Here is a 55917-nt window from a genome sequence, read left to right as displayed (position 1 = left end):
GCCGCGGCGAGCGCGCAGAGCACCGTGTTGCGCAACGGACGCGCGGCCACGAAACGCGCCGCGATCCGTCCGCCCACCACCAGCCAGTGGACGGCCGCCCCGATGACGAGCGCCATCAGCGCCGACCACACCACGTCCCCGGTGTCGAGGAGCGGCGGCGCGGGCAGTCCGATGCTGAGGCCGCCGGTCTTCAGCCCGGTCCAGTGGCCGAAGCCGGTGAACACGATGGCGCCGATTCCGCTGGACAGCAGGGCGGGCAGCATCACCGCGAACAACTGCGGCCCGCCGACTCCGGCCACCTCCATGAGCATCACGGCCGCCACCAGCGGACTGCCGAAGATCGCGGAGATGGCCGCGGCGGCGCCGGCGGCACCGAGCAGCGCCGTGCTCGCCTCGGTCGCGGGAGCGCGTACGAGATCCCGGAACAACAGGGCCAGACCACCGCCGAGCGCGATCAGCGGAGCCTCGGGCCCGAGCACGGCTCCCAGCGGAAGGCTGGCCAACGCGGCGAGCACCACACCGGGAACGGCGGCTTTCGCCGCCCCTCCGGAGTGCAGGCCCGCCGCCGGGATGTGTCCTCCTCGGCCCGGGAACCGCAGGACGACCAGGGCGACTGCCGCACCCGACACCAGCGCCAGCGGCAGGGGCCACCACCACGGCGGATCCGTCCACCCGAGATCGTGCGGCCAGTCCGTCCAGACCAGATTCTCCAGCTCGTGAAGCAGCACGAGGAACCAGAACGCGATCAACGACACCGGGATCCCGATCAAGCCGCAGAACACCAGCGCCCGCCGGTACTCGGGCCGACGCAGCATGTTCCGCAACTGGTCGGCCTCTTGGGGCTGGTTTCCCGGAGCGGTCCCGGCTCCTTCCGGCTTCTGTCTGTCGCGGGTCAGGAGGTCAGGACCTTCTGCTTGGCGTGCTGGAACTCCGCCTCGGTGAGCTCACCCTTGCTCTTGAGGTCGGAGAGCTTGGCCAGCTCGTCCGCGTGGCTGCCCGTGCCCGTACCCGCGGCGGTGTCCCGGATGTACGCGTCGAGTGACTCCTGCCGTGCCCTGGCGGCCTGCTGCTCACGCTGCCCCATGTTCCGGCCCCGGGCGATCAGGTACACGAAGATTCCGAGGAAGGGCAGGATGATCACGAAGAAGGTCCAGCCCGTCTTCGCCCAGCCGCTCAGCGCGTCGTCGCGGAAGACGTCACCGATGACGCGGAACAGCAGGATGATCCACAGGATCCACAGGAAGATCCACATCATGGTCCAGAAAGCGCCCAGGAGCGGATAGTCGTATGCCAGATACAGGTTGCTGCTCATAGGTCCTGCCTCCTGCCTCCTGCGTCTGCCGTGCCGTGCGGCGCGGCAGCGCGATCCGGGCGTGGGCCCCGACCCTCGCAATGCCCTCTCACCGTTGCACAACCCGCACCGGCGGGCATCTCGACCGGCGGCGTCCGCAGGTGGCGGGCCACCTGCCGGCGGGGGACGCTGGATGCGGGGGCACCGTGAGTGAGGGGCATCCCATGGCTCGGACCAGCACACACCAGCAGTCGCGCGCACCGTTCCTTTCCCGCCCCGGTGTCCGCCGCCTCATACCGTTCGTTCTGATCACGGCGATCGCTCTGATCTTCATCTTCGAGAACCGCGCGGACACCAAGATCCGTCTCCTCGTTCCAGAGGTGACCATGCCCCTGTGGGGTGCCCTTCTGATCGCCTGGGGCCTCGGCATGTTGGCCTGCCTCTTCACCGTCCGTCGGCGTGGGAACCGACATGCACGACGAACGGGGGCGTGACCTTGCCGCCGGGGATCATGAGCATCGCCATCACCAGGGTGTAGGCCGTGATGGCGCCTTGGATACCCGTCACCGTCGTGCCCACGTCGTCGGCCACCGTCGCGATCGACACGTTCATGACCGAGCTGTCGAGCGCCATCAGGAACTGACCGGCCGCGAGTGTCAGCAGGACGACGCGCGTCGTCGCCGGCTTCTCGGCAGTGCCTGCCCTGGGTGCCATGCGCGCAGCGTCCCAGCCGCCCCGGAGGGCGGTTCGCGACCTGCCAGGCAGGTCGACCGGTTGGCGGACGCCCCGGCGGGGACGGGCAAGGGCATTCCGCAGCAGGCAGTCGGAGGATACGGGGGCAGCACGTCCCGGAGCGGGCGGAGTCAGCACACCAGAGGTCGGCGGGAGAACGGCCGGCCACTCATCACCACCCGCGGCACCGAGGGCTCCGCCCCCGGTCACCGGGGGCGGAGCCGCTGCGCGTGCCGCGGGTCGGTCAGGGCTGGACCGGCTTGCCGCGGCCCCAGGCCCAGGCGAGGCGGTCGGCGCCGGACTGGTTGGTGGTGGCCAGCCAGGGGCGGTCGGCGGGGCCGGTGAGGGTCTGCAGGGAGTACGTGTCGTCGGTGCGCAGGCCCGGCCAGTACACGGAGCCCATCTTGAGCTCGCGGAAGGTGTCGGTGACGGCCTGGACGTAGTTGACGAAGTTGTTGGACGCGTCCGGCTTGTTGTAGTTCAGGCCGGTGGTCATCGGGGCGCCGAACTCGTCCGCGACGGTGCGGCCGGCGCAGTCGCCGATGCGTACCTTGAGGTCGGCCACCCACTGGTCGTAGGTCGCGTAGTCCTTCCAGAACCCGTAGTGGTGCAGGGAGAGGTAGGTGCCCTTGAGGCGCGGGTCGGCGCAGACCGAGGTGACGTGGTCGTTGTAGCCGGCGCCGCTGACGAAGACCCGGTTGCGCGGGACGGACGGGTAGGTCGCGAGCCACTTCGCGGCTATGTCGGCCCACTGGGCGTCGGTGTAGCCGTGCGGCTCGTTCATCGGCTCGAAGTAGACGCGCTTGTCGTCCTTGTAGGCCTTGACGACGGTCTTCCACATGGGCCAGTAGGTGGCCTCGTCGTCGATGAAGCCGTCCTTCTGTGCGCCCGTGCCCTCCCAGTAGGACACGATGACCTTGAAACCCTGGTCCGAGGCCGCGTCGATGACCCCGCGGTACGACTTCCAGTAACTGCCGTTGACCGTGTACGGGTTGATGGGAAGCCGCACGGTGTTGGCGCCGAGGTTCGCGCGGAAGGCGGAGATGATCCGGCTCGCCTTGGCGTACGTCTGCCGGTAACTGTCGGAGAGCGACAGACCGGACAGGACGACCGGGTCGTCGGCGAAGTTGTCGCGCGGGTCGGCCCAGTTGACGCCCTTGAACTGGGTCGGGTCGATGCTCGGCGTGGCGGCGGAGGCGGGGCTGCCGGCGAGGGTCGTACCGGTGACCGCGGCGATCGCGACGGCCACGAAGGCGGCCCGCAGTCGGGGGGTGAGGCGGGTTCTGGCGGGGGTCTTGCGCATCAGCTTGCCCTTTCAGGAGATGGCGGCTCGGCGCGTGGGGAGTATCCCGCGTCGGGGGTGGCGGAGGAGGGGCCACCCAGGGGGGAGGGGCCGCCCAAGGGGGAGGGGCCACCCAGGAGGGAGAGGCCACCCTTCGACGTGTGCCGTTGGTTCGACGTGTGTGTCGTCCGTCCTTCCAGGCCCACGCGTCGCGCCGCCGTGTTTACGTAAACATTCTCGAACAAATGATCGGTGTTTACGCAAACATCGCGGCGCCGGAATCGTGGCATCCGCCTTGCGGCGCGTCAAGGTTTCCCGCACGTAACATCTCCGGCCATCCCGGGCGTACGGACCGACGTCTCGTAGCGGACAGGAATCATCGCGTTGTCCCGGGGGTATGGCGGGGGCAATGGCGGTGCGGCGCAACCCCGCACCGGCCCAAGGCCTGAGGAGGACGTCATGAACCGTCAGATCCGGGTGCGCGTCAACCGTAGGCCCGCCGCTCCGCGCGATGTGACGATCGACCGCAGGACGCCTTCGGGGCGGATCCTGCCGTACTGACCCCAGTGCCCGTACTGACTCCACCGCCCGTCCTGACTCGCACCGCCCGTACTGACTCCACCGCCTGTACTGACTCCACCGCCCGTACGAGTGGCCGTCTGGCGTCAGCGTCGTCTGGCGTCGGAGTCCGCCCGGCCTCCGCGTCCGCGGTGGGCGTCAGCGTCCGAGTTGGACGAACGCCCTGCGCAACGCGTTACGGATCTCCTCCGGTGGCGGCGTGCCGTCGGAGCCGGTGCTCGCGGTGACCGCCGCGGCGACCGTGCGGAGCTTGGTGTTGGAGAGCTGGGAGGTCTGCCGGAGGATCGTCCACGCCTCGTCGGAGGTGCAGGAATGGGTGGCCATGAGGATGCCGCGGGCCTGGTCGATCACCGGGCGGGAGGCGAGCGCCTGGCGGAGCTGCTCCACCTCGTCCTGGAGCAGCCGCAGTTGCTCGGCGCGTTCCAGAGCGACCGCGGAGGACTCCGGCACGTGCGGTGCGGGAGCCGGGGTGTGCAGCGGGTCGGTGGTGTCGAGACCGGCGAGTTCCATGATGCGGAGCGGCTGGCCGCCCCAGTTCGCGATCGCCACCGGCATGTCGTGCCGGTGGCCGTGGTCGGCGAGCGTCTCCAGGAACTGCAGTCCCGCGGTGTCCATGAAGACCACCCCGGACATGTCCAGTTCCACCTTGCGGACGCCGTACGGCAAGGCGACCAGCGTCTCGGCCAGGTCGTCCGCGCAGCCGCGGACCAGCTCTCCGCGCGGCGCGAGCACCGCGCGGTCCCCCTCCACGTGGCTTTCGATGACCAGGGCGTTCGGTCGCCCCGGGAGAGGTGCGTATGCCGCTGAGGCCATGTCTCCCCCCTTTTTTTTGCGTTTCTCGGAAAGTCTTCCTGACGTAGTGTGACCCGTCGCTGCCGGACCCGTTCGGTGGGGCCCGGGAGTACCGACCGTGCGACTGCCCCCCGTACGGTGGACTACACCCCCGCCTCAGGCATGGTGCGGGAGTTCCTGGGTATGGGCGTTTCGTCCGGGAAGAGTGGGGAGACGGTGTGGGTATCCGCTACGAGACACCGTCCGGAGTCGTGGTGGCGGCGCCGGCGCTGACGGTGTCGCCGCTGGCCACGCGCAATGGGTTGCGCGTGGCGGGAGAGGTCGGACTGGCGACGCACCAGGTGTGGGAGCGTGCGCTGGAGCGGGCCGTGCGCGAGGACGGGGATGTGTATCACCTTGAGTTGTCAGCCGTGACGTTCGTCGACGTCGCCGGTGCCGGCGCGCTCGCCGCCGCCGCCCAGGAGCTGGGGGACGGCCGGCGGATGGTGCTGGACCACCCGCCCCAGGCCCTGCGGCGGGTGCTGGCGATGCTCTGGCCCGACCTGTCGGCGATCGAGGTGTCGACGTCATGAGTACCGTGGCGGATCCCTTCGAGTCCGACGATCCCTCGGAGTCCGGCGAGCCCCTCGACACCCTCGGGGAGGTGGACACCAGCGAAAACCTCGACACCATCGAGGTCCTCGATCCCTTCGTCCACCCCGCGCTGTTCTACGGCGACGAACGGGAGTACATCGCCGGCACCGTGTCCTTCATCCGGGAGGGCCTGGCGGCGGGAGACCCGGTCGCGGTCGCCGTGCCCGGGGACAACCTCGCCCTGATCCGGGACGGCCTCGGCGCGGACGCCGACGCCGTGCGCCTGATGGACATGCGGGAGGCCGGACGCAACCCCGGCCGGATCATCCCGGGCGTGCTGCGTGCCTTCGCCGACGCCCAGCCCGCCGGCCGCCGGGTGCGGATCATCGGCGAGCCGATCTGGGCGGGCCGCAGCGACACCGAGTACCCGGCCTGCGTCCAGCACGAGGCTCTGATCAACGCGGCCTTCACGGGCCGCACGGTGAGCATCCTGTGTCCGTACGACACCCGGAGCCTGGCCCCGCAGGTCATCGCCGACGCGTATGCCACCCACCCCACCGTCATCCACGCCGGCGCCGGGCCTCAGGCGGGCAGCCAGGCGTACGCCCCGCACGACGTCGTCGCCCGCTACAACGAGCCGCTGCCGCTCGTCGCGGACGTGCCCGCGTTCTCCTTCGACGCGGACTCGCTCTCGTACGCCCGCCATGTCGCCACCGACGCGGCCGCCCGGCTCGGCCTGACCGGCGTACGCCTGCAGGACCTGGCGCTCGTCACCGCCGAGCTGACCACCAACAGCGTGGTGCACGGCGGCGGCGCGGGTGCGCTCAGGGTGTGGGCCGAGGACGGGTACGTGGTGTGCGAGGTGCGGGACAAGGGGTGGCTGGCGGACCCGCTGGCCGGCCGCCGGCCCGCGCCCCACGACCAGCGCGGCGGCCGGGGACTGCTGATGGTCAACCTCGTCGCGGACCTGGTGCGGGTGCACACCGGGGCGGGCGGGACGACGGTGCGGTGCTGGTTCGCCTGCTGACGGGCCGGTAACTGTTGACGGGCCGGTCACTGTAGACGGGCCGGTCACTGTAGACAGGTCGGCAGCTGTTGACGGGCCGGCCGTCGTCGTTGTGGGTGCGGCGGTCCACCGGGGGGACCCGGCCGCCGTGCTGTGTCGCTCAGGTGGCCAGCGGGTCCAGGATCAGGGGTTCGATCTTGCCTTCCAGCATGTAGCCCAGGCCCTGGGCGGCACACACGTCCGGCCGGTCGGCGATGAGCACCGGCATGCCCGTCGCGTGCCGCAGCATCTGGTCGAAGCCGGGGAGCAGGGCGCTGCCGCCGACCATCACGATCCCGCGGTCGGCGAGGTCTGCCACCAGGTCGGGCGGGCAGTTGCGCAGTACCCGGCCGATGCCGTCGAGGACGGCGGTCAGCGGGGTCTCGATCGCGTCCCGCACGGCGGCGGTGTCGACCCGCACGGAACGGGCGAGGCCGGTGGCGACGTCCCGGCCGTGGATCTCCGTGGAGGCGGGGCCGTGCGAGGTGAGACCGTTGCCGGAGAGGGCGAGCTGCAGCGGCCGTACGGACTGGCTGGGCAGCATCAGCTCGTGCTCGTGCCGCAAATGCTGCACGATCGCGTGGTCCACGGCCTCACCGCCGACGGGAATACGCTCGGCGGTGACGATCGACCCGAGGGAGAGCACGGCGACCTGGGTGGCCGCGGCCCCGCACACCATGATCATGGTGGCCTCGGGCCGCTCGACGGGCAGTCCGCAGCCGACGGCGGCGGCGATGAGGGTGTCGACCAGCTCCACGCGGCGGGCGCCGAGCCCGACGAGGGTCTCGATGGCGGCGCGCTGGGCCAGCGGGTCGGCGTCGTGCGGGGTGCAGGCGGCGGCCCGCAGCCGGGGCTTGCGGCGCAGCGCGCGGCGGATCTTGTCGCCGAGCAGGTGCCGCAGCATCCGCTGAGCCATCTCGATGTCGACGACCGTGCCACCGGAGACGGGCCTGACCACACGGATGTAGTCCGGTGTACGGCCCGTCATCTTCTCCGCGAGTTCGCCGACCGCGATCAGCGCGCCGGTACGGGTGTTGACGGCGGCGGCGGACGGCTGGTCGACGACGAGCCCGGCCCCCTTCACGTACACCCGCGTCCTCGCCGCACCCAGGTCGACGGCGAAGTGGCAGCGGCGCAGCTGCTCCAGACTCGCGGTCATGGCAGGTCCTCCCGAGAGCACAGACCGTGGACCGCCGGGTGACGGTCTCCTACGCATCGTGCGGGGGCCGGGGAGGGGGCGCGTCTTGTGGTGGGCCGGGCGGGGAACGGCTGAATGGGGGTTCTTGTCCCTCAAGGCTCGGTGAAAGGCACGGTCAGCCGGGCGCTCTCCCTCTTCACGCCCCCTCTTCACGCCCCCCTTTTCGCGACCCCTTTTCGCGACCCCTTTTCACGAACCCGTTTCGCGAACCCGTTTCATGACCCCGTCCGGCCGCAGTGAGCCGTTCCGGAAGGCGCGGAGCGCGGAGCGCCGAGGAGGTGGCGGCGCGCGTTCCTGAGCGTCTCTCTCGTTACGGACGGTACTTGAGATGGTCGCCTGATGCGTGCCGGATCACTCCCAGTTCGGCCAAGTCCTGCGGACGGATGCGGAGTTGGTCCGCCGTCGCCTCCACCTCCCCGGGCGGTCGCTTCAGGATCGCCGCCGCCAGTTCGGGGGCGATGACCGAGAAGTAGCTGTCCGGGGTGGCCCAGGTGGTGCCGGGGGCGGCGAGGGCGAGGGCGCCGCCGGAACCGCCCTCGCCGATCAGGAGGGTGGTGACCGGGGTGCGGGCGGCGGCCACCGCTGCGAAGACGTCCGCGATCGCCGCGCCCGCGCCCTGCCGTTCGGCCTCGGCGTCGTTGGCGGCGCCGGGGGTGTCCACCAGGGTGAGGACCGGGATGCCGAGGCGGTCCGCGAGGCGGATCAGACGGGTGGCGGTGCGGTAGCCGGCAGGGCGGGTCGCCGTACCGGTCTGCGCGGCGTAGGCGACCGTACGGCCCTCGTGCTCGCCGAAGCCGCACAGCATGCCCTCGGGGTCGGTGCCGCCGCAGCGGTCGCCGCTGATGGGGAGGCGGTCCGTGAAGTAGGCGTCCAAGTAGCTTGCCGCGCGCGGGCGTTCGGGGGAGCGGGCGCGTTGTACGGCGGCCCAGCCGGTGGCCGGGAGGTCCGTCGAGCCGAGCGGCCGAGGGGGCGGCGCGGGCTCGGTCGACGGGGTCGTCAGGAGGCGGAGCCAGCGGCCCAGGGTGTCGCGCAGGTCCCCGGGTGCCACCACCGCGTCGGCCGATCCCGCCGCCACCTGGGCCTGGGCCGTGTACGCGGCCGGGTCCGCGTCCGGGGGACGGACCCGGGAGCCCGCGAAGCCGACCTGGGCCCCGGGCAGGGCGAGGATCACGTCGGCGCCCGCACCCAGGGTGGCCCAGCCGCCGCCCGTCGTCGGATCCCGGAGGACCGCGATCTGCGGCAGGCCCGCCTCCCTCGTGAGCGTCGACTGCCGGGCCACGCGCTGGAGTTGGGTCAGCGCGAGCATGCCCTCCTGCATACGGCTGCCGCCGGTGGCGATCAACGGGACCACCGGCAGCCGGTGGTCACGGGCATAGGTGTACGCCGCCTCCAGCCGGTCGCCGGTGCGCTCCCCGAGCGAACCGCCGAGGAAGCCGAACTCGAAGGAGATCAGGACGGCCCGGGTGCCCCCGACGCGCGCGGTGCCGCAGACGACGGACTCCTGCTCGCCGGTGCGGTCGGCGGCGCGGGCCCGTGCGGCGTCGTAGCCCGGCCAGCCGAGCGGTCCGTTGGGGGGCACGTCCCTTGCGGGGTACGGGAGTTCGGTGAAGGCGGAGTCGTCGGCGACGAGGTCCAGGACCTCGCGTGCGGTCGGGCGTTCAGCCACGGTCCAGCGCCCGCTTCATGATCTTCCCCATGTCGTTGCGGGGGAGGGCGTCCAGGTGGTGGACGACCCGGGGGCGCTTGTGCGGGGCGAGGCGGCGCGCGACATGGTCGGCCAACTCCTCGGCGGACGGGGGCGACTGCGGGTCCGCCGGGACCACCCAGGCCACGATCCGTTCGCCCAGGTCGGCGTCCGGCTCGCCGGTGACCGCCGCCTCCCGCACGCCCGGGTGCTCCAACAGCGCGTTCTCGATCTCCCCGGCGCCGATCTTGTAGCCGCCGCTCTTGATCAGGTCGGTGGCCTTGCGGCCGACGATACGGACGTAGCCGTCGGGGTCGCGCACTGCCATGTCCCCGGTGCGGAACCAGCCGTCGGCGGTGAACGCGGCGGCCGTGGCGTCGGGGCGGTTGAGGTAGCCGGTGAACAGGTTCGGGCCGCGCACCTGGATCTCGCCCACGGTCTCGCCGTCGTACGACGTGATCGGGGTGCCGTCCTCCTCCACGAGCCGCAGCTCCACACCCGGCAGCGGGACGCCGACCGTTCCGGGGCGTGGTTCGCCGTCCGCGCGGACGCTGGTGTTCATGAGCGTCTCGGTCATGCCGTACCGCTCGATGACGCGCTGCCCGGTCACGCTTGTGATCCGCTCGTGGTCGTGCACCGGCAGCGCGGCGGAGCCGGAGACCAGCAGCCGGGCCCGGCTCAGTGCCGTGGCCAGCGCGGGATCGTCGGGGAGGGCCTCCGCGATCCGGTGGTACATCGTCGGCACGCCGAACAGCATGGTCGCGCCGTCGGTCAGCTCGCGCGTCACGCCTTCCGTGGTGAACCGGCCGAGGTGGCGCACCGATCCGCCGCGCCGTAGCGGGCCGAGGATGCCGAGCACCAGGCCGTGCACATGGAACAGGGGCAGACCGTGCACGAGCACGTCGTCGCCGGTCCACCGCCAGGCGTCGGCCAGCGCGTCCAGGGTCGAGGAGATCGCCCGGCGGGGGATGACGGCGCCCTTGGGCGGGCCGGTGGTTCCGGAGGTGTAGACGACGAGGGCGGGGGCGTCGTCGGAGCCGGAGTCGGAGCCGGATCCGGATCCGGACGTGGAGTCGGACGTAGAGCCGGACGCGGACGCGGATGCGGAGCCGGATGCGGGCGCGTCGGGAAGCCGGCCCGCGCCGGGTGCCTCGGTGTCGGTGTCACATGCGGTGTCGATGTCGATGCCGACGCGCGGCAGGTCCCGTACGGGAGACGGCAGTTCGTCACCCGGAGCGGCCAGCACCAGCGCCGGCGCGCTGTCGCCCAGGATGTGTCCGAGCTCCTTCTCCCCGGACTTCGGGTTGAGCGGTACGGCGGCGACACCCGCCCGCAGCGCGGCCACGACGGCGACCGCCGTCTCCAGCGTCGGGGTCGCCCACACGGCCACCCGGGCGTGGCCCGTGAGCCGGTGGGCCAGGGCGTCGGCCGCGGTGGCGAGTTCCGCGTACGTCAGGGACCGGTGGCCGAACCGCAGGGCGGGGCGGTCGGTCCGGCCCTCGGTCAGGGCCGGGAAGAGAGAGGACACGCGTCGTACTCCTTAACTGTTCAACGGGAGCTGGCGGTTGCCGTCGGCCGGCTTACCCCCAGCCCGGCACGACCATCACCAGCCACGCCACCACGGGTACCACCGCCACCACGATGCCTCCGTACACCATCAGCTGCCGGAAGAAACGCTCGCGGTCGACGTCCGGGGCGGCGGCCAGGACGAGCGCGCCGTTCGTCGAGAACGGACTGACGTCCACGACCGTCGCCGACACGGCGAGCGCGGCCACCATGCCGACCGCCCCGATCTCGCCCTGAGCGAGGAACGGCACGGCCAGCGGGATCAGCGCGCCCATGATCCCGACGGAGGAGGCGAACGCGGACACGAGCGCACCGATGTAGCACAGCAGCACCGCGGCCAGCAGCGGGACGCCGATGCCGCCGACGCCCTCACCGGCCCACTTGATGGTGCCCATCTGGTCCAGGACACCGACGTACGTCAGGACACCGCAGATCAGCAGCACCGTCGACCAGGCGATCTGGCCCACCGCGGCGCGGCTGTCGTCCGGCCAGGCGGCGCTCAGCAGCACGGCGAGGGAGATCGCGGTCAGACCGGCGTCCAGATCGAAGCCGAGGACGGCGACGACGAGGGCGACCAGGGCGGCGAGGGTGGCGATGCGGGCGGGGGTCAGACGGGCCGCCGCCGGGTCGGACGCCTCGGGGCGCGTGACCACGTCGGTGGCGGTGGCGGTGGCGGCGGGGCTGGGGCCGGCGCCGGTACGGGCGCCGGAGTAGGAGTCGGACGGGCCGGAGTCGGACGGGCCGGAGTCGGCGGCCCCGGCGCCGGTGGGCCGGGGGCCCGTACCGCCCTCCGGGACCGTCCCCTTCTCGAAGGCGTTCCCCGTGCCGGAGCTTCCGTCCACAGTCACCGCACCCCGAGCCCACAACGCCCGCCCGCCGCACACCACGAACACGACGGCCGCGATGGCGAGGTTGGCGAACAGGGAAGCGAGGAAGAGGGCGATCTCGTTGCCGGGGAGGTGCTCCCGCTCGACGATGCCGTTGACGATCGTGCCGTAGATGCTGATCGGGGAGAAGCCGCCCGCCTGGGCACCGTGCACCACCATCGCGCCCATGAGCAGGGGGCTGATGCCGTAGCGGGTGGCGAAGCTCAGGGCGATCGGCGCGACGATGGCGACCGCGGCCGGACTGACCGCGCCGATCGCCGTGAGCGCGGCGGTGAGGGCGAACATCACCCAGGGGATGAGCACCACGCGCCCCCGGACCAGCCGGATCGCGGCGTGCACCAGCCAGTCGGTGGTGCCGTTGGCGCGGGCGATCGCGAAGAGGTACGTGACGCCGACCAGGACGACGAACAGGTCGCCGGGAAAGCCGGCGAAGATGCCGTCGGCGTCGAGGTCGGCGACGAGTTCCCCGACCGCGAAGGCGGCGGCGAAGGCGAGCGCGCCCATATTGACGGAACGGGTGGTGGCGATGACGAACACCACGATCAGGACGAGGATCGAGATGAGTTCGGGGGACATACGGGCTCCCGTCGTTGGGTCCCGGAGCGGTTGCGGGTGCGTTGGCGTGCGTTTGACGTGCAGGGGCGGTGGCGCCCAGTGGCTGAGTGGCTGAGCCACTTCGGGGCGTTGGCTGATCAGCGTGGGTGCGCCCGGGGCGTCCGTCAAGGGGTCGCGCAGGAATTGGCTCAGCCACTCAGCCACTGACGATCGCGGTGCTACGCTCCCGGACGAGAGGGGGACCCCGTGACCGACGCTCTGCGCCCCATGACGAAACAGCGCCTTTACGAGCAGGTACTGGACCGCCTGCGCCAGTACGTCGCCGAAGGCGACCTGAAGGCCGGGGACCGACTCCCTCCGGAACGTGACCTGGCCCAGCGGCTCGGCGTCAGCCGGGCCTCGGTGAAGCAGGCGATCGTGGTTCTGGAGGTGCAGGGCCTGGTGGAGGCGCGGCACGGCGGAGGCACGTATCTGGTCCGCGACAGCCTGGACGTCGAGCCGGTCGAGCGGATGGTCGAGCGGCGCCGACGGCTCCCGGACGTGCTGGAGGCCCGCGAGGCCCTGGAGACCAAACTCGCCGAACTGGCCGCCGAGCGGCGCACGGAGGACGACCTGGCGGCGATGCGGTCCGCCCTCGCGCACATGGCCGACGAGATCGAGGCGGACGGTCACGGGATCGAGGGCGACCGTCTCTTCCATGCGGCGGTGACGGGGGCCGCCCACAGCAGCCTGCTCGCCGAGTTCATGCGCTCCATCGCCGACCAGATCGCCGAGAGCCGCACCGAGTCCCTCCGCCAGCCCGGCCGCCCCACCCGCTCCCTCGCCCAGCACCAGGCCATCCTGGACGCCATCGCCGCCCAGGAGCCGCACCAGGCGGCCACGGCGATGCGCCGCCATGTCCGCACGGTGGCGAAGGTACGACTGCTGGACTGGGAGCCGGAGGAGGAGGGTTAGACGTCCGCCTCCACCCGTCCGCCGTCACCCTGTCTGCCTCCACCCCCTAAGAGTCCTGCGGACCTACGAGCCGTATGAGAAAGGACCCCGCCGTGTCACGCATCGCCATCGTCACCTATGACCCCCGGCCCGAGACCAGCAAGGACCGTGACCTGCCCGTGCTGCTGGAGGCGTTGCGGGCGGCCGGGGCCGAGGCGGAGGCGGTGTTCTGGGACGACGCCGACGTCGACTGGGGCGGCTTCGACCTCGCGGTCATACGGTCGACCTGGGACTACAGCTGGCGGGCGGACGAGTTCGTGGCGTGGGCCGAGCGTTGCGCCAAGGCGACCCGGCTGGCCAATCCGGCCCACGTCGTGCGGTGGAACGCCGACAAGCGCTATCTCGGGGAGCTGGCGGCGGCCGGCGTGCCCGTCGTCCCCACCCGCTACCTCGCGCCCGGCGACGCCGTCGACCTTCCCGACGATCACGAGTACGTCGTCAAGCCGACCTCCGGCGCCGGCGCCCGGTACGCCGCCCGCTACACGCCCGACCAGCACGAGACCGCCGTACGCCACCTCGCGCGCATGCACGAGGAGGGGCTCACCGCGATGGTGCAGCCGTACATGCGGGGCATCGACGTACGGGGTGAGCGGGCCCTGCAGTTCTTCGGCGGGCGGCTGTTGCACGCCAGCCGCAAACGGGCCGTCCTCGCGCCCGGCACGGCGTTCGACGCGGACAAGGTCGCCCACCCGGGACTGGAGCCGTGGACCCCGACGCCGGCCGAACTCTCCGTCGCCGAGCGCGCCCTGGCCGCCGTACCGGACGCGCCCGAGCTGCTGTACGCCCGGGTCGACCTTGTGTACGGGGTGGACGGGGAGGACGGGGAAGACGGGGAGGACGGGGAGCCGCGGGTGATGGAGCTGGAACTGGTCGAGCCGAACCTCTTCCTGTTCCTGCACCCGGAGTCGGTCCCCGAGGTCGTGACGGCGCTCCTGGCGGCGGCCCGCTGATCAGGCCGGCCCGCTGATCAGGCCGGCCGGCTGATCAGGTCGGGTCGCTGGTCAGGCCGGCTCGTTGGTCATGCCGGTACGTCGTCCCGGGTGGCCAGGGCGGCCGCCGCCAGCCGGTGGCCGCGGCGCAGGCCCTCCGCCACGCCGAGCCCTTCGAGGACTGCCGCCGACAGATAGCCCGCGGCGAACGCGTCGCCGGCGCCGACCCGTTCGACGACTCGGGACGGGGGCGCGGGGACGAAGGTCTCCTTGCCGTCCTTGCCGTCCTCGCCGTTCTCGCCGCCCTCGGTGTACGCCGTCGCTCCGTGTCCGGCGTCCTTGACCACGACCACCCCCGCGGGCCGCAGCAGTTCGCGCACCTCCGCCGCCTGGCCGGTGCCCCACAGGGCCTCGGCCTCGTCGCGGCCGACGAAGACGATGTCGGCGGCGCGGGCCAGGCGCCGCAGCATCGGTGCCGCGTCGGCGGGGCGGTGCCGCCACAGGGCGGGGCGGTGGTTGACGTCGAAGGAGATCAGCGGGCCCGGGGCGGCCCGTCGGGCGATCAGTACGTCCATCAGGTCGGCGCAGGTGTCCGACAGCGCCGCGGTGATACCGGACAGGTGCAGCAACCGGGCTGTGCGCAGGAGGGGGAGGCGGGACAGCTCGGGGCCCATGGCCGTGGCCGCGGATTCCCGGCGGTAGTAGTAGGTACGGGTCAGGTCGGGGCCGGGGTCCTTGAAGTAGACGCCGGTGGGGCGTTCGGGGTCGGTCTCCACGGCGGAGACGTCGACGCCGCGGGCAGTGAGATCGTCCAGGATCCGGCGGCCGAGCGGATCGGCGCCGACCCGGCTCAGCCAGGCCACGCGGTGCCCGAGGGCGGCCAGCGAGCAGGCCACGTTGGACTCCGCCCCGCCGACGGTGAGCGCGAGCTTCTTCTGGCCGGCCAGGGGCCGGGCGTCCGGCGGGCTGAGCACGGCCATGGTCTCGCCGACGCACACCACGTCGTGGGGGGTGGCAGGGGTGAGCACGCCCGGCACTCCTCAGGTGTCCAGGACGCGGTGCAGGAACTGCTGTGTGCGGGCCTCGGCCGGATTGCCGAACACCTGCTCAGGCGGGCCCTGTTCGAGGACGACCCCGCCGTCCATGAAGACGGCCCGGTCCGCGGTGTCCTTCGCGAAGCGCATCTCGTGGGTCACCACGACCATGGTCATACCGTCCTCGGCGAGGGCGCGCATCACCCCGGTGACCTCGCCGACCAGCTCCGGGTCGAGTGCGGAGGTGGGCTCGTCGAAGAACATGATCGCCGGGTCCATGGCGAGCGCGCGGGCGATGGCGACCCGCTGCTGCTGGCCGCCGGAGAGCTGCGCCGGATAGGCGGTCGCCTTGTCGGCGAGTCCGACCCGGGCCAGCGCCGCCCGACCCCGCTCCTCGGCCTCGGCCCGCGTCAGCTTCCTGACCTTCAGCAGGGCGAGGGTGACGTTGCCCAGCGCGGTCTTGTGCGGGAAGAGGTTGAACTGCTGGAAGACCATGCCCACGTGGCCGAAGATCTCGGGCGCCCGCTTGCGGTCGTGCAGCGGTACGCCGTTGACCCACACCTCGCCGGAGTCCGCGCGCTCCAGGTCGCACATGATCCGCAGCAGGGTGCTCTTGCCGGAGCCGCTGGCGCCGATGAGGACGACGACCTCACCGGGTTCGACGCCGATGTCGACACCCTTGAGCACCTCCAGCGCGCCGAACCGCTTGTGCACGCCGGACAGGGCGATACGGGCGGGCGCGACCGTCGCTCCCGTGGTCTTGGTGGATTCGGTGGTCGTCATGCGGTGACAGCCTTTCGTTCCATCCGCCGCACGACGAGCGACAGCGGGTAGCAGATCACGAAGTACAGGGCGGCGACGGCGAGATAGGTGGTGGCCGGGTCGCCCGCGCGGTCGATGACCGCCTGGCCCTGGCGCAGGAGCTCGACGTACCCGATCACCACGGCGATCGAGGTGTCCTTGACCAGGGAGAGGTACTGGCCGACCAGCGGGGGCAGCACGATCGCCCGGGTCTGCGGCAGGATCACGGTGAGGAAGGTCTGGGTGGGGCTGAGGCCCAGGACGCGCGAGGCCTCCCACTGGCCCCGGGGTACGGCCTCGATGCCGGCCCGGAAGATCTCCGCGATGTACGCGCCCTGATAGAGGGTCAGCGCGAGCAGGGCGGCGCCGAAGACGGTGATGCCCGCGAGGTTCAGATAGGCGGCGCCGAAGTAGAGGAAGAGCATCTGGATCAGCAGCGGGGTGCCGCGGAACACCTCCAGATAGACTCGGGCGGCCTGGGCCAGCAGGGGGATGCGGCTGGTGCGTACGGCCGCCACGACGAGCCCGGTGAGGGTCGCGGTGGCGATGGCCGCGACCGACAGCAGGGCCGTGGCCCCCAGTCCGTCGGTGAACAGTTGGCGGTTGGACCAGATGACGGGCCAGTCCATCACGCGGCCTCCTTATGGGCGGTGGACACGGCACGGGCGGGCAGCAGCCGGCGTACGGCGTCCAGGGGGCGCGGGCGTACGGCCCTGGGCAGCGGCGGCTTGAAGGCCACCCGGCCCAGCAGCCCGGCCGCCAGCACCACCAGGTTGGTGAGGACGAGGTAGATCACCGCGGCGATGCCGAAGACCTGGACGGTCAGCAGTGTGCGGGAGTTGATGACCATGGCCGTGCCAGTGAGTTCGGGCACCGAGATGGCGGACAGCAGCGAGGAGCCCAGGATGATCTGGACGAGCTGGTTGACCACGGCCGGGTAGACGTTGCGCAGCGCCTGCGGCAGCACCACGTGGGTGAAGGAGCGGACGGGGCTCAGCGCCAGGACGCGGGCCGCCTCGCGCTGGCCGGGCGGGACGGCCTGGATGCCGGCCCGGAAGATCTCCGTCAGGTACGCGCCCACGTTGACGCCGAGCGCGAGGACGCCCGCCTGGACGGGGCTCAGCCGCAGGCCCGCGGACGGCAGCGCGAAGTAGGCGACGAACATCTGCAGCAGGACCGGGGTGTTGCGGATGACCTCGACGTAGACGGCGGCCGGTGCGCGCAGGACGGCGTACCGGGATCTGCGGGCGAGGGCGCCGAGCAGGCCGAGCGCGAACGCCAGGGCGAAGGCGGCGAGCGAGAGTCTCAGCGACAGCCAGGCCCCGCTCAGGTAGGTGTGCCAGTCCTGGAGTGCGTAGGTCCAGTCGGTGAGCATGGAACTCCTCCACACGGTCGCGGACGGGGCGACGGGTGTCGCCGCCCGCCGGAACTCAGTAGGACGGGTTGAGCGGGAAGACGCGGTCGACGCCGAACCACTTCTTGTAGACGGTGTTGGACTCGCCGGAGGTGTTGAACTCCCGGAGCCAGGTGTTGACCCACTGCAGCCAGGTCGCGTCGCCGGACTGGACGCCGATGGCGTTGTACTCCAGCGGGACGACGGAGTCCTTGGTGACCTTGAGCGAGGGGTCGAGCTTGGCCTGGTAGTTGAGGAAGTTGGAGTCCTCGACCATGGCGTCCGCCTGGCCCTGCTTGACCGCGAGGACGGCGGCGGCCGAGGTGTCGTACTCCTGGATCTTCGCCTGGGGGTTGCCCGCCTTGACCGCGTCGCCGTTGGTGGAGCCCTTGGTGACGGCGACCGTCTTGCCGGTGAGGTCCTTCAGCGTGGCGATGCCGCTGGACTTCTTCACCAGCATGACCTCGCCCGCGACGATGTACGGGTCGCTGAAGGCGACCTGCTTGGCGCGCTCGGGGGTGGTGGTGAAGTTGCAGACCACCGCGTCGACCTTCTTGGTCTGCAGGTTGGGGATGCGGTTGGCGGAGGTCGTGTCGACGACCTTGACCTTGACGCCGAGCGCCTTGGCCATCGCCCCGGCGACGTCGACGTCGAAGCCCTGGGGCTTGTTGTCCTTGCTGAGCGAACCGAACGGCGGGAACGTCAGACAGCTGGCGACGTTCAGCGTGCCGCGCTTGATGACCGTCTGGAGGGTGGAGTTCTGGGCGGCGCCGGCCGAGCCGGAGCTGCCGGAGCTGCAGGCGGTGAGGAGTGCGGCGGAGGTCACACCAGTGCAAATCACCATCAGTGGGCGGGTACGGTGACGAAGTCGCATCGCGAGGGTCCCTTCGGGGAAGATCGTTCTGCACTGCAAAACGGAATTTCGCATTCATGGCAGGACGTTGGGCAGAAGTTAGCCCTGGGGATTCGTGACCGTCAATGGGGGATTTCAATATGTAACACGAAGTTTTGCTATGCAGAACGGTAGGATGCCGTCGTGACTGACGCACCCGACACGCCCCAGAGCGCACGCGACACGTCCCCGAGCGCACCCGAAGCGTCCCCGAGCGCACCCGACATGCCTCCGAGCGCACCCGATACGTCCGTGAGCGCAGCCGACCCGTCCGTGAGCCGCCGCAACACCTCGTCCTCCCTGCGGCGCGCGCTGGGCATCCTGATGTACCTCGCCGAGGACCGGGGTCATCCGCACGGCGTCACGCTGACGGACCTCGCCGCCGGGCTCCAGCTCAGCAAGAGCACCGTGCTGCGCCTCGTCGCCCCGCTGCGGGACGTCCGGCTGGTCGACCAGGACCCCGAGTCCGGCCGCTACCGCCTCGGTCCGCAGAACGCTCTGCTCGGCCAGGCCTACCTGGAGCGCCGCGACACCCGGCAGATCACCTCGCCCGTGCTGCACCGGCTCTCCGAGGACAGTGGCGAGACCGTCCACCTCGTGACCTTCGACCCGCCCGAGATCGTCTACATCGACAAGGTCGAGAGCACCCAGCCGGTCCGCATGCACTCCCGGGTCGGCAACCGCCAGCCGGCCTACTGCACCGCCACCGGCAAGGTGTTCCTCGCGCACAGCACCGACGATGTCGTCGACAAGGTGATTGCGATGGGCCTGCCGGCGCGCACCGAGGCCACCATCACGACCCCCGAGCGGCTGCGCGAGGAGCTGGCGCTCATCCGTCGCCGCGGCTACGCCGTCGACGATGTGGAGAACGAGCACGACATCCGTTGCGTGGCCGCGCCCGTCTACGACCACACGGGCGAGGTCACCACGGCGGTGAGCGTCTCCGGCCCGGCCGCCCGCGTGACCCGCGACCGCGTCCCGGAACTCGGCGCCCTGATCGTCACCGCCACCGGCACCCTCACGGAGAGCCTGGGCGGCGTGGTGCCGGGGGCGCGGGACCCTGACTGACCCCGCGGGGCTCACGGGGACTCATGAACGGTCGAGTCTTGGTCGCGAGCAGTTCATGCAGGCGCTCGGTTGGGGTTTCCCGGCCGAGCGTTTTGCGTGGGCGGCGGTTGAGTTGATCGGTGGCGGTGGCGGTGGCGGTGGTGGTGGTGGTGGTGGTGGTGGTGGTGGTGGTGGTGGTGGCGGCGACGGCCAGGCGTTGTTGGCGGGTGGGCCCACGTGGCGGGGGCGCGTTCGATCAGGGTGTCGATCGCGGACTTCCAGGCTTCCGCTGCGGCTCGGCTGCCCTCGCCATCTCTTCTGTACCGATCGGTGTGAAAGTGCTACAGTCCTCTCCATGTTGATCAGTACCGATCGGTACTGATCGATGCTTGAAGTGTGCGGAGGGCATGGGTTATGGGCGCGAGCGCGGGCGGAGTGATGTCGAGACGGCCGTCGTCACCGGCGGCGAGTGTCAAGTCGGCGGCAGCCAGGCCCAGTTCTCGCTGAGGGCGCGGCGAATGCGCTCACCTGCCGAGAGAACCGCCCACGCACTGTCACTCCGTGGCAACCGAACATGGCGAACGCACCTGAAACGCGAAGGAATTGCTCATATGAGCCCCAAGAAGTCCGACGGCCCCGAGCCCTCCCACCGGCTTGGCAGACGCGACGTGCTCGGCGTCACCGCGGGTGCCGGCGCCGCGGCCCTGCTCGGCCTGTCGGCCGGCACCGCGGCTGCCGCCCCGAGGACCCAGAAACTGAGGACACCGATACTCAGGGGTTTCACAAGCCGCTTCGCTGAAGTCAACGGCACGCGGCTGCACTATGTCACCGGAGGCCAGGGCGACCCCCTGGTCCTGCTCCCCGGATGGCCACGCACCTGGTACCAGTTCCACAAGATCATGCCAGCGCTGGCGCGGCACTACCAGGTTATTGCCCCGGACCTGCGCGGCATGGGCGACTCCGACAAGCCCGCGGGCGGGTACGACAAGAAGACCATGGCCCGAGACATCTACGAGCTGGTCCGCGCCCTCGGACACGGCCAGGCCTATATCGCAGGCGAGGACATCGGGTCGATGGTGGCGCACAGCTTCGCCGCGAACCACCCCGAAGCGACCCGGAAGGTCGCTTTGTGGGAGGCCGGGCATCCCACCGAGGTGTTCAACGACATACGCATGCTGCCCCAGCCGGGCCAACCGGCTCCGTGGTGGTTCGCCTTCAACGTGCTCGACCAGTTGCCCGAGCAACTCCTCGAGGGGCGGTTCCGGTTCATCGTCGACTGGCTGATCGACTTCCAGGGCGGGGACCCCAGAGCTTTCAGCGAGGAAACCCGAGCGGTTTACGTCGCCGCGTACAACACGCCGGATGCGATCCGCGGGGGGAACGGCTGGTACCAGACCTTCCAGCAGGACATAGCCGATCTGAAGGACTACCCGGCACTGACCATGCCCCTGCTCGGAATCGGTGGCAAGTACTACCAGCTCCTTCTCGCGCAGATGGAGGGACTGGCGGCAGACGCCCGCTACGTCGAGTTGAAGGGGGCGGGTCACTACCTCGCTGAGGAACGCCCCCACGACATCGTGCGGGAACTCACCGCCTTCTTCAGGTAACCCCAGACCTCGACGGGCGCAAGCAATTGCCCCTCGGGTACCTGACCTGCCCGCGAACCAGGGGGCCGGTCTTCGGACCGGCCCCCTTCGAACGGTTTCCCTCTTCTTCGAGCGGTTTCCCTCCGCTTCCCTCCGCTTCCCTCCGCTTCCCTCCGCTTCCCTCCGCTTCCCTCCGCTTCCCTCCGCTTCCCTCCGCTTCCCTCCGCTTCCCTCCGCGAAGGTTTCACGCCCTGATGTCTTCTTCCGCGAAGCAATCCGCCAAGTTGCCGTTCGTCGTCTGGCTGTTGACGCTCGGCACGTTCCTGATGGGTACCACCGAGTTCATCGTCGCCGGCATCCTGCCCGAGATGGCCGCCGATCTCGGGGTCAGCGTCTCCCGGGGCGGCCTTCTCATCACCTTCTTCGCCATCGGCATGATCGTCGGCGCGCCCGCGATGGCGATCGCCACGCTGCGACTGCCCCAAAGGTCCACGCTGGTGCTGGCCCTGGCCGTCTTCGCTCTCGGCCATGTGATGGCCGCACTCAGCTCGTCCTTCGCCCTCGTGCTGGTCGCCCGTGTGATCACCGCGTTCGCCACCGGCACTTTCTGGGCCGTCGCGGGCGCCGTGGCCGTCGCCGCCGTCGCACCCACGGCCCGTGCCCGCGCTTCGGGCATGATCATCAGCGGTATCGGCCTGGCCACCGTGATCGGCGTCCCGCTCGGCTCGCTGGTCGGCAACCACATCGGCTGGCGCGGCGCGTTCTGGGCCCTGGCCGTCCTCGCCGGCGTCGTCGCCTTGATCATCGGCCGGTACATCCCCGCCGCGTCCCACACCGACGGTGCGCCCTCCGTACGGTCGCAGTTCGCGGCGCTGCGCTCGGGCCGCTTCTGGCTCGCATGGGTCGCGGGCGTGCTGCTGCTGGGCGGGGTCATGGCCGTCTACTCCTACGTCGCACCCCTGCTCACCGACCGGTCCGGCGTCCCCACCGGCGCCGTCTCCCTGATCCTCGTCGGCTACGGCATCGGCGCCCTGATCGGCACGAACATCGGCGGACGCCTCGGCGACCGCAGGCCACTGGCCTCACTGATCGGCGCGGCCCTGCTCGCCTTCCTGGCCCTGGTCCTGCTGCAGACTCCGCTGTCCACCCACCCGGTGGCCACCGTCGTACTGCTGGTCCTCATGGGCCTGGCCGGCCAGTCGATACCGCCGGTCTCCACCACCCTGGCCGTACGCTTCGCGAGCAACGCCCCCACCCTCGCCTACGCGCTGTCCGCCTCGGCCTTCAACGTCGGCATCGCGGGCGGCTCCCTCATCGCCGGCATCGCACTGGACTCCTCGCTGGGCCTGACTGGTCCGGCCCTGGTGGGCATGATCATGGTCGGACTCGGCCTGGTGCCGCTGCTCACCCTCGCTGCCATCCGCGCCACCCGCACCGACACGCCGTCAGCGCTCGAACCGTCCCGGGCCACTGAAACTGAAAAGGCCACGGTCTGAGAAATCATTGCTCCATCGATCTTGGTGAGCATCGGTTCTCCAATACATTACACCGGAGAAGTCCACGGTGATTCCTTGGTATTTTCAATACTCAGGTCAGGGTGAATCCTCGGTACGTCATTGTGGGATTCGGTGACGTTTTCCGTCGGCGTGGCAATTCCTGATTCACCGTCGGTCATGGCGTCATAGCCCGCCAGCCCGCGGCGGACCAGGTCCGCGACCTCGTCCATGTACGTCAGGTCCCAGGGGGAGTCCATCGGGACGAACCGGTACGAACGCCCGCGCGGCTCGGTGTGACGAATCGCCGGCACGCCAAGGAAGGTGTCACGCCCGAGCCACCCCACCCCGGGGAGGTTCCGGTCACCGCTCTTTCCGCGTGACCGCTCCGGTCGGAGGCTCTCACACCACAGTGACGAGAATGATGACGGCCGACAAGCACCACAGGAAACGGTGTCTCAAGCGGATCGATTCTCGCTACAGAGTTACGGCTGTTCAGGCGGGTTGGGATCCCAGCCGGCCGCGAACGACCAGGTGACGTTCTGCTCTGCCGCAAACTGGAGCGAGCCCGTGGCACGCCCCTTAGTCAGGTGGATCTCGTTCATGGTAGGCAGCACCTTCCCTTTTTCGCACAGGAGGGGAAAGGAGATGCCTGTCGGCTGCACCTGCACCCGAAGCCGCCCCGGCCCCTGGCAGTTGATGGCGATCGCCAGAGTCATTCCTGCTTTGATGCCACCAGGGATCGGGTAAGTGGCGCTACCCGTGACTTGAGTTCCGGTGGTCAGCGCGGTGATGCCGTCGGAGGCGAGTTTCGGTGCTTTCGCGACCGACGGTCCGTGCGGCTGAACGGTCGTCCTGGGCGTCGCCGTGGGCGGCGACGCGCTCGCAGCAACGCTTGAAGAACTGGGGGTAGTGGAGCTGCTCCCGTGGGAGCTGCACCCAGCTATGGCCAGGGCAGCGGCGAGTACGCATACGCCCCGGGGGAATGACGCGCCGGTGTGTGGCATCAGTTCGTTTCCCAGATGTACCAGCCGACGTAGTGAGGGGTGTAGCTGATGATGGCCTTCTTTGCCGAGGTCTGACAGTTGCTGTAGATGACATAGCTCGTGCCGACGCTGCGCAGGCGGTAGACGCCGTAGGACGCGTGTGTTGTCTTGTGCGCCGGGGTGTCGACCTGGATGGTGTTGCCCAGCTTGGCCGTCAACGAGGCGGACAGGTCCACGTTGTATTTCTGCTCGATCTTGCCGATCATCGCATTGATGGTGATGGAGAGGCCAGCGCTGATGGTGATGCCCACGGTCCCGGACGCTTCGGCGGTGAACGACGACCTGGCCGTGTGACTGGTTCCGTTGCTGTTGGCGTTGAGGGCGCCGATACCCCCGTGGTAGTTCTTGCCCTTGGTCGTCGGCGTGTAGACGGCCATCCGGTGGCAGATCTGGCCGCCGGGGTGGTTGCCGGGGTCGCTGTCGCCGCTGCCCCGGATGTCGGGCTCGGCATCGACCTGGCTCGCGGGAACGTCGACAACGTCTGCGCCGCTGGTGACCGTGTTCAGGACGCGCGTGCGGAATGACCGGAGTGGGCTCGCTGGCGCTACGTCTGGCCGCGTCCCAGATGTAGGTGGTGGCCGCGTCCCAGGGTGTAGGCAATCCGTGTGCACATCGTGCACACCGAAGCGAGGGATCAATTCGCTACGAGGTGACCGCCGTCCGCTGCAGCAGCCCCCATGTGAACTCCGCGACGACCTCCCGCCGTACGCCCTGGGCGTCCGGGGCGGTGAACGCCAGCCCCCAGCGGGTCGGGGCCGTGCCCTGTAGGGGGCGGGCGGGGGTGAAGGCGCGGGCGGCCTCGTCGACCGTGCAGGACCAGGGGGTGAGGTCGTCGAGTGTGGTCAGCGTGGGCCCGTCGGCTCCCGGGGCGCGGATCAGCCACTCGTTCCAGACCGCGCCGTTCGGGGCGAGGAGCACCTCGAAGCGCAGGTCCGGCCAGAGGGGGAGGGGCCACAGCCGCGCCTCGCACTCCAGGTCGCCGACCTTGCGGGTGAGGACCGACTCGGGCTCGCCCAGGATTGAGCGGTACCGCGAGGCGGCGGACCGCGCGCGCGGGGAGTGCAGCATCGCCTGCCACCACTTGTTGGCCTGGCGCATGTCGGCGATCGAGGCGCCCAGCGCGTGCCGGGCGTCCTCGACCAGGCCGGGGTTGTGGTCGGCCATGCGGCGCAGCAGGACCAGCTGGAAGTCGCGCGGGGTGAAGGGGCTACTCGGGCTGTTTCCGGAGGGCATGCCTTTCATCGTCGCGCACCGGCCGCTCACCTGGACGTTGCTTGCCGGTCGGCGCTCGCCTGGACGTTGCCCGCCCGGTCGACGCTCGCCCGGTCGACGCTCCCCCGGTCGACGCTCGCCCGGTCGCCGGCCGTCGGGCAGGAACAGGACCGAGTTGACGTACCGGGGGCGGTCGCGGAAGGGGAGGACGCGGCGCAGCAGGCCGTGGGCGACGACGTACGAGGCCATCGACTGGTGGGACTCCAGCGGGAAGTCGGGGAGCGGCACCCAGGTGTCGCGGGGCAGCACCCAGCCGTCGTAGCCCAGCAGGGACAGATACGTCACCACCGGCGCGATCGGCTGGATCCGGGACTCCAGTTCGACGAAGAGGGCCGGGCGGTCGCGGGCCAGGATCCCGGTCGCCCCGCGGAGCACCGCCAGCTCGCTGCCGTCCACGTCGACCTTGATGAAGCCGACGTCCCGCAGGCCCAGGTCGTCCAGGACCACACAGCGCACGTCCAGCGCGCGGCCGTGGATGTCCCGGCGGACCAGCGAGGACACGCCCCGGTCGCCGGCGTCGTCCGACGGCAGCCACAGCCGGGCCGTGCCCGGGTTGTCCGAGGCGGCGGCCTGGATCACCCGGACGTTCGCCGGGGCCGCCGAGGTCAGCAGCCGCGCCAGATGCGGCACCGGCTCGACCGTCACCACCCGGCGCGCGCGTCGGGACAGGCGCCGCGTCCAGGGGCCGTACCAGCCGCCGACGTCCACGGCCGTGCCGCAGCCCGCCGGGCACAGGTCGGCCAGCCGGGCCAACTCCGGTTCGAAGCGCGGGTACACGGCCCGCACGACGGCGGCGACCAGACGGGTGGGCAGGTGGGGGGCGACCCGGGCGGCCCAGGTGCGGGCGGGGCCCGTCATGGGGTCATCCGCTTGAGAAGGTCTTCGTGTTCGTCGTCCGTCACCTGTTCCCCGGACAACGGCAGCAGCTGCGGAATGCCGTCCACGACCGGGTAACGGCGGTGCAGCCGCGGGTTGTAGAGGACCTCGGCCCGGTCCGGCCCCTTCGGCCCGTCCGGTACGACGAGGTGCAGCGGGCCCTTGTCGAGCGGGCACGCCAAAATCTTCAGCAGCGGGTCGTCGGATTTCACGGTGGTGTCAACTCCTTGGCTCCGATGGGGGGTTGGGGTGCCGGGTCATGTTTCGGCATGGCCAGAAGGACGGCCACGGCGAGCAGGACGCCCGCGAGCCGCAGCGCGAGTCTGAGGGGGTCCTGCGGCAGCGCCTCGCCGAACGAGAGCGTGCCGAGCACGGCCGTGAACAGCGAGGTCACCGTCGTGCACACCGGCACGATCAGCGAGGCCCGGCAGCGCTGCAGCGCCGCCTGCGACATGACCAGGCCGAACGCGCCGGTGAACAGGAGGAGATACGGGTACGGGGAGCGGAGCAGGTCGAGGATCGCGGCCCCGGGTCCACTCGCCGTGAGACAGCTCGACACGCCCTTGATGGCGAGCGAGCTGACGCCGTAGAGCAGGCCGACCGCGACGCCGTACTGAACGCCGGTCGTCGGCGCGCGGTGGCGGTGCCGGGTGCGGCGCTCGGCCGCGTTGTACAGCCACACGCCCGCCGCGAGCGTCGGCACGCACACCAGCAGGATCAGCGGGTACGGCGCCCGCTGGCTGACCCGGTCCGTGTCCTCGCGCAGCGACAGTACGACCATGAGCAGCGCGAGCAGGATCGCGCCCAGCGCGTACCGCTCACGGCCGGTGGTCTCCTCGCCGAGCAGCCGGGCGGACAGCAGGACGAGCACCACCGGGGCGACCCGGCCGACGCGCTCACCGAACGGGCCGCGCGGATCGGCTGGCCGCTGCCGGAGAAGGTCGCGGTGGGCGTGCTGCTGCGCCCGGCACGGGAGGCGGTGGCGCCCGCGGTGGGGCAGGGGGTCGGCCAAGGGGCGGGGCAGGGGGTGCTGCTCGACATGGAATACGAGCAGCCGCGGATGGTCGTGCCCGAGCCGGACGCCGCCGGCCGCCCCGAACTGCTGCACCGCGCCCTGGCGGGGTGGGTGGGGGCGATCGGCCCGCTGGTCCCGCTCGCCGACGCGGGGAAGTCGCTGCGCTGGGCCGAGGCGGCGGTACGCCTGATGGAGCGGGGGCTGCTTCCGTCGGGCGAGGTCCTCCACTGCACCGAGCACACGGAAGCGCTCGTCCTGCTCCAGCCCGAGGAACTCATCGACGACCTCGCCCTGCGCTGTCTGGCCCCCCTGGCCCACTGCGGCCCGACGCACGGCCGACGGCTCGCGCAGACGCTCCTGGCCTGGCTGGAGACCCACGGCGGCGCACCCGAGGTGGCGGCCCGGCTGGGCGTCCACCCACAGACCGTGCGCTACCGGCTCCGGCAGATACGGGAGCTGTGGGGCGCCGAGATCGACGACCCGGACCGCCGCTTCGAGATGGAGCTGGTGCTGCGGGCGCAGCGGTTACGGGGGACGTTGGGGGAGACGCCGAGGCAAGGCCGCACGTGAGACGATCAGGGCGGGGGTGCGCTGTCGCACATTCCGTACCCCGGGCACCGTGGAACCGCCGGTGACCAGCCGATCACCGGCGGTTCGGGAACCGGTCAGATCACCCGCGGTGCTGGAGCTTCACCCGCAGCCGGGGCGGAAGTGAGACCGCCTGCCCATTGCCCGGGTAAACGCTCTATGACTAGCCTGTGTTCGTCATGCCGATCGTCTGTTGAAATTTCGAACGCGGAAATTTCGAACGCAGACGCCTTAAACGCAAGGGAGGGGGCCGGTCGTGGGACGCTTGGTACCTGCCGTGACCCGGGCTCTCGACATTCTCGAGCTCTTCCTCGACGGGGACGGGACGCTCTCCGCCCCCGACATCGTGCGCCGGCTGCAGCTGCCGCGCACCACCGTGCACGAGCTGGTCACCACGCTCGCCGCCCGGTCGTACATCGTGCAGGTGCCCGGCCAGCCCGGCCGCTACCGGCTCGGCGTGCGCCCCTACCAGCTGGGCAGCCGGTACGCCGAGCAGCTCGACCTCGCCGCCGAGGGCCAGCAGGTCGCCCGCTCCGTCGCCGAGACCTGCGACGAGACCGTGCACGTGGCGATCCTGGAGGGCACCGACGTCATCTACATCGCCAAGGTGGACTCCACGCACGCCGTGCGGATGGTCTCCGCGGCCGGGCGCCGGCTGCCCGCCCACTGCACCTCCGTCGGGAAGATGCTGCTGGCCTCCCTCCCCGATCACGAGCTCACCGCGCGCATCCCCAAGGACGCCGACCTGCTCGCGATGACACCCAACAGCATCACCGACCCGGGCGCCCTGCGCGAGGCCCTGGCCGAGATCCGGCAGCGCGGGGTCGCCGTGGAGCACCGCGAGTCCAATCCGGACGTCTCCTGCGTGGCCGCGCCGGTACGGGACCGCACCGGCCGGGTCGTCGCCGCGCTGTCCATCTCCGTGCCCATGATCCGCTGGAGCGACGAGCGCCGTGTCGAGCTGGAGCAGCTCGCCGCCAAGGGCGCCGCCGCACTGTCGGAGCGTCTCGGCCACCGGAACGTGGCATGAGCGCCGCGTACGAGGTGGCGGTACGCGCGGAGGCCACCCTCGGCGAGGGCCCGACCTGGGACGCGGCGGCGGGCCGGCTGATCTGGATCGACATCCTCGGCTCGCGGATCCACACGTACGACCCGGTGTCCGGACGGCGTACGACCCGTACCACCGAGCAGCACGTCGGCGCGGTCAAGCCGCGCGCGGGCGGCGGCCTGGTCCTCAACCTCCGGGACGGCGTAGGTCTGCTCGACCCCGACGACACCTTCCGCTGGCTGCGCCACGAGCCGGTCCCCGGCCGCCGCGCCAACGACGCCGCCGTCGCCCCCGACGGTTCCCTGTGGGCCGGCACCATGCGCTACGACGAGGCACCCGGCGGCGGCACGCTGTCCCGGATCACCGGCGGCGGCACGGCCGAGGTCGTCCTCGACGACGTGGCCGTCAGCAACGGCACGGGCTGGAGCCCCGACGGCCGCCTGATGTACTACATCGACTCCCCGACCCGCCGCGTGGACGTCTTCGACTTCGAGGACGGCCGGGTCCTGGGCCGCCGCCCCCTGGTGGAGATCGAGGACGGCGCCGGCTTCCCCGACGGCCTGACGGTCGACGCCGACGGCTGTGTGTGGGTGGCACTGTGGGACGGCGCCGCGGTACGCCGCTACACGCCCGGCGGCGAGCTGGACCGGGTGATCGAACTGCCGACACCCCGGGTGACGGCGTGCGCGTTCGGGGGCCCGGACCTGACGGACCTGTACGTCACGACGGCCCGGGTGGGCCTATCGGCACCGCATCCGTCGGCGGGATCGTTGCTGGTGGTACGGGGAGCGGGCAAGGGGCTGGCCCAGCCGGCGTTCGCGGGCTGACCGGCGCCCTGCCGCTGCCGCGGGGTGGGGGGGGCCGGGGCGGACCGCACGGCCCGGCGGCGGGGCGGGCCACGCCGGCGGGCCGTGCCCCGGAGACACCGGCCCGGCCCGGCAGGCACCTGCGGGGTGCCGCAAACGCTCACCCCGCGGCCCGGCGCGGCGCGTCATCGCCGTGCCCACCCTCCCCACTCCCGGTTCCGCTCCAGCGGGGACCCCCGTAGCACCAGCGTCACGACGGTCCGGAACAGCAGCGTCACGACGGTCCGCGGCGCCGCACCCCTGACCTCAGCCAGCCCCCCGCTCCAACGCCCTCAGCACCCGCCACTCCTCCACGGTCAACGGCGGCCCCTGCAACGGCGGCAGCAGCGGCCCGTTCAGCACCGCCAGCACAGTCCCCGGATGCAGCAGCCGCCCCGGCCCCGCGGTAAGGCTGGTCAGGTCCCACAACGTCGAAGCCGCCCGGTAGGACCCCGTGGCCGCCTTCGTCAGCCGCCGTGAGTACCGGGTCACCAACCGGTCCGCCGCGTTCGGCCGCCCGCCCCGCGTCCGCGGATACCAGACGTCCTGTCCCGCGGCCATCGCCCACGCCGCGTCCACCGACCGCGCCGCCCCCCGCTGCGCCCGCCGGGCCAGCCCGGCCGCACCCAGCCCGCCCCGCCGCACCTCCTCGCCCAGGAACCGCGCCCCGAGCGCCGCCACCGACATGCCCTGCCCGTACGCCGGGTTGAAGGCGGCCAGCGCGTCGCCCAGGACGACGAACCCCTCGGGCCAGTCCCGTACCTTCTCCGGGTACCGCCGGACATTGTGCGTGCTGCGGCTGAGGTGCACCTCGCTCAGCGGCTCCGCGCCCGAGATGAGCCGCCCGACGAGGGGATCCGGCAGGTCGAGGGTGTAGCGCAGGAAGCCCTCCGGATCGGCCGGGGGCTCACCGCCCCGTGTACCGGCGAGGCTCACCATCCACCGCCCGCCCTCGACGGGCAGCACCATCGCACTGCGCCCCGGCCGGTTCGCATACGGATCGGCCTGCACGATCGTCAGCGGGAACCGTTCGGCACCCTCGGGCACACGGTAGACACGGGTGGCGTTGACGAGCCCGGAGTCCACGGTCCGCTCGGGGATGTCGGTGACGCCGAGGCTCTCCAGCCAGTGCGGGACCCGTGAGCCGCGGCCACTGGCGTCGACGACGAACTCGGCGTCAAGTTCCCGCTCACCAGCCGGAGTTGACAGACGTACGCCGGTGACCCGCCCGCCCCGGCCGGTGAGTTCGAGCACCTGCGCCGTGCGCAGCTCGACCCGGGTGTGGTCCAGCACGGCGGTGCGGACCGCCCAGTCCAGCAACGCCCGGGTGCATGCGAGCAGACGGGGACCGTCGTGCCGCCACCGCCGGAACCAGCCCTCCGGAGTGTGCGAGACGATGCCCGAGCCGAGCGGAATGTCGTGGGCGCCTGCGGCGAGGAGTGTCCGGCGCATGCTCACGCCGGGCACCAGGTCCTCCATGGCGGCCAGGCCGCCCGCCAGCAGCAGGTGGGCGTGGCGGCCCTGGGGGAGCCCCTTGCGGTGGCCGGGTCCGTCGGGCAGGTCGTCGCGGTCCAGGACGATCACTTCGTCCGCGGCACCGGACAGCGCGGCCGCGGCCAGCATGCCGGCCAGGCCGGCACCGATGACGACAGCTCTCCGCGCCATGGGGGCTCCTCACGTCAGCCAGGAAGGGCCTTCACCGTAGCTTCACGTACGGCGGTGGAGTGGATCGACCGCGCGAGCGCCTGCGCCAGCTCCACCAGCCCGCCGGTGCCGGGGACTTCGGTCGCGTACAGCCGGTACGTGCTCGGTGTGGCCAGGGGCGCCTGACGGGCGGCGGCGCGGTGCGTGGCGTCGGCCACCATCGCCGCCTCGGCGGTGAGACGGGCCTCGTGCGGATCGCGGCCCGCGCGCAGGGCGGCCTCCAGGGCCTGTTCGCGGACGTGGTCGTCGAAGTACGGGGCGAGCGCCAGCAGGGCGTCATGGATGGACACCTCACGCCAGCGCAGCCGGTCCCGGGGCGACTGCCACCAGGTGTCCGGCGGCTTCGGCGCGGTGGAGGCGAAGCGCACCCGGGACCACAACGAGTCCAGCCTGCGGTGGTCCTCGACGCTGTGCCAATGGGCCAGCGCCGGCGGCAGCAGCCTCGGCAGCACGAACCCGGCGGAGAACAGCAGCGCGGACAGCGCGGCCATGGGCGGGGCCACATCGGTGGACAGCACGTCGAGGTCGTGGCCGGTCCAACGCGCCGTGACGGCCGTGTACTTGGCCAGCTGGAAGCCCGCCACGTCCAGCAGCGCGCCGGCCAGGATCAGCCACAGTCCGGCTCGCAGCAGTCCGGTGACCTCGCGGCTCCACTTGACGCACACCACGCACATCGCACCCATCGCGGCGCTGTGCCCCAGCAGATAGAGCACGATCATCTCGCGCATGTACGGCGTGTTCGCGTAGTAGGTGTCGAGGTCGGACAGCCGCTCGACGGGTGCGTCCGCCAGCGTGAACAGCGCGACGATGGCGACGACCAGGGCGCCGTACGCGGCGACGGCCCGCAGCGACAGGAGCCGGATCCGTTCCGGGGAACCGCCCCGCCAGTTGATCAGCAGGATGAGCAGGGAGCAGCTGTACGCCGAGAGCATGCCGTAGGTGAGCGGGGCACCGAAGTTGGGGATGCCGGTGAGGTCGTTGACGGCGGCCAGGGTCGTCGGCGCGGCACAGACGAGGACGAGGGCGCCGAGAACGACGGTCGCGCAGGTGGACAGGGCCAGCGGGTGGGGCACGGCGGTGTGCGACCGCCGGCGGAAGAGGACCGCGCAGGGCAGTCCGAAGACCGCGGCCGCCAGGTACACGACGATGCTCATGTCCCAGAACTCCGTTCGGACGATCGTGCGGCGGTGGGGGGAAGGTGCGCCGTGGGCACCGTGTTCATGCCGTGCCCGTCCGGGTCGTACCGGCGTCGGCGCGGGCGGCCGCGACGAGCGGGGAGGCGGCCAGCGCGGCGGCGATGGACACGAGTGCGCCGGAGGCGGGCGCCCGGTTCTGGAAGCGCCCCGTCCCGTCCGGCGGCACGAGGGGGCTGTCCCGGTCGCGTTGCTCCACCACGGCCGCGGCGATGACCGCGGCCCACGCGGTCGCCTCGGCCCGCTCCGGGTCGCGGACCTCCTGGGCCGCGGCTTCCAGGGTCCGCTCGTACAGATCGGGGTCGAAGAAGGCGTCCAGGCTGCCGAGGGCGTTGTGGATGCTGGTCTGCCGCCACACCAGCCGGGTGGTGGGGGAGGACCAGCGAGGTCGGGGCAGCCGCAGCGCACGGCGGGTGAGGAACTCGTCCAGCTCCCGCTCCAGCGGCTCCAGCCGGACGAAGTCCCGCCGGGCGCGCCGCCATTGCGTCGTCCGGGACCCGACCAGCGGGATCAGGACGCCCGTGACGGTCAGCAGGGCGGCCAGCCCGGCGGCGACCGGCGAGACGGTCGTACTCAGTCCCGACCAGTCGCTTCCGCACCAACGGGCCACCACCGCCGCGAGCTTGGAGATGCTGTACCCGGCGTTGCACAACGCCCCGACGCCCAGCACCACCAGACCCGCCCGGAGCCGGCCGCGCACCTGGCGGGCCCAGCGCAGCGAGGAGACCGTGGTGACGCCGGCGGCGACGAGGTGACCCGCCAGGTACAGCACGATCATCTCGGCGATGAACGGCGTCGTGGCGTAGTAGGTGTCCAGGTCGGTCCGGCGCTCCACGGGCGCGTCACCCAGGGCGAAGGTGACCGCGATGCCGAGCAGCACGAAGGCGTACGCCACCATCCAGCGGCGCGTGGTGCGGTGCACGTGCGGTCCGCCCCGCCAGTAGACGATCAGTACCTGGGAGGCGGCGCTGTACGCGGTGATCGACGCGTACGTCAGCGGGGCGGCCAGGTTGGGGATGCCGCTGAGGTCGTTCACCGCCGCGACCGTCGGCTCGGCCCCCAGGAGGAAACAGACCCCGGCCAGGCCCAGGACGGCACAGATCGCCCGCAGATAGGGGTCGCTCCGGTGCCGTACCAGGTCGGGGGACTTCACCACGAGGCCGAGCCACAGCACACCACAACTCACGTAGTTGAGCAGGCCGTTCATCATCGGTCGCCGTTCATCATCGGTGGCCGCTCATCATCGGTCGCCGTTCATCTTCGGGTCCCGCGGTAGTTGAGCGCGGCGCCGATACGTCCGGCGATGTCCTCCCCGTCGTCTCCCGGAGCCGGGGTGGAGTCGGTCGGGCCCTCCAGCCAGGGCCGCAGTCGGCCGCCTATCAACATGCCGAACCGGTCGGCCTCCTGCTCGTCGGCCAGGCTGAAGTCGGTCCGCGCGGCGACGGGCCGCAGAGGACCCTCGCCGGTCGCGGGAGGACGGTCCGCGCACTGTTGGTGCATGTGCCACACTTCATGACAGAAGATCACGATCTGGTGCCATACGGCGGCCCGCCGGTCGACGACGACGATGTCCTGGGCGTCGCCCTCCAGCCACAGCCCGCTCGCGGTGTGCGGCGGGAACACCTCCCGGCGCACCAGGACCGCACGGCCCCGCCACCGGCTGACGGAGTCGACGAGCGCGTCGAACAGCGCCTCGGGATCCGTGGGTTCCGAAACCCGCATGGGCCCGATGAGCACCCCGGCGAGCCGCCGCATCTCCCTTTTCCGGCGCGCCGCCCCCAGTCGCCGGTTCATCCGTTCCTTCAGTTGCCTCACCTCCGGGATGGCGGAAGCTGGATCCTTCCGCGGCGGCCTGGAAAGAGGTTACGCGCCCCGAACTGTCCCCGTCAGGCGAGTCGCGTCCAAACCATTGACGTGGAAGCGCTTCGAAATCTACGGTCCCGTTCGAGGCTACGGGCGTTATTCGACATACCGAACACTCGATCTAAGGGCACCAGGCATACGAACACCAGGCATGCGAACACCAGGCACACGAACCTCGGCACACGAACCTCGGCACACGACCACTCGACATCCCGACGACTCCGCGGGCAACCGCGTACCGGAGGCGTACCACTGATCATCATCTTCGTCCCCTTCCCACGCCAGACCGTGGCGGGGGTCGCGCACACCGGCCTCGCGGGCCAGTAACGAAAACCTCGAAAGGTCCCCATGCACAACGCCCGCTTCACCCTCGACCCCGCCTTCACCGTCGGAGAGGTCAACCCCCGCATCTTCGGCTCCTTCGTGGAACACCTCGGCCGCTGCGTCTACACCGGCATCTTCGAACCGGACCACCCCTCGGCCGACGAGGCCGGAATCCGGACCGACGTCCTCGACCTGGTCCGCGAACTCGGCGTCACCACGATCCGCTACCCCGGCGGCAACTTCGTCTCGGGCTACAAGTGGGAGGACTCGGTCGGCCCCGCCGAGGACCGCCCGCGCCGCCTCGACCTGGCCTGGCGCTCGACGGAGACGAACCGCTTCGGCCTCTCCGAGTACATCGGCTTCCTCCGCAAGGTCGGCCCCCAGGCCGAGCCCATGATGGCGATCAACCTCGGCACGCGAGGGGTGGCCGAGGCGCTGGAGCTCCAGGAGTACGCCAACCACCCGCACGGCACCGCGCTCTCCGAACAGCGCGTCGCCCACGGCGACAAGAACCCCTTCGGCATCACACTGTGGTGCCTCGGCAACGAGATGGACGGCCCCTGGCAGACCGGCCACAAGACGGCCGAGGAGTACGGCCGCGTCGCCGCCGAGACCGCCCGCGCCATGCGCCAGATCGATCCGACCGTCGAACTCGTCGCCTGCGGCAGCTCCAGCCAGTCCATGCCCACCTTCGCCGCGTGGGAGGCGACGGTCCTCCAGGAGACGTACGACCTGGTCGACCACATCTCCCTGCACGCCTACTACGAGCCGCAGGACGGAGACATCGACTCCTTCCTCGCCTCCGCCGTCGACATGGAGTCCTTCATCGAGAACGTCGTCGCCACCTGCGACCACGTGGGCGCGCGGCTGAAGTCGAAGAAGAAGATCAACCTCTCCTTCGACGAGTGGAACGTCTGGTACCTGTCGAAGTGGGAGGAGCACGCCCGCACCAGCGACCCGACGGACTGGCCGGAGGCCCCCCGCCTCCTGGAGGACAACTACAGCGTCACCGACGCGGTCGTCTTCGGCTCGCTGCTCATCGCCCTGCTCCGGCACGCCGACCGGGTCACCGTCGCCTGCCTCGCCCAACTGGTCAACGTCATCGCCCCGATCATGACCGAGCCGGGCGGCCCGGCCTGGCGGCAGACGACGTTCTTCCCGTTCGCCCAGGCCTCGGCGTACGGGCGCGGCCAGGTCCTCGACGTGCGGGTCGACTCGCCGACGTACGAGACGAAGAAGTACGGCGAGGCCGACCTGCTGCACGCCACCGCCGTACGTGCCGACGACGGCTCGGTCACCGTCTTCGCCGTCAACCGCAGCCGCACCGACGCCCTCCCGCTGGAGGTCGCCCTGAACGGCCTCGATCTGACGTCGGTCGTCGAGCACAGCGCCCTCGCGGACGCCGACCCGGACGCCCGCAACACCCTCGACGAGCCCGAGCGGGTCACCCCGCACCCGGTCGAGGGCACGGCCCTGACGGAGGGCACCCTGACCGCCGTACTGGAGCCGCTGTCCTGGAACGTGATCCGGCTCGGGTAGGGATCAGGAGCGGTTCCGGCGCCGCCGTTCGACGACCAGGCAGGCGAGCGCGAGCGCCAGGATGGCGACGACCACCCAGGGGGGCGTGCTCTTGACGCCCTTGTAGGCAAGGGACGTGGCGTTCACGGGGTCGCTCATGAGCACTCCTTCGTCACCGGGGGCCGGTGACCGCCGCTCACGCCGCGGTCACCGGCCCGGCGAGGCCACGGGTTCCACGGGTACCCCGCCCGCCGCCGCACCCAACAGCGTCAGCCGCACCTCACCCGGCCCCGACGGTGTGGTCCCGTCGGACAACACCGCCAGGGCAAGGGTGTTGGCGCCCCGTGTGCGCAGGATCCCGTTCGGCAGGACGAATGTGTGCTGTGGACCTACGTCGTTGATGTACTGGCCCAAGTTCCAGCCGTTGAGGAAGATCTGGACGCGGTAGGCGCGGGCCGGGTCGTCGTCGAGGGTGAGACCGATCGAGGCGTCGGTACCGGGGTCGACGGCGAGCCTGAAGTCCCTCCGGTACCAGGTCACTCCCTGCCGTCGGCCCGCCCGGGGCAGCTCGGCTGTCTTCCAGTCGCCGTCCCCGAAACCCGGCAGATGCCAGCCCTCCCGCTCGCCGTACAGACCGCCGTTGTTCTGCGGCCCGCGCACCGGGTCGGGCATGGCCTCGCCCTGCACCCGCCACCTCACCTCCGGCGAGGCGCCCTTGAAGGTGACCGCCGTCAGCCCACGCGCGACCTTGTGCGTGTCGAGCGCCGTGCCGTCCTGGTCGTGCTGCATCCGCCGAACCAGGACGGAGAGGACACGGGCCGGGGTCGGGGCAGGAACATGGGCATGGGCATGGGCATGGGCGTCGGCATCCTTGTCGCGCGGCTTCTTCGGAACCGCGAAGGTCGCCGTCGCCGCCCAACTGCCCTTCCTCGCTGTGTCGTTGTCCGGCACCGGCATCCGGTGTGTGCCCAGCGGCTCACCGTCCAGCCACGCCATCAGCAGACCCTGGGTGCCCGTGCTGTAGGCGAGGGAGACGGATTCCAGGTCCTCGGCGGCGGCGGTGAAGTGCCCCCGGTACCAGACGTCCCCATAGTGGAAGCCGTAGTCGTCCGCGAAGAGCACGGGCTGCCCCTCGGGTACGGGCGTGATGCTGTACGACGTCTTCCTTTCGGCGGCCGTCCACCGAGAGTCGTCGAAGTCCGGCTCCGCCTCCGGGTTCTCCGCCCGCCGCCGCCAGCCGCCGGCCAGGGACGGCAGGGGCACCGGGCGCACTCCGGGCAGCGGCCGCTCGGCCAGCAGGCTTTCGGTGCAGCTGAGCCGTGTCCGCACGGACCCGCCGTTCCAGGTGACCCGGGCGGCTCCGCGCGGCCCCCACACCTCCAGGCCGGTCTCCCCGATCGTGTCCCCGGTCAGGTGGACCGTGTCGCCGCGCAGGGTCACGTCCCGCACCAGCGCGGGACCGTACACCAGCACCGACCCCGACGGGGTGTCGTACGGCCACAGCCTGAGGGAGGTCGCGTCGTCGGCGAAGAACAGCAGCAGGGGCCGTTCGTGGCCGCCGCCCTCGACCCGCACCCGGGTCAGTCCGCCGACGCCGAGCGGCGCGGTCACCCGCAGCAGACCGCGGTCGTAGACCCACGCGCCCTCGGCGTCCAGCCGGGTCGCCTCCGGTTCCTCGGGGCAGTCCAGCACGACCTGTGCGATCTCACCGTACGGGCCGGCGAACACGGCGATGTCCTGCCGCCCGGCGGTGAGGCAGAACAGGGGCTGGACGGTGGAGAACCTCAGCTTCCGCTGCCCCAGCGCCATATCGGTGGTCAGCAGCCGGGCGTCCCGGGCCGGGACGGAGACCGGCACGTCGAAGTCGGTGTCCGGCAGGCTCGTGGTGACGCGTTCGGTGCTGTCGTTGCGCAGGACGTACACATGGGCGCCGGTGTCCGGGTTGGTCAGGTGGTAGGCGGTGATCCGGTCGTCCGCGGGTTTCACCGCCGCCGCCCGTTTCAGTTTGGCGAAGTCCGGCTGGCGTCCGAGCAGGTGCCCGATCTGGTGCATCGGGGCGAGCTTGGCGGTGGCGTTCCGCCCCTCGTCGAAGGCCGCCCCGTAGTCGTACGACGTGTAGACGACCGGCGCGGGCAGCCAGCCCCACGAGGTGCCGCCGAAGGTCATGTACACGTTGTGCAGGGTGATGCCGTTGGCGAGGTTGGTCAGGTAGAAGCGCCGCTCGTACGCCGCGTCCCGGGTACGCCGGGACTCCGCGTACCCCTTCCCCTGGAACTCGACCCCGCCCCACGGGTCGAACCAGCCGCCCCCGAACTCCGGCATGAACCCGGGCGTCTTCGGACTCGCCGTCGCCCCGCCCCTCGCCCCGCCGGCCCCGAAGCGGCCCCAGTCCGGCGGCACCTGCGCGGGCTCGGGGTAGCTGTCGAAGCCGTACAGCCAGTGCCCCTTCTCCCCGCCGGTGTCGAACGACCCGGGCGTCCAGTGGCCGTTCCTGCCCTTGTCGTTGTGGAACAGCGGTACGTCGATGCCGTCGGCGCGCACCTTCTTGTACAGGTGGGACATGTAGTCGCGGCCGGCCGGCTCGGTGACGTACGCGTCGTACTCGTTCTCGATCTGGTAGAGCAGGACGCTGCCCGTGCCCCGGGTGAACAGATGGCGGGCGGCGATCGCGTTCACCTGGGACAGCCACTCGTCGGCGTACTTCAGATAGGCCGGGTCGGAGGTGCGGGCGTGGCCCTCGGTGGCCGTCAGCCAACCGGGGAAGCCGCCGCCGTCGATCTCCGCGTTGATGTACGGGCCCGGGCGCAGGATGACGTACAGGCCGGTCTCGGCGGCCGTGCGCAGGAACAGGTCCAGGTCGCGGACGCCCGTGAAGTCGTACCGGCCGGGCGCGGCGGAGTGATAGTTCCACGACACGTAGACGCTGACCGCGTTGTAGCCGTGCGCCCGCATCTTCTGCAGCACGTCCCGCCACAGCGACGGGCTCGGCAACCGGAAGGGGTGCATCTCACCCGACCAGAGGACCAGCCGCCGGCCGTCGACCAGCAGCGAGTACCGGTCGAAGCCGACCGTGTGCCCGCGTCCGTCGGCGGCGGGCGGGGCCGGCGCGGGACCGGTGGGCACACTGCGGGACGCGGAGGCGTTCGGCGACGTGCCGATGCTGCCGCCCAGCGTGAAGCCGAGCGCCGTCGTACCGGCGAGAATGCTGAAAGTCCTTCTGCTGAGCCCCAAGGGAGCGCCTCCTGTTGTGCCTGTTCCGTCCGCGACCGTGGGTACTGGGGTGGGTGTGGTGGGTGTGGGGCCATTCTGTACGGTCCGGCGCGCACAATTGTCGTATGAGGATCTCTGCGCGGGCGGACTACGCGGTACGGGCAGTGCTGGAGCTCGCCGTACGGCAGGACGACGGACCGGTGAAGGCGGAGGCCGTCGCCGCAGTCCAGGACATCCCGCACAAGTTCCTGGAAGGCATTCTCGGTGATCTGCGGCGGGCCGGTGTCGTCGACAGCCGGCGCGGCGGGGGCGGCGGCTACCGGCTGGCCCGCCCGGCCACGGAGATCACCGTCGCGGACGTCATCCGGGCGGTCGACGGCCCCATCGTGTCGGTACGCGGGGAACGGCCGACGGAGCTCGAGTACACCGGCTCCGCCCAGCCGTTGCTGCCCCTGTGGATCGCCCTGCGGGCCAACGTCCGCCGCATCCTGGAGGGCGTCACGATCGCCGACATCGCCACGGGCACCCTGCCCGAGCCGGTACGGCAACTCGCGGCGGAACCGGCGGCCTGGGAGAACCCCTGACAGGACTCGCACTGCTCCAACGCCGGCTGTGGCGTTCATGTTCCGAACGGACGTCGCGGTGGTCCAAGTGCGTGCTGTGCAGGTCTTCCTAAGCTTCGACGGCAGAAAGACCCCCGGCCTGTGGCTCCTTGACCGTCGAGGAGCTGTTTTTCTGACTCCGGTGGTCGGGCAACGCTGCCGTGGGAAGCGGAGACATGATGGGCACGGGTACGTATGACTATGTGGTTGTGGGAGCGGGAACAGCGGGGTGTGTGATCGCCTCCCGACTCTCGGAACGCCCCGGCGTGCGGGTGTTGCTGCTGGAGGAGGGAGCCCGGGACGCCACGGAGGCGATGAAATCTCCTTGGGGCTTCCTCGGGTTCGACCCGTCGAGCCTGTGGCTGGGCACCTCGACCGTGCAGGCCGCTACCGGCAGGGCCGTGGGTGTGGTGCGCGGCAAGGCGCTCGGTGGATCGTCGAGCGTCAACGGCCTCTACCACCTGCGGGGGCACCGCTCGCCGTGATGTGCGCCGACGTCTCGAAGGCCGACTGTCGCCCGACGTGCCGGAGGAGGAACTGCCCGGCCGATACCGTCTGCTCGCCGCGACCGGGCGGGCCGCCCAAGGTCCAGGCGCTGTTCTGCACTACCTGCATTTCCACCAGATCCTGATCGCCGCCCGGGACGTCCGTGGTCCGGGTGGCCGACGCGGCATGAAGATCGGCGATCACCGCGTCGCGCACCTTGGTCACACGGCCCCTGACCCGGAAGTCACCGATCGTGTCCGGGCTGAAGGCCGGCAGTTGGAAGACATCGTCGCCGATCTGCGTCTCCCACCCGCGTCGGAAGGCGTCGAGTCCCCGCGGTGCGGCGCCCGGATCGGTCGAGTCCAGCAAGAACATCCCGCGCGCGCCGTCGACCGCCGCTCCCGTCCTGTGCGTCGCTCTCCGACCCGTCGCGTTCATGGCTTCCACGCTATCCCGTGGCGCTCGTACGGCCATCTGAACCGGCGCTCTCTCACCCGGTGGGTACCTGGGCGTACGCGATGTCGCCTACCGCCGGAGGGAGTTCACCCGCCGCCATGAGCGTGCGCCAACCGGCTGGCGCTGGCGCTGGCCCTGGCCCTGGCTCTCCGCGCGCGCCCGCCGGTTGTGAAATCCGCAGATGTGAATGGCTTGAGTTAGCCCTGACCGTCCCCTGCCTGTCTCCCTACGATGCGAACGCCCCCGGGATTCACAGGAACCTCACGGTTTCTTCACGGCCCGGAGGATCAGCCACCCCCGACTCTGGGAGAGACCATGACCGGTGGACTCCTGCTGGGCGGCGCGATAGCCGCTCTGCTCACCACCGCACTGCCCGCGCAGGGAGCGTCCGGCGGGTTCGAGGACCCGCCCCCGGACAAGATCGTCATCAAGGTCGCCACAGTGAACGGCTCCGGCTGCCCCCAGGGCACGGCCGCGGTCGCCGTCTCCGAGGACAACACCGCCTTCACCGTGACCTACAGCGACTACCTCGCCCAGGCCGGCGGCGACTCCGACCCCACGGCGTTCCGCAAGAACTGCCAGCTGAGCCTGATCGTCGCTGTCCCCGGCGGCTTCACATACGCCATCGCCAGCGCCGACTACCGCGGCTTCGCCTCGCTCCAGCCCGGCGCGAGCGGCACCCAGCGAGCCTCGTACTACTTCCAGGGCTCCTCAAACACGGTCTTCACGAACCACGCCTTCAACGGCCCCCGCAACGACAACTGGCAGGCCACCGACACCACGGACTGGCCCCAACTCGTCTACGCCCCCTGCGGAGTCCAGCGCAACTTCAACATCAACACCGAGGTCCGCGTGACCGCCGGCACGCAGTCGCCCGGCAAGGTCAGCTTCATGACCATGGACTCGACGGACGGCGACATCAGCACGGTGTACCACATGGCATGGAAGGAGTGCCCGAAGAAGTAGGGCACTTGCCCGGCCCGCTTCGGTGGGGGTCTGAGTATGCGTACTCAGGCCCCCGGTGCTGTCCTGTGTGACGGTGAGGGCATGGCGAAGAGCAGGAACTCTCGCGCGGCGAAGGGCACGATCGTGTCGGCACTGGCGGTCGTCGTCTGCTACTGCATCTGGACCTCGCTGCTGGAGTGGTCGGACGAAGTGGCTCAGGCCGACGGCGACTCCATCGGCGCGGGATTGCCAGAGGGGCTGATGGCGCGCGTCATCGGTCTGCTGTCGTTACCGGTCCTGCTGTGGGTGGGCATGCGGTCGCTGAGGGAGCGCGGCAATCATCTGCTCCTCGCGGCCGGCCATGTGGCGGGGTGGCTCATCGGCGGCTACCTCGTCGAGCAAGGCGGCGTCAGCGACACGGTCACGGCCCTGTGCCTCGCCCTGTTCGCGGGGCTCGGCGGGCTGTTGTCCCTCGTGGAGGTGGAGCCGGCCGGTCTAACCGACCTGCAGGGTTAGCGACACGAACTCCGCCCAGGCGGCGGGGGAGAGGGCGAGCCGCGGGCCCAGAGAGGGCGCGTGACATCACCTCCCACCCGCCAGGGCGCGGTTACCGTACGTATGTTCACCCAGCGCCTCAGTCCCACGCCCCGCGGCGCTCGTCTGGCCCGGCATCTCGCCCTGAACCAACTGCACGCCTGGGGCGTCCCGTACGGCAGCGACCCTTCCGACGCGGTGGCCGTGATCGTCGCGGAGCTGGCTGCCAACGCGGTGACCCACGGCCGCGTCCCCGGCCGGGACTTCGAGCTGCGGCTCACCCTGGTCACCGGCAGCGTGCGCGTGGAGGTGACCGACACCCGGACGGAACCGCCACGTCCGCCTGTCGCGGGAGACCTGCGGACTCCGCGACCGCTGGACGAGGCCGGCCGCGGCCTGCTCCTGGTCGACGCGCTCGCCGACCGGTGGGAGGTGGCCGACCGTGAGCCGCCGCCGGGCAAGACCGTGCGCGCCGAGGTCGACCTACCGGGGTGGCTGTCCCTGGCGAAGGGCACCGCTCAGGGGGGTGAGGGATATCAGCGTCCCGGGAGTGGCGCACCTGAAGTTCTGGTCCGGCCCGAAAGCGGTGGCAGGTGGACGGGAGTACGGGAGCACGGGAGCGCGATGGGATCATGAGGGCATGGCAGACAACGTTTACTTCGACATCACGGCCGATGACCAGCCCATGGGGCGGATCGTCTTCAAGCTGTACGACGACATCGTGCCCAAGACCGCGCGCAACTTCCGGGAGCTGGCCACCGGGGAGCACGGCTTCGGCTACGCAGGGTCGTCCTTCCACCGGGTCATCCCCGAGTTCATGCTTCAGGGCGGTGACTTCACCAAGGGCAACGGCACCGGCGGCCGCAGCATCTACGGTGACAAGTTCCCGGACGAGAACTTCCAGCTGAAGCACACCAAGCCCGGCCTGCTCAGCATGGCCAACGCCGGGAAGAACACCAACGGCTCGCAGTTCTTCATCACCACCGTCGTCACCTCCTGGCTGGACGGAGCCCACGTCGTGTTCGGCGAGGTCGTGGAGGGCCTGGAGATCGTCAAGACGATCGAGGGGTACGGCAGCCAGTCGGGCAAGACCACGAAGAAGATCACTATCGCGGCAAGCGGGACAGTGTAAGGCTTCTTGTTCGCACCTCCGCTTTGCGGCAGAACAGGCGCTAAGCGCACGATCTGACGCCATTGTTCCTCGGCCCCTGCTCAGAGACCGGTCACCGTGGGGCGTAGGAGCGGGTGATCTGGTGTGCGGACGGACGGTGTCGCCCCGCCGAATGGGGCTCTGGGGGACCGCATGTCCAGCGTGCGGTCCCCCAGGGTGCGTTGGGGTGGAGTTGCCTCAGTTCTGCTCGACGCCGAGCGTGAGCCCTGCCGCACCCTGCCGCACGGTCGCGGTAACGTGGTGTGACAAAAGGGTCAAAGGGTGCGAAAGGGAGTGCGAATGGGGCTGACCGTGCGCGTCGAGAAGCGCATCGCCAAGGACTTTCCCGGGCGGGACGGCCAGGTCGTGGGGGAGCTTCTCGCCGAGCTCGTGCACCACCTGACCGAGCGGGGCGACCGGGAGGACAAGGAGCGCATCGCCGCCGCGGCGCTCCTGTGCGGCCGGGGGAGGGTGGACCGCATCCTGGACGCCGTTCAGCTGGCCAAGGAGGACTGGCGGGACGTCCTCGTGGGGGCGGGTCTGGAAGACCATCAGACCTGGCGAGAACGACTGGAGGCGGACTTCGGCCCAGCCGTGTGACGCTCAGCCGCGCCCGCCGGGCCGGGCCCGTCCGCCAGGCGGGCGCCGGCCCGCGATCTGGTCTTCGCCGATGACCACCGCTGAGTCCGGAGCTTCATCGAGCGCGGCTCTTCAGGAGTACCTCTCCTTGATCGACGAGCTGCTCGCACAGCCTTTCCGGAGACGGACTTCCATGACAATGCCGGGTGCGGTGGCCCTGAGCAGTGTGTACGCATCCTGCGGGCCAGTCAGGAGTTCTGGGATGACGACGGACAGGCGGCGCGTGAAGACGACACAGACCTGCGGGGTCACCTCGACGCGCTGATCACAGCGCTCAGCAAATGCTGGGGCGAGCCGCTCACTGTTGATCTGTGGCCGTATCTGCGGGCCGGCTCACCCCTTGTTGATCGCTCGCTCGCTCGACGGCGTTGCGTTTTCCTACGGCACGGGCCGGCCCGTGAGGGCGTCCAGGAGGATGCGGCCACCGAGCGGCTTGCGCAGTTCCACCTTCACGTCTTGCTCGATCATTTCGGCGGTGCAGGGGCCGCCGCTCCGTGCCCCCGCGACGGAGGCGTACAGCACCACGCTCTCGTCCGTCTCCAGCACCTTGACGAGGGGTCCGTCGTCGCAGGCTCCGTGTGTGGCCCTCACCGTGACGGATCGACCGTCCACCGCCGTCCCGGTCAGCCGGGCGACACGCCTGAGACCGCCGGCAGACCCTTCCCGGGCCGGCTCGATCGGCGACCTGGGAAGCTCTGACGGGGCGACGGCGACACGCTTGAGCGGGGTGTCGTAGCCCTCCAGCGTGAACAGCCAAGCGGGAACGGTCGCCGTGCCTCGGCTCGTCACTATTGTCGTTCTGCCGAGCCTCGCCCCTGTCACGGTGAGCCGGGGTCCGTCGCTGCGGTTGATGGCGAAGGACTCGTACGCCTTCTGAGCTCCCGTCAGTGGACGGGCGATCGTGGTTCCGCTTTTCCAGTCCACCGTCCCGTGCACGGTGGCAGTCGTCGGCAGATTGCCCCGCAGGACGAAGTTCTTTGTCGCGTAGGCCCGCTCGTCCGCTGGGCTGCGCCAGCCGGATTCCGGTTTCTGCACCACGTCGGCCATAGGGTGGTAGCCCCGGCTCCAGGCAGCGGCGGCCGCGGACCCCTGCCAGGCCTCAGCCACTTCACGGGCACGGCTCTCCTGCTTCGGCGGCGACTGATTGTTCGTATGGCCATCGCCGGTGCGCTGATCGTCACCGCAACCGGCAAGGAGGCAAACACTCAGGAGTGGTGCGATCAGCAAGGCGTGTTCACGGGGTGCAGGTGTCCAGCATCTTGGTGAGCATGGCCTTCTCGTCCTGGGTGACGGTCAGTTTGTAGGTGGCTTTCACGATGGTCCAGGAGCGGGCGTAGGCGCACCAGTAGGACTGAAGCGGTGGCTGCCACTCGTCCGGGCTCCGGTCGCCCTTCGAGCGGGTGGTGGCAGTGGATGCTGTCAGCAGCTGTGGATGGGTGAGGTCGTTGGCGAAGGCTTCGCGCTCGTCCTGCGTCCAGGTGTCGGCGCCGGAGCGCCAAGCGTTGGCCAGGGGCACGGTGTGGTCGATGCCGAGGTCGGCAGTGGCGGTGAAGGTCTTGTTGTCGTAGACGCTCAGCCATTTTCCGGACACGGGCCGGCACTCGTCGTCGCGCTGTACGTCGGTGCCGTCGCGCTGGAGAACCAATTCGCGGGTGTCGCAGCTGTCGCCCTGGGAGGACCACTGGGGGAACTTCGCGCGGCTGTAGCCCGAGATCGATCCCTGAGCTGCCACTTTCAGACCATCCAGCGCGGTGCGGGCCTTTTCGGCGGTTGGCAGTCCCGGTAACTTCGACGCCGCCCCTGCCTGCCCACCTTCTGCTCCTGCGACGCTGCCTTTGGTGGAAGTGGCGGAGCCTTTGGGGGCGACGCCGCTGGCATCGGGGGTCGGCCGGGTCACCAGCCCCGCCGAACACCCCGTCAGTGTGACGGCCAGGACCGCCACGGGCAGCCCCCACGTCCGGCGCCTTTGCTCATGCTTCACGGTCCGCACTTTGGCCTCTTCCGGCTCGACAATCGGGTTGTGCACCCTACTCGCGGAGGGTGCACAGGCAGCCATTTTTCCGCCACACACGTTGACGGACGGTCAGGAAGTGACGTACCGATCCGCGTATCGGGTGCAGTGTGGGGAGCTGACTCCGGCTGACCTGCTGACGCCGGACGCGGTCACGGACGCGGTCACGGACGCGGTCACGGACGCGGTCACGGAGCCGGACCCGGACACGTCGGCCCGGTGTTCGTCGATCTGCGCGCCGCCGATGGCGGTGACCATTACGGCGATGCCGGCGAGCACCTGCAGGCAGGTGCTGACGACGGCGCGGAGCCGGTGGAGCAGTGCTGCGGTCAGCAGCATGACAACGCCGGCGATGCCCACGTACAGCCAGTTGGGGGCGAGGGAGATGTCGGAGTTGTCTGCGCCGGGGTCGAACGGCTTCCAGCCGCTGTAGTCGATGCCGAGCAGGAAAGTCGTGACGGTCGCGATCCCATCGAGGACGAGCAGCCCGGCGGCCAGGACGATGTCTCCGGCGAGGGGCAGCCACCGGCGTCCGGTTCGCGGGGACGGCACGTTGTCGCCGCGGAACTGTGGCAGGCCGAAGAGCCTTGGAGAGGCGGGGCCGTTCATGGGTACATGTTTTCCCCGATAGCGGACCGGGTCCTGAGTACCGGTACTCAGGACCCGGCGCTCGCGTGGTGATCTTGAAGCTGGTGATCCGCTTGGGGTTGTCGACGACCTGGAGAACCGGCGGCGGCAGGGGCAAGGTGTCGGGGTCTACCGGATCAGCGCCCCGGACATGTCTTCTGACCGCGTCCCGGACACGCTTCTGACCAGGCCGGACATGAACACCCTGTCCGGGACACTTGCCCACCGTTGCCGGCGCTCATCAGCGGGTCGATGGTCAAGGGCGTGGCAAAGCTGGCGACGACGCGCAGCAGCGCCGCACATCCTGTCGCCGGAGCGGCGACGAACTCATGAACGAGACCTGGAAGGCAGAACTGTGACCATCCGAGGCATTCTCACGGGCAGCGCCGTGATCGCCCTGCTGGCGCTGCAACCTCTGTCCGCGAACGCCACCCCCGCGAGCGCGGCGAACGAAGCACCGAACTGGGCACCGTCAAACATCGGCGCCGCCGATTGGGCCTGCGGGTCAGAACCCGATTCGAACGGTCCCGGGGGCACCGATGTGAAGAAGCCCATCTGGCTCAGGACCGGGCCCCGCGCGAGCTGTGGCGACGCGAGCGGCTACACGCTGCAGAAGGGCACGCGGCTCGGCGGCTGGTGCTACGCGTACAACGAGTCGGGGAACAAGTGGTTCTACGTCAGCGTCGGAGGCGCGGCTCCGTACGGCTGGATCTATGAGGGGAACGTCACGGCTGACTCGAGCTCGATCAACATGCCCTGCCAGTCGTGAGCTGAGCAACTCCATGAGCTGCGTGGCCTGGCCGAGGTCTGCAGCCATCGCGGCGCTTGTCCGGGAACGATGAACCCGGACACGGCGAAGGGGCTGTCGACCCGTGTTGGGTGAGACAGCCCCTTCGGTCTCCTCGGTCCCACTCCCGCTCTGCGGCTGCTTGACGGAGGAACCTCCCCCTGCCGATGCCGATGCCGATGCGGATGCCGATGCCGGTTCCCCGTGACGCCGGGTGGTGGTCTTGCCGTGGTGGCCGAGAGCGTCCGCGACGACGGGCGCGGGAGTCGGCACGGGGCGGGAGAACAGGTGTGAACGGCGGGTGTTAACTTCCTTCCCGTGGTGGAGCACCAGGATGAGACCCGGGCGGCCTATGACGGGGTCGTCGAACTGTATGCGTCGATGTTCGCTGATCGGCTGGAGACGCAGCCGTTCTCGCGGAACATGATCGGCACCTTTGCCGAGTTGGTGCGTGGGACGGGGAACCCGCGGGCGGCCGACGTCGGGTGCGGGCCCGGGCATCTGACGGCCATGTTGCATGACTTGGGGCTGGATGCCTTCGGGCTCGACCTCTCCCCGGCCATGGTCGACCACGCCCGGCGGGCCCAGCCGGCGCTGCGGTTCGACGAGGCGCGGATGGAGGCCCTGCCAGTCGAGGACGGCGCGCTCGGCGGCGTGCTGGCCCACTACTCGATGATCCACACCCCTCCTGGAGAACTACCCGCGCTGCTCGCCGAGCAGGCGCGTGTCCTGGCGCCAGGGGGCCTGCTCCTGGTCTCGTTCTTCGGGACCGACGGGCCCGAGCCGGTCCGCTTCGACCACAAGGTGACGCCCGCCTACAGCTGGCCGGCGGACCGGTTCGCCGAGCTGCTGGCCGGGGCCGGACTCGTCACGTTCGCCCGGCTGCTCCACGACCCGGCCTCTGAGCGGGGCTTCCTCGACGCCCATTTGCTGGCCCGCCTTCGCTAGAACATAGCCATACGATCTTTCGCCATCGCGCCCGGCGTAGCGGAGCATGACGGAATCCACGGTTGTCCTGTCTGCCACGACGGTCGCACGATGACGTTCATGGGAAACCTGGAGGGACTGTCGCCACATGAGGCCGGAGACGCTGGTGGCTTTGTCGAGTCGATGCAGCAACTCAAGGAGCGTTCGGGGCTGACATATCGCGAGTTGGAGGAGCGGGCTGCCCGTAACGGTGACGTGCTGGCACGGAGCACGCTGGCCGACATGCTGCGACGGACGAGCCTGCCGCGGCCCGAGGTACTGGCCGCCTTCGTCCGCGCCTGCGGGGACGGGCAGCGGGTCGGTGTCTGGCTGGACGCCAGGAACCGGATCGCCGCAGATATCGCGTCCACGCCGTCCACGTCGGCCGGGCCAGCCATGTCGGATGCCTCGCCCGCGTCGGTCACGGTGCCGGGGGCAGTGGCTGGGGCGCAGGTCGAAGTCAGGGCTCAACCAGCAGCGGACAGTGAAGAGGTGGCGGTCGCGTGGCCACGCCGTGTCAAGGGCCGCACGGTCGCGCTCACGGTCTCGCTCTTGGTCCCGGTGCTCGCCTTGGCCGCCTGGGAGTTACTCCCCGACAGCTCCGATGGTCCTGCCGCCGATTCCCGGACTCCCACCGACGGCTGGGTCACCATCCGCCCGGCCCGTACGCCCGACCTCTGCGTGACCGACGGACGCGAACGCCGCGGCCTCTACGGCAGCGCCATCGCCGTTCAACTCCCCTGCGCCCAGGCCACTGTGCCGCGCACCTACCTTGAACCTGCCGGGGAGAACCTGTACCGCATCCAGTGGCACCATCCCCAGGAGGGGAAAGGATGCCTGACGGTTATGAGCACCGGCCCGGTAAAGGACATGATCGAGCCCCGGAACGACTGTGCCCAAGCCACACTGTTCCGCCTGGAGCCCGCCGATGCCGACCGCGCCGGAGGGTTTCGGCTTCGCCCGGTACACAGCAGCCATTGCATCGGCATCGTCGACGACGACACCGCTGAGGGTGCTGAAGCGATCGAAGAACGATGTACCGGCAGGGCCGATCAGCTGTTCCTCCTCCGAAAAGGCTGATCGCCGCACCGCAGGGGAGAGCAAAGGCGCCGATCCCGGTCCGGCCCTCCTCCGTAAGTGGCTTCGGTTTCCTGAACTGACGCCCGCGGGCAACGACCCGGGCGGGCGCTGCCCCGGAGACGGCCGACAGCCGGGGCACTGGACCCCACCCCACTCGGTGGAGCGTCGAGGCCGTCGCCAGGGTGTGCGTGAGCGTGAGCGGCAGCGACAAAAGCCGCCGGGAAGGCCGCAGGTCCCAGCGGGCTCAGGTGTCAGCGGGGTCAGGTGTCAGCGGGCTCAGGCCGCGGCTGTCGGGTTCGTCGATTCGGCGGCGCGGCGGTATTCGGCGTTGATGCGCTGGGCTTCTTCGAGCTGGTCTTCGAGAATGACGATGCGGCAGGCGGCCTCGACGGGGGTGCCGTGGTCGACGAGTTCCCGAGCTCGGGCGGCGACCCGCAGCTGGTAGCGGGAGTAGCGGCGATGTCCGCCCTCGGAGCGGAGCGGGGTGATGAGGCGGGCCTCTCCGATGGCGCGGAGGAAGCCGGGGGTGGTGCCGAGCATCTCGGCGGCCCGGCCCATGGTGTACGCCGGGTAGTCGTCGTCATCGAGACGGCCGTACGAGTCGTCTGCTGTCATTTGCACCTCTCTGTGGAACGCGTGGAGGGGCTCCGGTGCCGTACGGCACCAGAGCCCCGAAGGAACTTTTACACCATCTGCCGACCCTGGTACTGCGCCGGCCTTCTGTTTCCGCGAACCCGACCGAGATGCTGTCGGGTGTACGGGGATCGTGGTTGTTCGACCGGAGACCACCTCACTATCGATGTCCTGCGGTACCCGGGCTCAAGACTTCCGCCCGGGCGATCCTGATGGCGTTCGGCTCCTCCGTTCTTCCCTCGGTGATCAATTGCTGTCAAACGGGGTACTGCGCACTGCTGGTATTGCGCACTGCTGTGAAGCGAACTGCTCAGTGACCTGTGGCAGCGCCACTCTTCGACAGCCAGCCCCGTCGCCCATCCTGCGTCTGCCCTGGCTTGGAACCCCACTGCCGAACCTCCCGATGCGCGCGCCCGCAGCCGACGCCTTCACCGAGGTACCGCTCACTGACTTCACTGCTGGTTACTGCGAACTGCACTTGCGGGTACTGCCACTGCGGTACTGCTCACGGCGGCCCCTGATCACTGCGGGCCACCCGGTCCGGTCGTCAGTCCCGTCGCCGTCCTGCAAACGCTCTGGCTTCGGAACTCCACCACCGCACCGTCCTGCGCACTGCAACTGCGTGTACTGCTGCCCGGCAGTTCGTTTCTGCCAGGGCCCGTTGATCTCGGCTACGAGAGAAACCATAACCACCTCACGGCCCGATGTCTACTCCGACCAACATAGATTTTCGCGCGTTGGGCGGCGCGGTAATCGACCTCTAACGGCGATGGAGGGGGACCGGAGCGAGGCCGTCACCGCCGGGTCGACGGACCGCGAGCGGGACACGAGTAGGGCGCAGGCAGGGCGCAGGCAGGGCGCAGGCAGGGCGCAAGCCTCCGCGCAGGCGGGGCCAGGCGTGGGCGATGCGAAGGGCTCGGGCGGCGGGCGATTGGCACCGAAGGCGGCCCCGTCGGCACGGTGATCTACCAGGGGCTGCGACTGGCCTGCACTGCGGACGCGCGGTGTCACACCCAGCGGCGGCGCCCGTCGTGCAACTACCCGGCGCTTCAGCGCCGGGTAGTTGACAAGAGGGCTTCCTTTCCGCGTACGGCGGTTAGCGGACCGAGTGATCGAGTTCGGCACGCCAGTCGACGCGGGACGTAAGGATCAAGCTAACCGACCTGCCCCATCCCGGCCGCGTTCGGCCAGCTCTGGGCGTTGGGCCAGCCGGTGGGCGGGGCCGTCGTCAGGTCCGGTACGGGGGCCGGGCTGGTCATGCCGCGAACCTGCGCGGCGGTGAGTCCGCCGCGGGCCGGCACGCCCGGCGGGGTGGGACCGCTCATCGGGGCGCTCAACGGACCGCCCATAGGGCCGCCCATAGGAGCGCCCATAGAAGCGGCGACGGCCGCCGCCGGGACCGGTGCCGGAGTCGGCATCTGGGTCGGCATCGGCACCGGAGTCGGCATCTGGGTCGGCATCGGCACCGGAGCCGGTACCGGCCTGGGCGTCTGCGTGGGCATGGGCGCCGGCGCGGGCACTGCCGCAGCCGGCGCGGGCGCCGAGATGCCGAACGGCTGTGGGGCTGCCTGGGCCACCGCCGGCATCGGCATCACGGGACCACCGGTCTGAACCGGCCGGGCCGGTTGGCCGGTCTGCGCCGCCGGCATCGGCATGCCGGCGCCGATGGACGGGGTCGCGGACAGCTCCTGCGCGCCGACGGCCATGGCCTGAGCGGCAAGGCCCTGCATACCGGCACCGTTGGTGGAACCGACCAACCGGTCCACGGCCGCCGTACCCGAGCTGTAGCTGGTCCCATAAGCCGGCTCGGGCACGGCGGCTCCCCTCCTGGTCCCGTAGAGCACCTGTTCCAGGCCGGACACCAGGCGACGCACGTCCACCTGGGGGCGCACCACGAGTCGCAGGAAGCGGCTGGAGGATCCGATCTTGTTGCCGCACTCGCGGACGAGGATCCGGTGCTCGGTGAGCATCCGGTCCCGGACCACGGTGCCTTCGGCTCCGACGGGGAGGCGTACGAAGAGGAAGTTGCCCTGGGACGGATAGACCGTCAGCCCGGGCAGGTTGGCGAGCTGGCCGGCCATGTCCATACGGTCCCGGCGGACCTGCTGGAGGCTCTGGGCGTACTCGGCGCCGTGCTCCTTCAGGTTGAACACCACATACTCGGCGAAGGAGTTGAGGTTCCACTTGGGCAGCATCGAGCGGATGCGGCCGGCCAGGGCCGGGTTGGCGACGAGGTAGCCGAACCGTATGCCGTGCAGGCCGAAGTTCTTGCCGAGGCTGCGCAGCACCACCACGTTGGGCCGCAGCATGGCCTCCTGGACCACACTCGGTTCGATCTCCGCGTCCGCGAACTCCAGGAACGACTCGTCGATGACGACCAGGTCCAGGTCGGCCATCGCGTCCATGAACTGCACGATCGCGTGCTTGTGCAGGAAGCCGCCGTCGGGGTTGTTCGGGTTGCAGATCACCGCGACGCGGGTGCCGCGGGCCCTGATGAACTCGGCGTACTGCGCGAGGTCCAGGGCGAAGCCGCTGGACTCCTGCAGCGGGAACATGTCGACCCGCTTGCCGGTCTCCATCGGCTGGTCGGTCCAGCGGCCGAAGGTGGGGACGGGGATGGCGAGCGACTCGCGCACCAGGAGGTGGTCGATCCAGGTGATCAGCTCGGTCGAGCCGTTGCCCATCGCCACGCACTGCGGCGGCAGTTGGAGCAGGTTGCACAGCTCGGACGTGATGGTGTCGGCGCTGCTCGGGTAGTACGTGATGATGTCCCGCAGCCGGCCCGCCATCTCGTCGAACATGGCGGGGGTGGGGAAGTAGGGGTTGCAGGGAATGCAGAAGTCGACCGGACCGGCTCCCTCGCCGCCCTCCCGCGTCAACGCGGCCATCGACGGGCTGTGCGCCGCGGTGCTGCGGAACAGCGAGGTGACGTTGTCAGCCAAGGGGAGCCTCCGTAGGGGGCGGGCCCGGCGGGGACGACCGGGGCCCGTCGTCTCAGGTGGCCCGCGCGGGGGAGCGCGGGCCGCCCTTACATACGGTGGCAGGGGTGACGCTGTTCAACGGGTTTTGAAGAAGGGGGACTTCTAAACCTGTCCGTCGAACTTGTCCTGAAAGACGGCGTCTCCGGAGGGCGGTGTCTCCGGAGACGCCGCCCTCCGGAAGGACTCTGCGTCCCGAAGGGCCCCGCCGGCCCTACGCGTCGAACGAGTGGATCGTCGTCGTCCGGTACGTCTGGCCGGGCCGCAGCACCGTCGACGGGAACGACGAGTGGTTCGGCGAGTCCGGGAAGTGCTGCGTCTCCAGGCAGAGGGCGTCGCCCTGGCGGTAGGTGCTGCCGCCGCTGCCGACCAGGGTGCCGTCGAGGAAGTTGCCCGAGTAGAACTGCAGTCCCGGCTCGACGGTGGCGATCTTCAGGGTGCGTCCGGAGGACGGGTCCCGGACGGTCGCCACGTGCTCGGGACCGGCCGTGACGCCCTTGTCGAGGACCCAGTTGTGGTCGTAGCCCTTGGCGAGGACCTGCTGCGGGTGACCGTCCCGGATGTCCCGGCCGACCGCCTTGGCGGTGCGGAAGTCGAAGGGGGTGCCGGAGACCTTCGCCAGTTCGCCGGTCGGGATGAGGCCCGCGTCGGTGGGCGTGTAGCGGGCGGCGGCGATCTTCAGCTCGTGGTCCTCGATCGAGCCGCTGCCCTCGCCGGCCAGGTTCCAGTACACGTGACTGGTGAGGTTGACGACGGTGGCCTTGTCGGTGGTGGCCTCGTAGTCGACGCGCCAGTCGCCGTGCCGGGTGAGGGTGTACGTCACCTTCACCTTGAGTGTGCCCGGGTAGCCCATCTCCCCGTCGGCGCTCGTGTAGTGCAGGTACAGGCCGACGTCGGAGCCCTTGGTGAACGGCTCGACGTCCCAGACCCGCTTGTCGAAGCCCTGGGCGCCGCCGTGCAGGCTGTTGGCGCCGTCGTTGACGGAGAGCTGGTGGCTCTTGCCGTCCAGCGTGAACTGGCCCTTGGCGATGCGGTTGCCGTAACGGCCGATCAGGGCGCCGAAGTACGGGCTGGAGGCGACGTAGTCCTCGATGGTGTCGAAACCCAGCGAGACGTTGGCGTGGCGGCCCTTGCGGTCCGGTATCTCCAGGGACTGGACGACCCCGCCCCAGGAGAGGACCTTCAGACGCGTGCGGCCGTTCTCCAGCGACCAGCGGTGGACCTTCGTGCCGTCGGCCAGCTTGCCGAAGAGCTCTTTCACCGGCTTCCTGCCTCCTGTGGCGTGCGCGGTGCCACCAACGGTGGTGGCGGTGACACCGGCGGCGGCCGCCCCGGCGATGACGGTACGTCTGCTCAGTTCCACGTGCGGCTCCTCGTGAATGAGGGGAGTCGCCTCCCCGTACTGTGCGTAGTCGTACAACAGCTTTGTGCTGTTCCTGTCAAAATCGAGTCCGGAAAAAGGCCGGGGCCCCGCCGGTCGGCGGGGCCCCGGTCGGTTACGAACCGACCTTGCGCTTGTTCCATACGTCGAAGCCGACCGCCGCCAACAGGGCCATGCCCTTGATGACCTGCTGCCAGTCGCTGCCGACGCTGAGGAGGTTCATGCCGTTGTTCAGCACGCCGAGGACAAGACCGCCGATGATCGCGCCGAGGACGGTGCCGACGCCGCCGCTCATGGACGCGCCGCCGATGAACGCCGAGGCGATCGCCTCGAGTTCGTAGTTCAGGCCCGCCTTCGGTGAGGCCGCGTTGAGGCGGGCGGCGATCGCCAGACCCGCCAGGGCCGCGAGCGCGCCCATGTTCAGGAAGACCAGGAAGGTGACCTTCTTGTCCTTGACGCCGGACAGCTTCGCCGCCGGCAGGTTGCCGCCGATGGCGTAGATGTGGCGGCCGAAGACGGCGTTGCGCATGACGTAGCCGTAGCCGACCACGAGGACGCCGAGGATCAGCAGGATGATCGGCGCGCCCTTGTAGCTGGCGAGCAGCATCGTGACGACGAGGATCGCGGCGACGATGGAGACCAGCTTCAGCAGGAAGAGGTTCCGCGGCACCACGTCCAGCGAGAACTCCTTCTGGCGCCTGCGGTCGCGGACCTCCTGGAAGACCGCGAAGACGATAAGGGCCAGGCCGAGCAGCAGTGTGATGTTGTGGTAGTTGGTGTCGGGGCCGACCGCGGGGAGGAATCCGTTGCCGATCTTCTGCAGCCCGTCCGGGAACGGGCCGAGGGTCTGCCCCTCCAGGAGGATCTCCGTCATACCGCGGAAGATCAGCATGCCGGCGAGGGTGACGATGAACGACGGTATGCCGAGATACGCGATGAGGAACCCCTGCACCGAGCCGGCCACCGCGCCCACCACCAGGCTCAGCACCACGGCCACCGGCCAGGACACATCGTGCTGCACCGTCAGTACGGCCGCGAACGCCCCCACGAACGCCGTCACCGAACCGACCGACAGGTCGATATGGCCCGCGATGATCACCAGCATCATGCCGATCGCGAGGATCAGGACGTAGCTGTTCTGCAGGACCAGGTTGGAGACGTTGCGCGGCAGCAGCAGGTCGCCGTCCGTCCACACGGCGAAAAGGGCCACGATCAGGCCGAGCGCGATCAGCATGCCGTACTGGCGCATGTTGCGGCGCAGGCCGTCCAGTACGAGCTGCAGCAGGCCTCCGCCGGCGGCCGTACCTCCGCTCTTCCCGGGCGGCGCCGGGGCCGGCGTCTTGGCGGTCACATCCGTGCTCATCCCGTTACCTCTTTGTCCTTAGTCATCTGGCGCATCAGCGATTCCTGCGAGGCCTCGGCCCGCGAGAACTCACCGGTGAGCCGCCCCGCGGCCATCGTGTAGATGCGGTCGCACATGCCGAGCAGCTCGGGCAGCTCGGAGGAGATGAAGACGACCGCCTTGCCCTGGGCGGCCAGTTGGTCGATGACCGTGTAGATCTCGTACTTGGCGCCGACGTCGATCCCGCGCGTCGGCTCGTCCAGGATCAGCACCTCGGGACCCGCGAAGATCCACTTGCTGAGGACGACCTTCTGCTGGTTGCCGCCGGACAGCTTGCCCACCGGCTCGGAGACGGTGGGCGCCTTGATGTTCATGGACTTGCGGAAGCCCTCGGAGACCCGCCGCTCCGCCTGCTCGTCGACGATCCCTCGCTTGGCCACCTTGCC

The 55917-nt window shown here is 70.4% G+C and carries 54 protein-coding genes and 4 pseudogenes (2 of these 58 running past the window's edge); 22 read left to right on the top strand and 36 right to left on the bottom strand.

The window, feature by feature from the left end; genetic code table 11:
- Together M2271_RS25000 and M2271_RS24995 are read right to left on the bottom strand one after the other, a co-directional pair.
- Window positions 1–815, bottom strand: the 5' portion of a protein-coding gene (locus M2271_RS25000; RefSeq protein WP_280889560.1) for a chloride channel protein. The gene continues 490 nt to the left of window position 1, outside the view; 815 of the gene's 1305 nt are visible here — the first part of the coding sequence; its start codon is at window positions 813–815; its stop codon lies beyond the left edge, outside the window.
- A gap of 77 nt (window positions 816–892) precedes the next feature.
- Window positions 893–1312 carry an SHOCT domain-containing protein gene (locus tag M2271_RS24995; protein ID WP_280889559.1) on the bottom strand — a complete coding sequence of 140 codons (420 nt, stop codon included), beginning with the start codon at window positions 1310–1312 and terminating at the stop codon, window positions 893–895.
- A gap of 203 nt (window positions 1313–1515) precedes the next feature.
- Here M2271_RS24995 and M2271_RS24990 point away from each other — a divergent pair, with 203 nt between their 5' ends.
- Window positions 1516–1785, top strand: a complete 270-nt coding sequence (locus tag M2271_RS24990; protein ID WP_280889558.1) for a hypothetical protein — start codon at window positions 1516–1518, stop codon at window positions 1783–1785.
- On the opposite strand, the pseudogene M2271_RS24985 reads toward M2271_RS24990, so the two are convergent.
- The 3 genes and pseudogenes from M2271_RS24985 to M2271_RS24975 all read right to left on the bottom strand — a co-directional run.
- Window positions 1784–2005 (bottom strand): annotated as a pseudogene (locus M2271_RS24985) (MFS transporter); the annotation flags it as partial. The gene M2271_RS24990 and the pseudogene M2271_RS24985 sit on opposite strands and share 2 nt — an antisense overlap.
- A gap of 262 nt (window positions 2006–2267) precedes the next feature.
- Complete coding sequence (locus tag M2271_RS24980) at window positions 2268–3326, bottom strand: cellulase family glycosylhydrolase (protein ID WP_280889557.1); 1059 nt, start codon at window positions 3324–3326, stop codon at window positions 2268–2270.
- 696 nt (window positions 3327–4022) lie between these two features.
- The gene (locus M2271_RS24975) at window positions 4023–4697 is read right to left on the bottom strand and encodes an ANTAR domain-containing protein (RefSeq protein ID WP_280889556.1); all 675 of its coding nucleotides are present in this window, start codon (window positions 4695–4697) and stop codon (window positions 4023–4025) included.
- 197 nt (window positions 4698–4894) lie between these two features.
- Here M2271_RS24975 and M2271_RS24970 point away from each other — a divergent pair, with 197 nt between their 5' ends.
- Entirely contained in the window at window positions 4895–5248 is a 354-nt protein-coding gene (locus tag M2271_RS24970; protein ID WP_280889555.1) for an STAS domain-containing protein, read from the top strand.
- Window positions 5245–6276 carry a sensor histidine kinase gene (locus M2271_RS24965; protein WP_280889554.1) on the top strand — a complete coding sequence of 344 codons (1032 nt, stop codon included), beginning with the start codon at window positions 5245–5247 and terminating at the stop codon, window positions 6274–6276. The genes M2271_RS24970 and M2271_RS24965 overlap by 4 nt, the downstream gene beginning before the upstream one ends.
- Before the next feature lie 139 nt (window positions 6277–6415).
- On the opposite strand, the gene M2271_RS24960 is transcribed toward M2271_RS24965, so the two are convergent.
- The 4 genes from M2271_RS24960 to M2271_RS24945 all read right to left on the bottom strand — a co-directional run bounded on the left by M2271_RS24960 (window position 6416) and on the right by M2271_RS24945 (window position 12205).
- Window positions 6416–7453, bottom strand: coding sequence for a rod shape-determining protein (locus M2271_RS24960; RefSeq protein ID WP_280889553.1), 1038 nt, complete (start codon window positions 7451–7453; stop codon window positions 6416–6418).
- Window positions 7454–7802: 349 nt separating this feature from the next.
- Window positions 7803–9158 carry a carboxyl transferase domain-containing protein gene (locus M2271_RS24955; protein ID WP_280889552.1) on the bottom strand — a complete coding sequence of 452 codons (1356 nt, stop codon included), beginning with the start codon at window positions 9156–9158 and terminating at the stop codon, window positions 7803–7805.
- A complete protein-coding gene (locus M2271_RS24950) occupies window positions 9151–10704 on the bottom strand; it encodes an acyl-CoA synthetase (RefSeq protein WP_280889551.1) in 1554 nt (517 codons plus the stop codon). The genes M2271_RS24955 and M2271_RS24950 overlap by 8 nt, the downstream gene beginning before the upstream one ends.
- Window positions 10705–10756: 52 nt before the next feature.
- Window positions 10757–12205: an SLC13 family permease gene (locus tag M2271_RS24945; protein ID WP_280889550.1), complete on the bottom strand. Its 1449-nt coding sequence runs from the start codon at window positions 12203–12205 to the stop codon at window positions 10757–10759.
- Between the two features lie 225 nt (window positions 12206–12430).
- On the opposite strand from M2271_RS24945, the gene M2271_RS24940 reads away from it, so the two are divergent.
- Complete coding sequence (locus tag M2271_RS24940; protein WP_280889549.1) at window positions 12431–13138, top strand: FadR/GntR family transcriptional regulator; 708 nt, start codon at window positions 12431–12433, stop codon at window positions 13136–13138.
- Window positions 13139–13230: 92 nt separating this feature from the next.
- Window positions 13231–14127 (top strand): hypothetical protein, encoded by an 897-nt coding sequence (locus tag M2271_RS24935; protein ID WP_280889548.1) that lies wholly within the window; start codon window positions 13231–13233, stop codon window positions 14125–14127.
- A 68-nt stretch (window positions 14128–14195) separates the two neighbouring features.
- Here the strand turns inward: M2271_RS24935 and M2271_RS24930 are convergent, their stop codons facing one another.
- The 5 genes from M2271_RS24930 to M2271_RS24910 are packed head-to-tail and all read right to left on the bottom strand — an operon-like array spanning window position 14196 to window position 18178.
- Window positions 14196–15134 (bottom strand): sugar kinase, encoded by a 939-nt coding sequence (locus M2271_RS24930; protein WP_280889547.1) that lies wholly within the window; start codon window positions 15132–15134, stop codon window positions 14196–14198.
- A 12-nt stretch (window positions 15135–15146) separates the two neighbouring features.
- Window positions 15147–15923 (bottom strand): amino acid ABC transporter ATP-binding protein, encoded by a 777-nt coding sequence (locus tag M2271_RS24925; RefSeq protein ID WP_280889546.1) that lies wholly within the window; start codon window positions 15921–15923, stop codon window positions 15147–15149.
- Complete coding sequence (locus M2271_RS24920) at window positions 15920–16570, bottom strand: amino acid ABC transporter permease (RefSeq protein WP_280889545.1); 651 nt, start codon at window positions 16568–16570, stop codon at window positions 15920–15922. The genes M2271_RS24925 and M2271_RS24920 overlap by 4 nt, the downstream gene beginning before the upstream one ends.
- Complete coding sequence (locus tag M2271_RS24915; RefSeq protein WP_280889544.1) at window positions 16570–17316, bottom strand: amino acid ABC transporter permease; 747 nt, start codon at window positions 17314–17316, stop codon at window positions 16570–16572. Before M2271_RS24915 ends, M2271_RS24920 begins: the two co-directional genes overlap by 1 nt.
- Window positions 17317–17371: 55 nt before the next feature.
- Window positions 17372–18178 (bottom strand): transporter substrate-binding domain-containing protein, encoded by an 807-nt coding sequence (locus M2271_RS24910; protein ID WP_280889543.1) that lies wholly within the window; start codon window positions 18176–18178, stop codon window positions 17372–17374.
- Between the two features lie 192 nt (window positions 18179–18370).
- Between M2271_RS24910 and M2271_RS24905 the strand changes: the two genes are divergently transcribed.
- The 3 genes from M2271_RS24905 to M2271_RS24895 all read left to right on the top strand — a co-directional run bounded on the left by M2271_RS24905 (window position 18371) and on the right by M2271_RS24895 (window position 22355).
- The gene (locus M2271_RS24905) at window positions 18371–19294 is read left to right on the top strand and encodes an IclR family transcriptional regulator (RefSeq protein WP_280889542.1); all 924 of its coding nucleotides are present in this window, start codon (window positions 18371–18373) and stop codon (window positions 19292–19294) included.
- 590 nt (window positions 19295–19884) lie between these two features.
- Window positions 19885–20880, top strand: a complete 996-nt coding sequence (locus M2271_RS24900) for an alpha/beta hydrolase (RefSeq protein WP_280889541.1) — start codon at window positions 19885–19887, stop codon at window positions 20878–20880.
- Window positions 20881–21113: 233 nt separating this feature from the next.
- Window positions 21114–22355, top strand: coding sequence for an MFS transporter (locus M2271_RS24895; protein ID WP_280889540.1), 1242 nt, complete (start codon window positions 21114–21116; stop codon window positions 22353–22355).
- A 47-nt stretch (window positions 22356–22402) separates the two neighbouring features.
- On the opposite strand, the gene M2271_RS24890 is transcribed toward M2271_RS24895, so the two are convergent.
- The 7 genes and pseudogenes from M2271_RS24890 to M2271_RS24860 form a co-directional block, all read right to left on the bottom strand.
- Entirely contained in the window at window positions 22403–22666 is a 264-nt protein-coding gene (locus M2271_RS24890; protein ID WP_280889539.1) for a hypothetical protein, read from the bottom strand.
- 171 nt (window positions 22667–22837) lie between these two features.
- Window positions 22838–23071: a hypothetical protein gene (locus M2271_RS24885; RefSeq protein ID WP_280889538.1), complete on the bottom strand. Its 234-nt coding sequence runs from the start codon at window positions 23069–23071 to the stop codon at window positions 22838–22840.
- A gap of 287 nt (window positions 23072–23358) precedes the next feature.
- Entirely contained in the window at window positions 23359–23775 is a 417-nt protein-coding gene (locus M2271_RS24880; RefSeq protein ID WP_280889537.1) for a hypothetical protein, read from the bottom strand.
- Between the two features lie 265 nt (window positions 23776–24040).
- Complete coding sequence (locus M2271_RS24875; RefSeq protein ID WP_280889627.1) at window positions 24041–24631, bottom strand: hypothetical protein; 591 nt, start codon at window positions 24629–24631, stop codon at window positions 24041–24043.
- A gap of 117 nt (window positions 24632–24748) precedes the next feature.
- Window positions 24749–25528, bottom strand: a pseudogene (locus tag M2271_RS24870) (FkbM family methyltransferase); the annotation flags it as partial.
- Window positions 25525–25758 carry a Trm112 family protein gene (locus tag M2271_RS24865; RefSeq protein ID WP_280889536.1) on the bottom strand — a complete coding sequence of 78 codons (234 nt, stop codon included), beginning with the start codon at window positions 25756–25758 and terminating at the stop codon, window positions 25525–25527. The gene M2271_RS24865 and the pseudogene M2271_RS24870, both read right to left, overlap by 4 nt.
- Window positions 25755–26420: pseudogene (locus M2271_RS24860) on the bottom strand (hypothetical protein); the annotation flags it as partial. The pseudogene M2271_RS24860 and the gene M2271_RS24865, both read right to left, overlap by 4 nt.
- Between M2271_RS24860 and M2271_RS24855 the strand changes: the two are divergent.
- From M2271_RS24855 to M2271_RS24845, 3 genes and pseudogenes are all read left to right on the top strand, one after another.
- Window positions 26412–27131 (top strand): annotated as a pseudogene (locus M2271_RS24855) (helix-turn-helix domain-containing protein); the annotation flags it as partial. The pseudogenes M2271_RS24860 and M2271_RS24855 sit on opposite strands and share 9 nt — an antisense overlap.
- 274 nt (window positions 27132–27405) lie before the next feature.
- The gene (locus M2271_RS24850) at window positions 27406–28179 is read left to right on the top strand and encodes an IclR family transcriptional regulator (RefSeq protein ID WP_280889535.1); all 774 of its coding nucleotides are present in this window, start codon (window positions 27406–27408) and stop codon (window positions 28177–28179) included.
- The gene (locus M2271_RS24845) at window positions 28176–29024 is read left to right on the top strand and encodes an SMP-30/gluconolactonase/LRE family protein (RefSeq protein ID WP_280889534.1); all 849 of its coding nucleotides are present in this window, start codon (window positions 28176–28178) and stop codon (window positions 29022–29024) included. Before M2271_RS24850 ends, M2271_RS24845 begins: the two co-directional genes overlap by 4 nt.
- 285 nt (window positions 29025–29309) lie before the next feature.
- Here the strand turns inward: M2271_RS24845 and M2271_RS24840 are convergent, their stop codons facing one another.
- The 4 genes from M2271_RS24840 to M2271_RS24825 all read right to left on the bottom strand — a co-directional run bounded on the left by M2271_RS24840 (window position 29310) and on the right by M2271_RS24825 (window position 33733).
- The gene (locus tag M2271_RS24840) at window positions 29310–30707 is read right to left on the bottom strand and encodes an FAD-dependent monooxygenase (RefSeq protein WP_280889533.1); all 1398 of its coding nucleotides are present in this window, start codon (window positions 30705–30707) and stop codon (window positions 29310–29312) included.
- Window positions 30708–30721: 14 nt separating this feature from the next.
- Entirely contained in the window at window positions 30722–31900 is a 1179-nt protein-coding gene (locus M2271_RS24835) for an MAB_1171c family putative transporter (RefSeq protein ID WP_280889532.1), read from the bottom strand.
- A 64-nt stretch (window positions 31901–31964) separates the two neighbouring features.
- Window positions 31965–33146 carry an MAB_1171c family putative transporter gene (locus M2271_RS24830; RefSeq protein ID WP_280889626.1) on the bottom strand — a complete coding sequence of 394 codons (1182 nt, stop codon included), beginning with the start codon at window positions 33144–33146 and terminating at the stop codon, window positions 31965–31967.
- Between the two features lie 47 nt (window positions 33147–33193).
- Window positions 33194–33733 (bottom strand): toxin, encoded by a 540-nt coding sequence (locus M2271_RS24825; protein WP_280889531.1) that lies wholly within the window; start codon window positions 33731–33733, stop codon window positions 33194–33196.
- 417 nt (window positions 33734–34150) lie between these two features.
- On the opposite strand from M2271_RS24825, the gene M2271_RS24820 reads away from it, so the two are divergent.
- Window positions 34151–35665, top strand: a complete 1515-nt coding sequence (locus M2271_RS24820) for an alpha-N-arabinofuranosidase (RefSeq protein ID WP_280889530.1) — start codon at window positions 34151–34153, stop codon at window positions 35663–35665.
- 3 nt (window positions 35666–35668) lie between these two features.
- Here the strand turns inward: M2271_RS24820 and M2271_RS24815 are convergent, their stop codons facing one another.
- Both M2271_RS24815 and M2271_RS24810 read right to left on the bottom strand, forming a co-directional pair.
- Window positions 35669–35803 carry a hypothetical protein gene (locus M2271_RS24815; protein ID WP_280889529.1) on the bottom strand — a complete coding sequence of 45 codons (135 nt, stop codon included), beginning with the start codon at window positions 35801–35803 and terminating at the stop codon, window positions 35669–35671.
- A 48-nt stretch (window positions 35804–35851) separates the two neighbouring features.
- Window positions 35852–38875: a beta-galactosidase gene (locus M2271_RS24810; RefSeq protein ID WP_280889528.1), complete on the bottom strand. Its 3024-nt coding sequence runs from the start codon at window positions 38873–38875 to the stop codon at window positions 35852–35854.
- Between the two features lie 104 nt (window positions 38876–38979).
- Between M2271_RS24810 and M2271_RS24805 the strand changes: the two genes are divergently transcribed.
- Both M2271_RS24805 and M2271_RS24800 read left to right on the top strand, forming a co-directional pair.
- The gene (locus M2271_RS24805; protein ID WP_280889527.1) at window positions 38980–39438 is read left to right on the top strand and encodes an Rrf2 family transcriptional regulator; all 459 of its coding nucleotides are present in this window, start codon (window positions 38980–38982) and stop codon (window positions 39436–39438) included.
- A 194-nt stretch (window positions 39439–39632) separates the two neighbouring features.
- Window positions 39633–39941 carry a GMC family oxidoreductase N-terminal domain-containing protein gene (locus M2271_RS24800; protein WP_280889526.1) on the top strand — a complete coding sequence of 103 codons (309 nt, stop codon included), beginning with the start codon at window positions 39633–39635 and terminating at the stop codon, window positions 39939–39941.
- Here the strand turns inward: M2271_RS24800 and M2271_RS24795 are convergent.
- Window positions 39901–40380, bottom strand: coding sequence for a hypothetical protein (locus M2271_RS24795; RefSeq protein WP_280889525.1), 480 nt, complete (start codon window positions 40378–40380; stop codon window positions 39901–39903). The two genes, M2271_RS24800 and M2271_RS24795, sit on opposite strands and share 41 nt — an antisense overlap.
- Before the next feature lie 333 nt (window positions 40381–40713).
- Here M2271_RS24795 and M2271_RS24790 point away from each other — a divergent pair, with 333 nt between their 5' ends.
- The 5 genes from M2271_RS24790 to M2271_RS24770 all read left to right on the top strand — a co-directional run bounded on the left by M2271_RS24790 (window position 40714) and on the right by M2271_RS24770 (window position 43627).
- Window positions 40714–41364 (top strand): DUF4360 domain-containing protein, encoded by a 651-nt coding sequence (locus M2271_RS24790; RefSeq protein WP_280889524.1) that lies wholly within the window; start codon window positions 40714–40716, stop codon window positions 41362–41364.
- A gap of 81 nt (window positions 41365–41445) precedes the next feature.
- Complete coding sequence (locus M2271_RS24785) at window positions 41446–41859, top strand: hypothetical protein (protein ID WP_280889523.1); 414 nt, start codon at window positions 41446–41448, stop codon at window positions 41857–41859.
- Between the two features lie 102 nt (window positions 41860–41961).
- Window positions 41962–42513 carry an ATP-binding protein gene (locus M2271_RS24780; RefSeq protein ID WP_280889522.1) on the top strand — a complete coding sequence of 184 codons (552 nt, stop codon included), beginning with the start codon at window positions 41962–41964 and terminating at the stop codon, window positions 42511–42513.
- A 4-nt stretch (window positions 42514–42517) separates the two neighbouring features.
- Entirely contained in the window at window positions 42518–43009 is a 492-nt protein-coding gene (locus M2271_RS24775) for a peptidylprolyl isomerase (protein ID WP_280889521.1), read from the top strand.
- A 318-nt stretch (window positions 43010–43327) separates the two neighbouring features.
- Entirely contained in the window at window positions 43328–43627 is a 300-nt protein-coding gene (locus tag M2271_RS24770) for a hypothetical protein (RefSeq protein ID WP_280889520.1), read from the top strand.
- Between the two features lie 417 nt (window positions 43628–44044).
- Here M2271_RS24770 and M2271_RS24765 read toward each other — a convergent pair whose 3' ends face one another.
- The 3 genes from M2271_RS24765 to M2271_RS24755 form a co-directional block, all read right to left on the bottom strand.
- Window positions 44045–44701: a hypothetical protein gene (locus M2271_RS24765; RefSeq protein WP_280889519.1), complete on the bottom strand. Its 657-nt coding sequence runs from the start codon at window positions 44699–44701 to the stop codon at window positions 44045–44047.
- A 199-nt stretch (window positions 44702–44900) separates the two neighbouring features.
- Window positions 44901–45608 carry an HNH endonuclease family protein gene (locus tag M2271_RS24760; RefSeq protein ID WP_280889518.1) on the bottom strand — a complete coding sequence of 236 codons (708 nt, stop codon included), beginning with the start codon at window positions 45606–45608 and terminating at the stop codon, window positions 44901–44903.
- A 141-nt stretch (window positions 45609–45749) separates the two neighbouring features.
- Complete coding sequence (locus M2271_RS24755) at window positions 45750–46286, bottom strand: DUF6234 family protein (RefSeq protein ID WP_280889517.1); 537 nt, start codon at window positions 46284–46286, stop codon at window positions 45750–45752.
- Window positions 46287–46659: 373 nt separating this feature from the next.
- Between M2271_RS24755 and M2271_RS24750 the strand changes: the two genes are divergently transcribed.
- The 3 genes from M2271_RS24750 to M2271_RS24740 all read left to right on the top strand — a co-directional run bounded on the left by M2271_RS24750 (window position 46660) and on the right by M2271_RS24740 (window position 49137).
- Entirely contained in the window at window positions 46660–47073 is a 414-nt protein-coding gene (locus M2271_RS24750) for a hypothetical protein (protein WP_280889516.1), read from the top strand.
- A gap of 336 nt (window positions 47074–47409) precedes the next feature.
- Window positions 47410–48039 carry a class I SAM-dependent methyltransferase gene (locus M2271_RS24745; RefSeq protein ID WP_280889515.1) on the top strand — a complete coding sequence of 210 codons (630 nt, stop codon included), beginning with the start codon at window positions 47410–47412 and terminating at the stop codon, window positions 48037–48039.
- A 99-nt stretch (window positions 48040–48138) separates the two neighbouring features.
- On the top strand, window positions 48139–49137 hold the full coding sequence (locus tag M2271_RS24740) for a helix-turn-helix transcriptional regulator (RefSeq protein WP_280889514.1): 999 nt from the start codon (window positions 48139–48141) through the stop codon (window positions 49135–49137).
- Window positions 49138–49413: 276 nt separating this feature from the next.
- Here the strand turns inward: M2271_RS24740 and M2271_RS24735 are convergent, their stop codons facing one another.
- The 5 genes from M2271_RS24735 to mmsA form a co-directional block, all read right to left on the bottom strand.
- The gene (locus M2271_RS24735) at window positions 49414–49752 is read right to left on the bottom strand and encodes a MerR family transcriptional regulator (protein WP_280889513.1); all 339 of its coding nucleotides are present in this window, start codon (window positions 49750–49752) and stop codon (window positions 49414–49416) included.
- A 1172-nt stretch (window positions 49753–50924) separates the two neighbouring features.
- Window positions 50925–52712 carry an aminotransferase class I/II-fold pyridoxal phosphate-dependent enzyme gene (locus tag M2271_RS24730; RefSeq protein WP_280889512.1) on the bottom strand — a complete coding sequence of 596 codons (1788 nt, stop codon included), beginning with the start codon at window positions 52710–52712 and terminating at the stop codon, window positions 50925–50927.
- 250 nt (window positions 52713–52962) lie between these two features.
- Window positions 52963–54111 carry an aldose epimerase family protein gene (locus M2271_RS24725; RefSeq protein ID WP_280889511.1) on the bottom strand — a complete coding sequence of 383 codons (1149 nt, stop codon included), beginning with the start codon at window positions 54109–54111 and terminating at the stop codon, window positions 52963–52965.
- A 133-nt stretch (window positions 54112–54244) separates the two neighbouring features.
- Window positions 54245–55492 (bottom strand): multiple monosaccharide ABC transporter permease, encoded by a 1248-nt coding sequence (gene mmsB, locus M2271_RS24720; protein WP_280889510.1) that lies wholly within the window; start codon window positions 55490–55492, stop codon window positions 54245–54247.
- Window positions 55489–55917 carry the final stretch of a multiple monosaccharide ABC transporter ATP-binding protein gene (mmsA, locus tag M2271_RS24715; protein ID WP_280889509.1) on the bottom strand. 1122 nt of this gene lie beyond the right edge of the window, so only the last 429 of its 1551 coding nucleotides appear in the window; its start codon lies beyond the right edge, outside the window; the stop codon is at window positions 55489–55491. The genes mmsB and mmsA overlap by 4 nt, the downstream gene beginning before the upstream one ends.

The sequence above is a fragment of the Streptomyces sp. LBL genome, assembly GCF_029893585.1.
GTDB lineage: Bacteria > Actinomycetota > Actinomycetes > Streptomycetales > Streptomycetaceae > Streptomyces.
The sequence above is the reverse complement of the archived record's forward strand: the minus strand, read 5'-3'. Positions and strand labels throughout refer to the sequence as shown.

Bases quoted from the DNA above. Each gene is read 5' to 3' on its own strand.
- M2271_RS24775 (WP_280889521.1), top strand. From the start codon at position 42,518: ATGGCAGACAACGTTTACTTCGACATCACGGCCGATGACCAGCCCATG.
- M2271_RS24785 (WP_280889523.1), top strand. From the start codon at position 41,446: ATGGCGAAGAGCAGGAACTCTCGCGCGGCGAAGGGCACGATCGTGTCG.
- M2271_RS24770 (WP_280889520.1), top strand. From the start codon at position 43,328: ATGGGGCTGACCGTGCGCGTCGAGAAGCGCATCGCCAAGGACTTTCCC.
- M2271_RS24980 (WP_280889557.1), bottom strand. From the start codon at position 3,326: ATGCGCAAGACCCCCGCCAGAACCCGCCTCACCCCCCGACTGCGGGCC.
- M2271_RS24790 (WP_280889524.1), top strand. From the start codon at position 40,714: ATGACCGGTGGACTCCTGCTGGGCGGCGCGATAGCCGCTCTGCTCACC.
- M2271_RS24755 (WP_280889517.1), bottom strand. From the start codon at position 46,286: ATGAACGGCCCCGCCTCTCCAAGGCTCTTCGGCCTGCCACAGTTCCGC.
- M2271_RS24835 (WP_280889532.1), bottom strand. From the start codon at position 31,900: ATGAGCATCGTCGTGTACCTGGCGGCCGCGGTCTTCGGACTGCCCTGC.
- M2271_RS24895 (WP_280889540.1), top strand. From the start codon at position 21,114: ATGTCTTCTTCCGCGAAGCAATCCGCCAAGTTGCCGTTCGTCGTCTGG.
- M2271_RS24975 (WP_280889556.1), bottom strand. From the start codon at position 4,697: ATGGCCTCAGCGGCATACGCACCTCTCCCGGGGCGACCGAACGCCCTG.
- M2271_RS24910 (WP_280889543.1), bottom strand. From the start codon at position 18,178: ATGGTGATTTGCACTGGTGTGACCTCCGCCGCACTCCTCACCGCCTGC.
- M2271_RS24735 (WP_280889513.1), bottom strand. From the start codon at position 49,752: ATGACAGCAGACGACTCGTACGGCCGTCTCGATGACGACGACTACCCG.
- M2271_RS24995 (WP_280889559.1), bottom strand. From the start codon at position 1,312: ATGAGCAGCAACCTGTATCTGGCATACGACTATCCGCTCCTGGGCGCT.
- M2271_RS24845 (WP_280889534.1), top strand. From the start codon at position 28,176: ATGAGCGCCGCGTACGAGGTGGCGGTACGCGCGGAGGCCACCCTCGGC.
- M2271_RS24925 (WP_280889546.1), bottom strand. From the start codon at position 15,923: ATGACGACCACCGAATCCACCAAGACCACGGGAGCGACGGTCGCGCCC.
- M2271_RS24880 (WP_280889537.1), bottom strand. From the start codon at position 23,775: ATGGCCGTCTACACGCCGACGACCAAGGGCAAGAACTACCACGGGGGT.
- M2271_RS24965 (WP_280889554.1), top strand. From the start codon at position 5,245: ATGAGTACCGTGGCGGATCCCTTCGAGTCCGACGATCCCTCGGAGTCC.
- M2271_RS24915 (WP_280889544.1), bottom strand. From the start codon at position 17,316: ATGCTCACCGACTGGACCTACGCACTCCAGGACTGGCACACCTACCTG.
- M2271_RS24945 (WP_280889550.1), bottom strand. From the start codon at position 12,205: ATGTCCCCCGAACTCATCTCGATCCTCGTCCTGATCGTGGTGTTCGTC.
- M2271_RS24820 (WP_280889530.1), top strand. From the start codon at position 34,151: ATGCACAACGCCCGCTTCACCCTCGACCCCGCCTTCACCGTCGGAGAG.
- M2271_RS24825 (WP_280889531.1), bottom strand. From the start codon at position 33,733: ATGAACCGGCGACTGGGGGCGGCGCGCCGGAAAAGGGAGATGCGGCGG.
- M2271_RS24960 (WP_280889553.1), bottom strand. From the start codon at position 7,453: ATGACCGCGAGTCTGGAGCAGCTGCGCCGCTGCCACTTCGCCGTCGAC.
- M2271_RS24805 (WP_280889527.1), top strand. From the start codon at position 38,980: ATGAGGATCTCTGCGCGGGCGGACTACGCGGTACGGGCAGTGCTGGAG.
- M2271_RS24740 (WP_280889514.1), top strand. From the start codon at position 48,139: ATGGGAAACCTGGAGGGACTGTCGCCACATGAGGCCGGAGACGCTGGT.
- M2271_RS24800 (WP_280889526.1), top strand. From the start codon at position 39,633: ATGATGGGCACGGGTACGTATGACTATGTGGTTGTGGGAGCGGGAACA.
- M2271_RS24875 (WP_280889627.1), bottom strand. From the start codon at position 24,631: ATGCCCTCCGGAAACAGCCCGAGTAGCCCCTTCACCCCGCGCGACTTC.
- M2271_RS24920 (WP_280889545.1), bottom strand. From the start codon at position 16,570: ATGGACTGGCCCGTCATCTGGTCCAACCGCCAACTGTTCACCGACGGA.
- M2271_RS24780 (WP_280889522.1), top strand. From the start codon at position 41,962: ATGTTCACCCAGCGCCTCAGTCCCACGCCCCGCGGCGCTCGTCTGGCC.
- M2271_RS24990 (WP_280889558.1), top strand. From the start codon at position 1,516: ATGGCTCGGACCAGCACACACCAGCAGTCGCGCGCACCGTTCCTTTCC.
- M2271_RS24795 (WP_280889525.1), bottom strand. From the start codon at position 40,380: ATGAACGCGACGGGTCGGAGAGCGACGCACAGGACGGGAGCGGCGGTC.
- M2271_RS24830 (WP_280889626.1), bottom strand. From the start codon at position 33,146: ATGAACGGCCTGCTCAACTACGTGAGTTGTGGTGTGCTGTGGCTCGGC.
- M2271_RS24885 (WP_280889538.1), bottom strand. From the start codon at position 23,071: ATGACTCTGGCGATCGCCATCAACTGCCAGGGGCCGGGGCGGCTTCGG.
- M2271_RS24815 (WP_280889529.1), bottom strand. From the start codon at position 35,803: ATGAGCGACCCCGTGAACGCCACGTCCCTTGCCTACAAGGGCGTCAAG.
- mmsB (WP_280889510.1), bottom strand. From the start codon at position 55,492: ATGAGCACGGATGTGACCGCCAAGACGCCGGCCCCGGCGCCGCCCGGG.
- M2271_RS24900 (WP_280889541.1), top strand. From the start codon at position 19,885: ATGAGCCCCAAGAAGTCCGACGGCCCCGAGCCCTCCCACCGGCTTGGC.
- M2271_RS24840 (WP_280889533.1), bottom strand. From the start codon at position 30,707: ATGGCGCGGAGAGCTGTCGTCATCGGTGCCGGCCTGGCCGGCATGCTG.